Raw genomic sequence first — 57,671 nt, 5'->3', positions numbered from 1 at the left:
GCTGCCCGGGTGCTGATCCTGGGCGCCGGCGTTGCCGGTCTGCAGGCCATTGCCACCGCCAAAAGGCTGGGCGCCGTGGTGGAAGCGTCGGATGTGCGTCCGGCAGTCAAGGAGCAGATCGAGTCGCTGGGCGCGAAATTCATTGATGTGCCCTACGAGACCGACGAAGAGCGTGAATGCGCCGAAGGCGTTGGCGGCTACGCACGCCCCATGCCGGCCAGCTGGATGCAACGCCAGGCCGCCGCCGTGCATGAGCGCGCGAAACTGTCGGACATCGTCATCACGACCGCGCTCATTCCCGGCCGCAAGGCCCCGGTGCTCCTCGGCGCAGAAACCGTGGCGCAGATGAAGCCCGGCTCGGTGGTGATCGACCTGGCCGCTGCACAGGGCGGCAACTGCCCGCTGACCGTTGCCGATCAGGTGGTTGTCGAGCACGGCGTGACAATCGTCGGCCACACCAACCTGCCCGCCCTGGTCGCAGCCGATGCATCGGCGCTCTACGCCCGCAACCTGCTGGACTTCATGAAGCTGCTGTTCGACAAGGACGGCACATTCTCGATCAACCTCGAAGACGACATCGTCGCCGCATGCCTGATGTGCCGCGACGGGCAAGTTGTCCGCAAGAACGGCTGAGGACACACCAATGGAAGAGCTGATTTCCCCCGGCGTCTACAACCTGATCATTTTCGTACTGGCGATTTATGTCGGTTACCACGTGGTCTGGAATGTCACGCCTGCGCTGCACACGCCGCTCATGGCGGTCACCAATGCGATCTCCGCCATCGTCATCGTCGGCGCCATGCTCGCCGCTGCGCTCACGGTCACCCCGCTGGGCAAGACCATGGGCACGCTGGCGGTCGCACTGGCGGCCGTGAACGTGTTTGGCGGGTTTCTGGTCACTCGGCGGATGCTGGAAATGTTCAGGAAAAAGGCCCCCAAGGCAAAGGATGAGGCGCCCAAGTCATGAGCATGAATCTGGTTACCCTGCTGTACCTGATCGCATCGATCTGCTTCATCCAGGCACTCAAAGGCTTGTCGCACCCGACCACCTCGCGCCGTGGCAACCTGTTCGGCATGCTCGGCATGGGCCTGGCGGTCATCACCACGATCGGCCTGGTGTTCAAGCTCGCGGCGCTGTCTACCGCTGAAGGGACCAGCGCAGGCATCGGCTACATCGTAGTCGGCCTGCTGGTGGGCGGAACCGCTGGCTCGATCATGGCCAAGCGCGTCGAAATGACCAAAATGCCGGAGCTGGTGGCGTTCATGCACAGCATGATCGGCCTGGCAGCGGTATTCATCGCTATAGCAGCCGTGGTCGAGCCTCAATCACTGGGCATCGTTCGCAATCTGGGCGATGCGATCCCGGCCGGCAACCGTCTGGAGTTGTTCCTCGGGGCAGCCATCGGGGCGATTACCTTCTCGGGCTCGGTCATCGCTTTCGGCAAACTCTCGGGCAAGTACAAATTTCGCCTCTTTCAAGGCGCACCGGTACAGTTTGCCGGCCAGCACACGCTCAATCTGGGCCTTGGCCTGGCCACGCTGTTCTTCGGCCTGACCTTTATGTTCACCGGCAGCCTCACTGCCTTTGCGATCATGCTGGCGCTGGCCTTCGTCATCGGTGTGCTGCTGATCATCCCGATTGGCGGGGCCGACATGCCGGTGGTGGTGTCGATGCTCAACAGCTATTCAGGCTGGGCAGCGGCCGGCATCGGCTTTTCGCTGAACAACTCGATGCTGATCATCGCGGGCTCACTGGTGGGTTCCTCGGGCGCGATCCTCTCCTACATCATGTGCAAGGCGATGAACCGCTCGTTCTTCAACGTGATCGGCGGTGGCTTTGGCGGCGCAACGGACTCGGCAGGCCCGGCGGGTGCGAAGGAAGCACGCCCGGTGAAATCCGGCTCGGCAGACGACGCCACCTTTTTGCTGACCAACGCCGACACCGTGATCATCGTGCCCGGCTACGGCCTGGCAGTGGCTCGTGCCCAGCACGCACTCAAGGAACTGACCGAGAAGCTCGTCCACCGCGGCGTCACCGTGAAGTACGCCATTCACCCGGTGGCCGGACGCATGCCCGGGCACATGAACGTGCTGCTGGCCGAAGCCGAAGTGCCTTACGACCAGGTGTTCGAGATGGACGACATCAACTCCGAATTCGGTCAGGCCGATGTGGTGCTGGTGCTCGGTGCCAACGACGTGGTCAACCCGGCCGCCAAGAACGATCCGAAATCCCCTATCGCCGGGATGCCCATTCTGGAGGCGTTCAAGGCCAAGACCATCATCGTCAACAAACGCTCGATGGCCAGTGGTTACGCAGGTCTGGATAACGAATTGTTCTACCTGGATAAAACCATGATGGTCTTCGGAGACGCCAAAAAGGTGATCGAGGACATGGTGAAGGCCGTCGAAAACGCCTAGCCTGACCACGCTCCATTGAAGCCCCGGCTCGCTTGGCGACCGGGGCTTTTTACATTCCGCGTAACAGTGTTTTGCGCTGGAACCCGCTAATTAGAGCGGTCAAATGCGACCTTGGTAGCAGGACGAAGCTCGACCAAGGCTCTAGACTTGTCGTTCGCTTCTATCTACGAGACAGACCCATGTACCGTGACCGTATCCGCCGGCCCTCCCTGATGAGCAAGGTTATGAGCGCAGCCGACGCAGCCGCCTTGATTGAAGACGGCATGACCGTCGGCATGAGTGGCTTCACCCGTGCAGGCGAAGCCAAGGCCGTACCCCACGCGCTGGCCGAGCGCGCCAAAGTGACGCCGCTGAAAATCAGCCTGATGACCGGCGCCAGTCTGGGCAATGACCTGGACAAGCAGCTGACCGAGTCCGGCGTACTGTCCCGGCGCATGCCCTTTCAGGTCGACAGCACGCTGCGCAAGGCGATCAACAACGGCACGGTGATGTTCATCGATCAGCATTTGTCCGATACGGTCGAGCTGCTGCGCAATCGGCAGATCAAGGCGGTGGACCTGGCTGTGATCGAATGCGTGGCGATCACCGAAGAGGGCCATCTGGTGCTGAGCACCTCCGTGGGTAACTCGGCCAGCTTCGCCATCCTGGCCAAACAGGTCATCGTGGAAATCAACCTGTCCCAGCCACTGGAGCTGGAAGGCCTGCACGACATCTATATACCCAGCTACAGACCGACACGCCTGCCGATTCCGGTCCTGGAGGCCGATTCGCGTATCGGCAGCCACGCAGTAAAGATCGACCCGGCAAAAATAGTCGGCATTGTCATCAGCAACCAGCCTGACTCGCCCTCCACGGTCACACCACCTGATGCGGACACGCAGGCCATCGCCAATCATCTGGTGGAGTTCTTCAAGAAAGAAGTGCGCGAAGACCGGCTGACCGACAAGCTGATGCCACTGCAGGCCGGGATAGGCAACATTGCCAACGCGGTGATGCACGGTCTGCTGGCGTCGCCCTTCACGGACCTGACGATGTACTCCGAGGTGCTGCAGGACTCGACATTCGACCTGTTCGATGCAGGCAAACTGACCTTTGCCTCGGGCAGTTCCATGACCTTGTCGGCGGCCAAGCACGCCGAGGTCTTTGCCGACTTCAATCGCTACAAGTCCAGGCTGGTATTGCGCCCGCAGGAAATCTCCAACCACCCCGAGGTGATCCGTCGCCTGGGTATCATCGGGATCAATACCGCGCTGGAGTTCGACCTGTACGGCAATGTGAACTCCACCCACATCTGCGGCACACGCATGATGAACGGCATTGGCGGCTCCGGAGACTTCTCGCGCAACGCGCACCTGGCAATCTTCGTCACCAAATCGATCGCCAAAGGCGGCGCGATCTCCAGCGTTGTGCCCATGGTCAGCCATGTCGACCACACCGAACACGACGTCGACATCCTGGTCACCGAGCAGGGCCTGGCGGACCTGCGCGGTCTGGCGCCTCGCGAACGCGCCAGGGTGATCATCGATAACTGCGTGCACCCGGATTATCGCGATGCGCTGAACGCCTATTTCAATGCCGCCTGCGCCGTGGGCGGGCATACCCCGCACATCCTGCGCGAAGCACTGAGTTGGCACATCAACCTGGAAGAAACCGGGCGCATGCTGCCAGCCTGAACAGGACAGTTGGAAGTGAGCAAGCGCTTTTCCGATTCACTTTCAGCTGGCACCCAAGGGCTTATGAAAAAACTGTACTGCTGTACCGGTCATAAAACTGCCTTGAAAGGTCAAAATCACCACAATCGACCACAAAATGCACCCTTAAAGTGCAGACCGGTACAGTTGCCCCATTTATGAACAAAACAGTGCCAAATCACAGTTAACTGAACCCTCACAATACAGGTGAACTGTGTCTATGGAAGCTGGACGCGCACGAGGAAAATGGGCACCAGTCAAGCAACTCACTTATCCCGCCACAAGCGGAAGGAAGTCACACCATGGAACGTACAATCAGTTCCGATCTGTTCAGCGAAAGCACCGTTACCACCGCAAAAGCTTCTCTGCCTCTGCGCGTATTCGCCAACCTGATGCTCTGGCAGCGTCGCCTGTCCAGCCGCCACCAGCTGGCCCGTCTGGATGCACGCCTGCTGGCTGACGCCGGTATCAGCGAATCCCAGCGTTACGAAGAGCTGAGCAAGCCGTTCTGGCGCTAAACAAGCGCCCGCTGGTCCTTGACCGTCAGGTCTCCTGCCAGCAACCCGAATTGCTTCATACAAGACCCGTCTCAGGCAACTGAGACGGGTTTTGTCGTTTCAGGGGGCAGATTCAGAGAGCCTTGGCTAAACCAGTACAGATTTAACAAAATCAAAATACGGCAGGTACAGTCATCAAATATTGCAAACTGTGTAAGTCGAAGCCGTCGACCTTCATGACAACTGCAGTATGGGTGGGATAGTCTAGCGCTCTACCTCAGCCCTTCGGCTTCGCAGGCAGTCTGTGCCCACTTGTCCACAACGGAACTCGATCATGTCTCTGCTACGTAACCTTGGCGCTGTCTTTCTGTTGACCGCCGCAGCCGGTGCAAACGCCTCCAGCTTCATCGTCACCACCGACGCAGTGGTCGATGCCGTCAATGCATCGACCCGCGCGACCTCCAACGTGTCCTCTTCCCTGAAAGACGACAAGATCGTTCTTGCCGCCCGTGACGACGCCGCCAGCTTCGTGGCCAGCTCCGGCGACATCCGCAGCGCTCGCCTTGAAGGCGCGTTGCAGCACATCCGCCAGGTCCTGCCTGAACTGCAAGCCAGCGACAGCCAGCTGGCTCAGGCCATTCTGGCCATCTGACCGCTGCGCCCCGGCTACGTGCCGGGGTAGCTCTGGCCCGCGCATTGCGCTAGCCTTGGAGCCTGTTTTGCCGGTTCGTGAAAGTCATGCGTTTAGTGCACCTTCTGTATATCGCTCCCTTTGCCAGCCTGATGTACGTCAGTCAGGTTCAAGCGTTCGATACGACCACGCAAGGCCTGGTCAAGACCGCCTATGCCACCAGCCAGGTCTCGACAGGACCGTTCGATAACAAACTGATCATGGCTGCCCGTGACGATGCTGCTGCATTCATCGCCAGCGACGGAGAAATGCGTGGCGCCCGGCTTGAGTCAGCGCTGCACGCCCTGCGTCAGGCAGATGCAAAACTTCATGCCAGCGACCTTGAACTGGCGCAGGCAATCCTCGTCCAATAGCCACTTTCCCCTCTTCGCGTAACTGGAGACGTCACTACATGCGTACCCCGCTGATTGCTGCTTCCCTTGGCCTGCTCTTGCTGGCCGATTTTGCCCAGGCCCAGACTGTTGTGGCCACGAGCAACATCATCGTTCGTGCGTTCGGCCGTACCATCGATTTCACTTCCGACACCACCACATCGATCCGCGACTCCAAGGTCGTTCTCCAGGCCAAAGACGATGCTGCCAGCTACGTTGCCACTGGTGGTGACATCCACGGCGCCCAACTGGATGCTGCGTTCGATACGCTGCGTACCCGCGTGCCGGAAGCGCGCAATGCAAGCGATCAGACCCTGGCTGAAGCAATCCTCGCATTGTGAGGCGGTTTCGCGCCTGGCTGCTTGCTGGCGCGCTGTCGCTGGTCGGTACGCATGCCTTTGCCAGCCTGAAGCTGGAACTGCACACCGACGGCCTCGATGCGCCCCAACAGCAAGCCAGCCAGGCGCTGCTCGACGAAGCCCTGCACGCACTACCGCCCAGCTTCGTCGAAGCACTGGACCGCACCGTCGAGGTAAGCTGGTCCGCTGACATGCCGCAGAACGCCTACGGTCAGGCCGCCGGGCCCTATCAGCTGTACCTCAACAGCCACCTGCTGGCCTCGTTGACGGACGGCTCGGCAGCCACGGCCCAGACCGGCCGGCCACACGGTACGGTGCGTCGTGAGTTGCTCGCCACTGTCCTGCATGAGCTGACCCACGTCTACGACCGCGCCCGCCTGTGGTCGCCCAGCGAGCGAGCGGCGATTTTTCGCTGTACCTCACGCAGCAGTTCGCTGGGCAAGGTCGGCCTGCCTGACAACTGCCGCGGCCAGACCGAGCGACGCTTCACCCTGAGTGACGATCCACGCCTGCTGGACCTGGCGGGATGGCAGCAATATGTCGGACGTCGCGGCGACCGCGAGGAACATAACGGCCAGGTCGCCCGCAGTCCGGACATCTACGAAACCACCAGCCCGCTGGAATTCGTGGCGGTGAACATGGAGTACTTTCTCCTTGATCCGGCCTACGCCTGCCGTCGCCCTGCCCTGTATGCGTATTACAAGGAGCGTTTCGGCTGGGCACCTGCAGCCCATAACGAATGCCCGAAGTTCTACCCCTACCTGAACGCCGGCAGCGACTTCGGCCGAGAGCCATTGGGCAAGCTGGACCCGGAGCGGGTCTATGCGGTGGATTATCTGCTGGCCGAGGCGAACCAGAACTGGGCAAGCCGCTGGGGCCACAGCATGTTGCGCCTGGTGATCTGCAAACCCGGCCGCCCGCGTGGTCCGGATTGCCGACTGGACCTCGATCAGCACCTGGTGCTGTCGTACCGGGCGTTTGTCGGCGACGTGCAGCTGTCCAGCTGGGACGGCCTGATGGGTGCCTACCCGTCGCGCCTGTTCGTCCTGCCACTGGCGCAGGTCATCGATGAATACACCAAGACCGAACTGCGCAGCCTGGCGTCGGTACCGATCAAGCTGTCGCGTCCGGAAATAGAAGGGCTGGTGCAGCACGCCGCCGAGATGCACTGGAGCTACGACGGCAACTACTACTTCCTCTCGAACAACTGCGCCGTTGAAAACCTCAAACTGCTGCGCGCCGGTACGCACAACCCCAAGCTCGTCGGCCTGGACAGTATTTTGCCCAACGGTTTGCTTGAAGTCCTCGAAGGCCGAGGGCTGGCTGATACCAGCGTACTGGACGATCCCAAGGAGGCGCTGCGTCTGGGCTATCGGTTCGACTCCTACCGCGACCGCTATCAGGCGATGTTCGAAGTGCTGAAGAAGCACTTGCCGATCAAACAGAACACCGTGGAAGACTGGATGGCGCTACCCGCCAGTGAGCGCAGCCAGTGGTTCGGCAAAGCCGATCTGCGTACCAGCGCTGCGATTCTGCTGCTGGAGCAGGCCAGCCTGCGCAGGCAACTGCTGTTGGCCCAGGATGAAGTGAAACAGAGCTATCTGGGTGCACGGGAATTGAAAGACGGCAAAGTCTCCAACGCCACCAAAACGCTGCAGGAAATCCTCGCCAGCAGCGGGTTCCTCAGCCGGCCTGCCGAGCTGCTGGGCAGCGACGGGTACGGTTTGCCACAGGCGGGTGAATGGCAGCGTCTTGAAGCAGAAAGCAGTCAGCGCCAGAAACAGCTCAAGCGCCTGACCGGCGATCTCGACAAGGAAGTGCGAGCCCTGCTGGAGCCTGAGCGCGCCAAAGAGATTGCCGCCAACGAAGCCAACCTCAAACAGGTGTCCGAGCACCTCAGGGCGTTGCACAAGGCTGCAGGCGGGCTGCAGTTGCCGTGATCAGGCCGCTTTCTTTCTCGGTTTAAGGTATTTGACCAGGCCCTGGAACCAGATCACCAGGGCCGGGTTGCCCTTGATCTGAATATCCTTGTCCTGAATGCCTTTCATGAACGCCAGCTGCTTGTTTTTCGCCTGAAGGGTATCAAAGCCGAAGGCTGCATCACGAAACACGATGGCAAACGCCGGCTCTGCAACCGTGCCGCTTGCACTGCGGATCCGCTGATCGTGGACCACGAAGTGACGTGCAACCTTGCCATCTGCCGTCTGCAGCTGAAAGGTCAGGTCTTTGCCAGCCAATTGCTGCTGGAACGCCGGATTGTTACGACTGGCGCGGGCCATCAGCAGGCCCAGCATCCACAACAGGAAACGAAATTTCATACATGGCCTCTGAACACGCAGGTTCCGACTCGGAATCGGCGTGGCAGTGTAGCGGGTTATCGGCGCAAAACCTTTAGGAAAAGAAAGGATTTCGAGGGAGATCGGCACAAAACAGTTACCGAACATGAGGATGCTGCTCCGCGTGGGAAGCAGCATCCCACTGGCATCAACGAATGCTGTTGATGCTGCCTTTGTTACCCGTGACCTTTACATCGACCTTCTTGAAGATGAAGTAGTCTTTGACGCTGACTTCGTAGCGCGGCGCGACGATCAGATCGGCGCCGGAGGATTTAACCGCCTTGAAAGCGGCTGCCGCTTTGGTCGTCGAGACCGGATCAGGCAACGCCAGACCCAGGCCGCCACCGCCACTTGCGCCACCGTAGGTCACGCCGCCGGCGAACTGATTATCGCCGCCGAAGCTCAGGAAATTGAACAGCACGTTGGTGGACGACTCGCCGCTGATGGTGCCGCCAACCTTGACGTCAGCCTTCAGGTCGGTTTTGACCGTGCCTTCCAGCGGTGCGCTTGGCTGGCTGACGTTGTAGCTCACACAACCGCTGGTCGTGGCGATCAGAGCCGCAACAGCAGCAAACTTCCATGGCTTTTTCATTCTGGATTTCCCAAGAGTAATTGAAGGGGTGCAGCAGGAACGGCACTCTAAGGGAATCAGCAACAAGAAAAAGTCAGGCAAAGCTGTGGCTTTGGAAGGCAATTACATGGAATGGAGTAGGACAATTCTCACAGGGAGCGAGAGGCATCATCGGCGTCATACGACAGAAACAAGAAACGGGCACCCAATCCGATTGGTGTGCCCGCCTGTGGGTTGTGCGTCTCCCGCCGAGGCGCACAACAGGGTGTCAAGGATTGACGCTGTCTTTCAGGGCTTTCCCCGGTTTGAAGGCAACCGTGTTGCTTGCCTTGATTTTGACCGGCTCCCCGGTCTGTGGGTTCTTGCCAGTGCGGGCGCCACGGTGGCGTTGCAGAAAAGTACCAAAACCTACCAGCGTGACACTGTCCTTGCGGTTCAGTGCGCCAGTAATCTCTTCAAGGATGGCATTGAGAACGCGATTGGATTGTTCTTTGGTGAGATCCGCCTTTTCAGCGATGGCGGCTGCAACTTCTGGTTTACGCATATGAAGCCTCTTTTACGGTTTTTTGTTTTTATGTCCCGCGCCGCTTTTGTAAAAAAACGGCAACAAGGCGCCGCGACAGCTCTACGTAGCGGCAGACAAGACCGAGGATGGCATGCCGAACTGACCCGCGCCAGTGCATGAATGCGGTTTATTGGCAGAAATACAGGGTCAATCCGACAAAATGACGTGAAATCACGCCAATAACGCAGGTAACACCTTGTTGAGTGCGAGTTTTTCCATAACCGCAGCGCCTGTCAGGGCATAGCCCAGCAGATGGCCGTCGGCGTCGTGACACAGCGCCTTGATATCAGCGCCCTGCCCTTCGACGCTCCAGTGGCCATCGCTGCCACGCGGCGGCGGCGAAACCACCAGCGGGCAGGCGGGCGTCTTCACGGTGATCGGCATGGGCCCGTATTTGACGGAAGTCGGGTTTCCGGCCAGCGTCTGGGCCAACGCACGAGCGCAGCTCATCAACGGCATCACGTAGAGCAGGTTCAGGCCATCGACTTCAGCGCAATCACCCAGCGCGTGGATGTTGGCGTGGGAGGTTTGCAACAGGCGGTCGACCAGAATGCCGCGCCCGGTCTGCAAGCCGGCAGCAGCGGCCAGCTCGATGCGAGGACGCAGGCCGATGGCTGACACCACCAGGTCGCAGTCCATCACCTGCCCGTCCGACAAGTGCGCTTGCAGGCCCTCACCATTGCGGTTCAGGCGGGTCAGTACCGGCCCCAGATGGAAACGTGCGCCCAGGCTTTCAAGACCGGACTTCACCGCAGCCGCCGCCTCAGGGGGCAACAGGGTCGGCATGACCTGTTCGCACGGCGCCACCAGGTCCACTTCATAGCCGCCCAGGATCAAGTCGTTGGCGAACTCACAGCCAATGAGTCCTGCGCCGAGAATCAACACCCGACGCTTGCCCGCCGCAGCCGCGCGGAAACGGGCGTAATCCTGAAGATCGTTGATCGGGAAAACGGCGTCGCCGGCGTCGCCTTCCACCGGTACACGAATGGTTTCGGCGCCCCAGGCCAGCACCAGGTCGCGGTAATACACCGCCTCTTCGCCGATCCACAGGCGTTTGTGACCGGCATCGATCCCGCTGATGCGCGTGTGCGTGCGGATCTCGGCCTTGAGCTGATCAGCCATGGCGCCGGCTTCAGCCATGCTCAGGCCGTCGGCTTCCTTGTTTTTGCCAAAGCCGGTAGAGAGCATCGGCTTGGAGTAGGAACGGCCATCGTCGGCCGTGATCAATAACAGCGGCGTGTCTGCGTCCAGCTTGCGAAACTCTCGAGCGAGGTTATACCCCGCAAGGCCGGTGCCGATGATGACGACAGGTGCGCTCATTGTTCTTCCCTATTTCACTGTGCCTGGTGCTCGTTGTTGCCAGCCCTGGTTTGCGGGCAGCAATCAACCGATTTCGATCATTTCAAAGTCCATCTTGCCCACGCCGCAATCCGGGCAGAGCCAGTCTTCCGGCACATCCTGCCAGAGGGTGCCGGGCGCAATTCCGTCATCCGGCCAGCCATCGGCTTCGTTATAGATCAGGCCGCAGACGATGCATTGCCACTTCTTCATGTCAGGTTCTCTCGTTTATCAGGCTCAATAGCGTACGACGGTCAGTTGCCGTCTTCTGAAGGGCGTTGTACTGATCGGCAGGCGCGGATGCAAGCCTGATTCTATAACCCGACGTTCTGCCGACCGTCGGTCGAGACCGGCAATCATGCTAAGCTCGCGGCCTCGTTGGCTGCCGGAACTGGCTTACCGTGACCCAGCAATCCCCCGCATTCATTGGCCCTGTCTGGCTCGAGCGCGAGCAATTGATCGACGCGCCGGACCCGGTAATGCTCGACTGGTTGTTCAATCAGAACTCCCTTACTCGTCGCCTGGACCGTTTGTCTGACGGTCGTTTCAGCGTATTTCCGCAGTTTGAAGGCTGGCAGTCCTTGCGCCCTGACGAGTGCCTGGCGCTGGGCCTGCCAGAGGCTGGCGAAGGCTGGGTGCGCGAGGTGTACCTGCGCGGTAACGGCAACAACTGGGTGTTCGCGCGCAGTGTCGCCGCGCGCAGCGCCCTGCTGGATGGCGGCCTGAATATGGATGAGCTGGGCACTCGTTCGCTGGGTGAGTTGCTGTTCAGCGATCCGGCGTTCGTGCGCGGCACGCTTGAAGTGTGCCATTACCCCGAGGCCTGGCTGCCCGCTGCGGATGCAGCGCGCGGGCTATGGGCACGCCGCTCACGCTTCGATCGAGGCGCGTTGAGCGTGCTGGTCGCCGAAGTTTTCCTGCCCGCCCTGTGCACTGCGATTCACGACAAGGACCACGTCTGATGTACCTGTCCCTCCTCAAATCCCTCAATCGTCTGAGCCCACGCGCCTGGGACTTCATCCAGCTGACACGCATCGACAAGCCCATCGGCGTCTACCTGCTGCTGTGGCCGACCCTGTGGGCGGTCTGGATTGCAGGCAAGGGCGCGCCGTCGCTGCAGACCGTGTTCATTTTTGTGCTCGGCGTCTTTCTGATGCGGGCGGCAGGCTGTGTGATCAATGACTTCGCCGATCGCAAGGTGGACGGCCACGTCAAACGCACCGAGCAGCGTCCGCTGGTCAGCGGCAAAGTCAGCTCCAAAGAAGCGCTGGTGCTGTTTGCGGTGCTGGTCGGCCTGAGCTTTGTGCTGGTGCTGTTTACCAACGCGGCGACCATCTGGCTGTCGTTCGGCGGTCTCGCCCTGGCGGCCAGCTATCCGTTCATGAAGCGCTACACCTATTACCCGCAAGTGGTGCTGGGTGCTGCGTTCTCGTGGGGCATGCCGATGGCCTTCACTGCCGAAACCGGCGAGCTGCCCGCTGCAGCCTGGTTGCTGTATATCGCCAACCTGCTGTGGACCGTGGGCTATGACACCTACTACGCCATGGTCGATCGCGACGACGACCTGAAAATCGGCGTGAAATCCACGGCCGTCCTGTTCGGCGATGCCGACCGGGTCATCATCCTGACCCTGCAGGGGCTGGCACTGGGCTGTCTGATGCTGGCCGGTGCGCGCTTCGAACTGGGCGCGTGCTTCTATATCGGCCTGCTGGCAGCGGCGGGCTGCTTCGCCTGGGAATTCTGGAGCACCCGAGCGCGCGAGCGAGACGCCTGCTTCAAGGCCTTTCTGCACAATCACTGGGCCGGGCTGGCGATATTCCTGGGCATCGTCGCCGACTACGCGGTGCGCTGAGTACAGCCACCGCCAGCCTGCGCACGACTGAAATAAATTCCGGATCGCGAGGCCTTCGGGCCCCCGCGGCACGTCAGCGTGCTAGCCTCATTCAGACCTGTCACACGACTGCAATAATTCCGTTATCTAATGCGCCCCAAGACAGTTAAATGACAAGAGGTTCGAGCATGGCTGGCAGGAGCATCCTGATCGTTGACGACGAAGCGCCAATTCGCGAAATGATCGCCGTTGCGTTGGAAATGGCTGGATACGACTGTATTGAAGCCGAAAACTCTCAGCAGGCCCACGCGATCATCGTGGACCGCAAGCCTGACCTGATTCTGCTCGACTGGATGCTGCCAGGCACGTCCGGCATCGAACTGGCCCGGCGCCTCAAGCGTGACGAACTGACCGGGGACATCCCGATCATCATGCTCACCGCCAAGGGTGAAGAGGACAACAAGATCCAGGGCCTGGAAGTGGGCGCCGACGATTACATCACCAAGCCTTTCTCGCCCCGCGAGCTGGTGGCGCGCCTCAAGGCCGTGCTGCGTCGTGCTGGCCCGACTGACGGCGAAGCGCCCATCGAAGTCGGCGGCCTGCTGCTCGACCCGATCAGCCACCGGGTCACCATCGACGGCAAACCCGCCGAAATGGGCCCGACCGAATACCGTCTGCTGCAGTTCTTCATGACCCATCAGGAGCGCGCCTACACACGCGGTCAGTTGCTGGATCAGGTGTGGGGCGGCAACGTCTACGTCGAAGAACGCACCGTCGATGTTCACATCCGCCGCCTGCGCAAGGCCTTGGGGGATGCGTATGAAAATCTGGTACAAACCGTGCGCGGCACTGGCTATCGTTTCTCGACCAAGAGCTGACAACCGCTGCGTCGACGCAGGGCAATGGCCGGTGCAGACCAGACAAGGATTTACCCCTAATTGAATCAAAATTGGCACGGCACTCTGATACGCCACATGTTGTTGCTGGTCACCGCCTGCCTGTTGGTCGGCCTGATCAGTGGCCAGTATGCCTGGAGCCTGGCCGCCGGGCTGGGACTGTATCTGGCCTGGACCCTCAAGCAACTGTTACGCCTGCACGACTGGCTGAGCAGCCACAAGGCCGACGAGCCGCCTCCGGACGGTTACGGTCTGTGGGGCGAAGTCTTCGACAGCATCTACCACCTGCAACGTCGGGATCAGCGCGTCCGCGGCCGCCTTCAGGCCGTCATCGACCGCGTTCAGGAATCCACCGCCGCGCTGCGTGATGCCGTGATCATGCTCGACAGCGACGGCAACCTGGAGTGGTGGAACCGTGCCGCTGAAACCCTGCTGGGTCTGAAGACGCCGCAGGACAGCGGGCAGCCGGTGACCAATCTGGTGCGGCATCCACGCTTCAAGGAATACTTTGCGCTGGGCGACTACAGCGAGCCGCTGGAAATCCCGTCGCCGACCAATGATCGCCTGCGCATTCAGTTGCTGATCACCCGTTATGGCAACAATGAGCATCTGATGCTGGTGCGCGACGTGACGCGCATTCATCAGCTGGAGCAGATGCGCAAAGACTTCGTCGCCAACGTGTCTCACGAGTTGCGGACACCGCTCACGGTGATCTTCGGCTACCTGGAAACGCTGCTCGATAACGTGGACGAGGTCAATCCACGCTGGGTCCGTGCGCTGCAACAGATGCACCAGCAAGGCGGGCGCATGCAGACGCTGCTCAACGACCTGCTGTTGCTGGCCAAGCTCGAGGCCACCGATTACCCCTCGGACAACCACCCGGTGATCGTCAATTCCCTGCTCAAGACCATCACCGCCGATGCCAACGCGCTGTCGGGCAGCAAGAACCAGCAGATCCACCTCAGCCTGGAAAGCAACATGCGCCTCAAGGGCAGCGAAAGCGAACTGCGCAGCGCGTTTTCCAACCTGATCTTCAATGCCGTCAAATACACCCCGGCCGAGGGCGTAATCCGTGTTCGCTGGTGGGCCGACGAACGGGGCGCGCACCTGAGCGTGCAGGATTCGGGGATCGGCATCGAGACCAAACACCTGCCGCGCCTGACCGAGCGCTTCTACCGGGTCGATACCAGCCGCGCGTCCAATACCGGCGGTACAGGGCTCGGTCTGGCCATCGTCAAACACGTGCTGCTGCGCCATCGCGGCAACCTCGAGATCAACAGTGTTCTCGGCAAGGGCAGTGTTTTTACCTGTCACTTTGCCAGCGGTCAGTTGTCCAAACCCGCGAGCGACGATTCAGACTACTAGGCAATCCCGCTTCGAGCCGCTACATTGCCGGGTTCATGGCGTCTTCTCTGGCGTGACACGACCCTCTTCCTGATTAATACGGACCCTGCAAAACCCCATCATGGACCCTTCCCCTAGCTTTAACCTGTCTTCACTCTTCGCCGATTTCGGCATGATTCTTTTTGCTTTGTTCCTGGTCCTGCTCAACGGCTTTTTCGTTGCGGCAGAGTTCGCCATGGTCAAACTGCGCTCGACCAAGGTTGAAGCCATTGCCGACAAGAACGGCTGGCGCGGGCACATTCTGCGCAAGGTCCATGGCCAGCTGGACGCCTACCTTTCGGCCTGTCAGCTGGGTATCACCCTCGCCTCTCTGGGCCTGGGCTGGGTCGGTGAACCGGCCTTCGCGCACCTGCTGGAGCCATTGCTCGCAGCGGTGGGCGTGGACACTCCGGAATTGATCAAGGGCGTGTCGTTCTTTACCGCCTTCTTCATCATTTCCTATCTGCACATCGTGATCGGCGAGCTGGCCCCCAAATCCTGGGCGATCCGCAAGCCGGAGCTGCTGTCGCTGTGGACAGCGGCGCCGTTGTACTTCTTCTACTGGTTGATGTACCCGGCCATCTACCTGCTCAACGCCAGCGCCAACGCCATTCTGCGCATCGCCGGCCAGGGTGAGCCCGGCCCGCACCATGAACACAGCTACAGCCGCGACGAATTGAAACTGATCCTGCACTCCAGCCGTGGCCAGGACCCTAGCGATCAGGGCATGCGCGTGCTGGCGTCGGCGGTGGAAATGGGCGAGCTGGAAGTGGTCGACTGGGCCAACTCCCGTGAAGACATGGTGTCACTGGACTTCAATGCGCCGCTCAAGGAAATTCTTGCCTTGTTCCGCCGCCACAAATTCAGCCGTTATCCGCTGTATGACGCTGAACGTGGCGAGTTCGTCGGCCTGCTGCACATCAAGGACCTGCTGCTGGAGCTGGCAGCGCTGGACCATATTCCGGAATCGTTCAACCTCGCCGAGCTGACCCGCCCGCTGGAACGTGTTTCCCGGCACATGCCGCTGTCGCAGTTGCTCGAGCAGTTCCGCAAGGGTGGCGCGCACTTCGCCGTTGTGGAAGAAGCCGACGGCAAGATCGTGGGCTACCTGACCATGGAAGACGTGCTCGAAGTGCTGGTGGGCGACATCCAGGACGAACACCGCAAGGTGGAACGCGGCATTCTCGCCTATCAGCCGGGCAAGCTGCTGGTACGCGGAGATACGCCATTGTTCAAGATCGAGCGCCTGCTGGGCATCGACCTGGATCACATCGAAGCCGAGACTCTGGCCGGCCTGATCTACGACACGCTCAAGCGCGTGCCGGAAGAAGAGGAACAGCTGGAAGTCGAAGGCCTGCGCATCATCATCAAAAAGATGAAAGGCCCGAAAATCGTCCTGGCCAAGGTGCTGAAGCTGGACTGACCGATCAGCGCCGCCTGTTCAGGATCGAACGCAAGGTGTCCTCCCGGACGACTATCGTTCCTCACGCTCCAGCGTGGGAATGCCTTGCGTGACACTCCGCGTCACAGGTCTGAGTTGCGCCCCATGCTCAGGATAGGACGCAGGGCGTGGGAGCAATGAATGGCCCCCTGCTCAATTCCCGCCGACGGCGAAGTTGGGCAGGCTCTGCACCGGTGTGGCGAATTCATAGGGGATCGAGATCAGTTCATTGCCCGAGTTGCGCTGCACGACGAAGTGCAGATGCGGGCCGGTGCTGTTGCCGGTGTTGCCCGACCGCGCCAGCGCTGTTCCGACGCTGACCCGTTGACCTTCCCTGACACTCACCGAGCCGCGCATCAGATGCAGGTAGACGCCCATGGTGCCGTCGTCATGCAGGATGCGCACAAAGTTGCCTGACGCATTCGAGCCCCGTCCTGACTGGCTGTTTTCGATCTTCACCACCGTGCCGCCGCGCGCGGCAATGATCGGCGTTCCCTCGGGCATGGCGATGTCCATTGCATAGCGCCCCTTGACGCCGTAATGGCTGTATCTGCCATTCGGGCCCTGAGTCAGGCGAAACGGTCCACCAATCCACGGCAGCGGGTATTTGTAGGCCTGCACCGAGCCTCTGGGATCACCCAGGGTTGAACTCAGCACCGAGGCGTAGTTCATCGGCTTGCTGCCCACCTTGGGGCTCAAGACCACCACGCGCTGGTTGCTGCGCGCAGGGATCGTACGGCGCAGCGTCGCTGACGAGCCAGATACCCCCAGCACGTTGGTCACACTGGAAAGCTTGAGTTCGACTTCAACCGGAGCGTACAGATCGTTGCGCACATACAGGCTGTGTACGCCCTTTTCCCGCCTGACACTCAAGTGCACCTGGCCGTCGATACGCTCGACCATGCGGTCGCGAAACACCATGACCGAAGCGCCGGGCGTCGGCCGGTCTGAAAAGGACACCACGCCATCGGCATCGGTGAACTTATAAATCGTGACAGCCCCGGCCGACTGCACAGTCAACGTCAGGGCAAACAGGATAAGCAGGCGTTCAAGCATCGGAGAGGGTCGGGTTCAAGGGCACTGGGTGCCAAGCCTAGCAGCCTTGCAGGCAGAAGAGGATGCAAGGGTATCAATCGGACATCAATGAAGCGTCAAGGAAGGCACGCCAGAGGCCCGGTACGCGGTGTCGTATGACACCGCGCAAGGCTGACTCGGTCAGGAGGCCTGATAAGGCTTGAGGTACGTCACGGAAAAGTGCGCCTCGGGAAAGTCGAGTTTCAAGCGGGGCAAAACGAATCCGCCACAAGAGCGGCAGGTTTCCATCACGGTGAACACCTTGATATGGGTCAGTCTGGTAGACGCCATATCTTCCTTGAAGATCGTCGCAATCAGCCTTTCAGAATCGAGGTGACGCCCGAATTTCCTGACCACCAGATGATCGACGTCCCTGATGACCGGCAAACTGGTAAAACCCGGATCAGGCTGACGCCCGGCCATGCGGGCCCTTGCATCACGGTAGATCACCCCGTCGATGACCCGCTCGGTTTGCTCGGCGACATCCGGCTGCAGCTTCAGGTCCCGGGCTTTTTTGCCTCCGGAAAGCGCGTAGTAGACGATCCGCTCGCCCGACTCGGTGTAAGCCTGCAGGAAAGACAGATTGGCGCCCCTGACCTGCTTCATTATTCGTTTGGGTGCATTGGGCATCACGATAGTTTCCAGGTTCAACCTCTCCCATTTGATCGGAGAACCCTGTGTCGGCAGCAGGTGATTGAGCACTTCGACAATATGCTGCTGTTCCGGCAGGCTTCGCTGGGTGATTTTTTTGAAATCCGGAATGCTGTTCCTGGCCAGCTCAACGAATTTCTTCTGAATATCCTCGCCAGACATGATATTCGCGGCAAATCGCAGGAGATCATTCGGCTTCTGATTAGCCATGCACCACTGCACATAGTCGTCGTAATTCTTGACGGGTTCTGCCCAGGACACAAGCCATTCGTCGCGCGTGGAATCGTCCAGCAGGTCAAACAGCAGACGTGCAATATTTTCCTGGTCCTGCTCGGCATCGGGAAGCTCACGAACCAGTCGATACTGTTCGGAAACTCTGATGTACTCGTTGATCTGCGCCACATCGGTCACACGGGAAAACTTCAACTCGAGCCCACTCCCGGTGATGGCAGCCTTGTAGAAAACGCCCGTATCCGGCTCGATATAAATCCAGGGCACGCTCTCCGTATCCAGCCGGATACCGCGCAGGGTTCGGGCATCTGCGATGCCCGATGCGATAGGCCCGAGCTCGATGACAGGTATATGCACATATATCCAGAAGGCGTCTTGCAACGGGAAATTTTCCGGCAGCCCCAAAAGCCCTTTCTCCGTCAGCGCACCAGAAAACTCTGACAAGTAAACTGGCGTCTCGGGCAACGCAAAGAGCGCTCGCTCGGCTTCGGAAAGCGCTACGACCCCTTTTCCCGCAGGTGCTTGCGTCGAGGTGGAGGCGGAGGGTTCAGCGGGATCAGCCCATTTGCAGAACTTGCCTTCGTTGACGAAGACATCGATGTCCGGAATCGTGGAGTCGGCACCCAGCGACAGTCGGGCCAGGCCGAATTCGCGGGCGTCCATCGCATTGCTCGGATATTTGCCAGTGCGTGTGGGGGACGTAGACCCTTCGCTTATCGGCTCTGGCGCAGGCGTTATCAGCTTCACACCGTGGCTGCAGGGAGCCTGTATCAGGTTACGTCGAACCCGACAGACCGCTTCGGTTTCCTGCAACGAAGCGGAACGTCGAGAAAGCCTCTCGACCGCCAACGTGCGCAGCGCCGCATCGTGGGCGTGGGTGTCGAGGTGGTAGATCCGCTCATCCACGAGGATATCGAATACCCCCTCCTCCCTCTCGATGGCCTGCACCTTACAGCCTTCGACGATTCGTATCTCACAGGCCCCCTCACCGACCGGGATAACCGGCGCGATGGCCGGGTAATGCTCGGGGCCTATACGCTCCTGCGCTGAAAAAACTGAAAACTCCGTGAGATTGTTCTGCGACAGGGGCGTCAGTCTTTTCCCGAATACTGCGTCGGATCGCGGATCGCAAAGCCTGAAGTCCGGCTGTTGCGCAGTACCGACATCGCGTACAGCCACATCGCGTCTGCCATCGACCATCACGACCCTGTCCACAGACTCCACGTTCACCGGCCGTGGCGTGGCCACGCTGTCGGCGAGTCGATACATGCCTTTGTCCAGACCGAAGACGGTATCGAGCAGTGACTGAGATGAAAACACGGTGCGCAGCGACGGCACCTCCTCCAGCAGTGCAGACCAGCCACGCACGCCCAGTTTCAATCCACACCGCCCCAGGTCTCGTACGGCGAACACGGCACTCTGCTCTGCCAGGCCGCCGATCAATGTGCTGACTGCCTTGCCGGTGAGTCTGGCGACTGACTCGACACTCATTTCGCCAGCCCGCAGGATGATTCGAGCTGTCGAGCCGGCGAACTGTCCAAGCGGAATCAGCGCGAAAGCCAGATCCGTCACGCAGTCGAGGATCACGCTGCCAGACCGATCACCGCTGGCCAGGTCCTTGATGCAGCCATAAAAAGGAATGATCAGCCGCGCAGCCATGTCAGCGAACTCGCGCTCCCTGGCCCAGATTTTTTCCCATTCCGTCTCATGTAGATGCAGCGCCTTGCTTTGCTCGAGAAACCGGTCAAGCAAATGTGCTGCGGCCTTGTTCGCCAGATGTTCCAAAGCGCTTTGCTGATCGGCATCGGCCTGGAAGATCAAGTCGCCGGAGGGCACCAGCGTTCCTGGCTGCGGTCGGTGATAAGCGATCGCGGAGCGTGAAACGGTGCCGTTGAGGTAAGCGTCGCTGTCCATTGGCCATAAGGGCGTAACGCTGGCTTTTTCGATACGCCGCTGGTGAGCCTGTTTGCGGCTGAGCGCTTCGGTAATCGGAATAGTGCCCGACCACGTGACACCCTCGACCTCATAGGTGAAGGCTTGATGCACCTCACCGGCTACACCGGCTGCCGGTATCAGCTCGAAAAAACGCTCGTTCACCGAGTGACCGTGAAAGTCGCTGCGGTGGTCGCCTTGCTGGCATCGAATGAAGAGCCCCTGCGTGCCCTCTTGTGCGCCGAATCGCACCCGACTGACCTCGCAGGTCGAGTTCAACAGGGTATTTCGATGCTGCGCCTGCATTTCGGACAACAGTCGCCTGATGATGCTGGCTTGTGCACTGACCAGCGATTGCTGAAACCGATCAAAAGCACTGGCGTAGGCATCGGGAATCGTAGGCTGCCCCTCGATATACACCTCGCCCATCATCAGCAGCTCGACCACCGTCGCTTGCGGCTTGCCAGCGGCTATCAAACGATCCAGGGAGTAGGATACTGCCACCGTAAACCCGTGCGCCTGCAATATTGGCCAGTGATCGATCTTGATGCTCTGATCCCACAGCCGCTGATCGACGCCTGCTTTCTCCAGCATCTGGTGCGCCAGCTTCTTTCGGTCCGCAGGCTTTATTCCCAGCAGGCTGTTCAACTCCTCCGCATGCAACGCCTGCTGAGTATTCAGAAAAGCCAGCGCCTGACTGATCTGCCCGGCGGTTGCCTGATGTACATCGTCAGTGCCCGCCCCTTGAATAACGCCCTGCGCAGTGGCGTAGCGCAAGGCCGGGACCACCAGCGTGCGCGCCCACAAGGCATGAATCCCGGCATCGCTCGACTGAGCCAGACCCGCACTGACCCTGACCAGCTCATCATAAGGTGCGATTTGCGACAGACCTGGCGTCAGCGCCTCGACCAGCGCAACGCTGTGAATCAGCGCCACACTTTGCAACGAGCGCCCGTATTGAAGATGATCGGGGACACTCGCCACCAGAAGCTCAGGCATCACCTCGCGTAAAAACAGGTAACACAGCATGTCGAGAGTGCTGGAACGCGCCTGCGGATAGTGCGCACGAATCAACTGACGAACCCTGTCGTAAAGCTGGACATGGCTGTATTCACACACCCAGCCGCGGCGCAGGGCAACGTCCAGCGGCTCGCCATCGAGCTGCACAGTCGCCGCAACCCGATCAGCGATCACTCGCCCGGCGAGCGCCTGCATGATGCGCGGCGACGCCTGTTCTCCAGGCCGCCCTCCGTACCAGTCCATGTAACCCAGCAGCGGTGCGAAGAGCGATTTGAACTGGGCGGTCTGGCTCAAGGCAGACCAGGTGTCGTGGGGGCTGAACCGCAGATAGCTTTCCGTGGCATCAAGCTCGCACAGCAGCTCGATACCTGATTGTTGAAACAGGTAATCGAGATGCCGCACCGTGCTCCAGACCTCAAGCGCCGGGACATCCACATCAAGGCTATGAGCGCTGGGCAGCGACTTGTCCGGCTCGCTGCTTGAATGCAACACCGGCATCATCAACAAGGCGGCAAGCGCTATCAGCGACTCGAATGATAATCCTGAATGCTCGGACCTGAGACTGATCGCCAGAGAAAGCGTGCGCATGCCCGGTACCAGGGTGGCGTCGCGGATAGCGGCGTCCAGCCAGCGCGCGTTACCGGGATTGACCACATGGGCCGCGAGCCGGCGCAGATACTCGCCACGGGTAGCCAACGACATCGCCGTCGAAGGATCGACCTGCAGGTCACTGTCGGGCCATTCATTGGCGGGTATCGCCGCGAGTCTGAGCGCTACCGAGGCCTGTATGTCGGGCTTGGCCAGCCGCTCATCGAGCGAACTGAGCAGTGCGTTATCGCGGTAGTCGGCATCCGGTGTCAGCCCGACAAGGGCCTCGCAGAACAGACGCAAGGCAGAGCGCCTGGTCACGACAGATGCGGGGTGGGCAGTTGCAGTGCCTGGGGTTGATTGCAGCGGGTTGAGCGTCATTGGGGGTTTTTCCAGTAGGTATTTGCATTTTCATGCGACTGGAAAAACTAAATAGAACCCTGCGCTACCGCGAAAGAAGCACATCTGTATCGAACAGGCAGGAAACAACGTCGCTGACTGTAAGCTGCACGCCAACGCAGCGTCGGCATGCCATTCAGATCAGCGGCAGGTGGAGGTCAGGCACCCGGGATGAAGTGCTTCTGCGCCGTACCACGAGCGATCAGACGCGACAGGTAATCGAGCTTCTGCGCGTCGTGATCGACAAAGCGGAAGGTCACTTGCAGCCATTCGCTGTCGGGCTTCTGCTCGAACGCGGCGACGGAGTGCAGATAGCCGTTCAGGCGTGCAACCTCGTTGTCCTCGCCCTGCTCAAGGTCCAGCACCGCGCTGTCGAGTACCTGGGGCAGGTTTTCGCTGACGCGAATCACCAGTGTGGCGTCTTTCAGGGTGAGGGCCTTGATCACACACGACTGAGTGCCGTTGGGCAGGCGCAACTGGCCCTGGCCGCGACCGGTCGGCTCTGCCGATCTGACGGGTGCAGGAGCAGGCCTGGGGGCTGCGGCAGCGGCTGCAACAGGCCCGGCACGAACCACTTCGGCCTTGCCACCGGTCAATGCACTCAGTGAGTCATTGAGCGGCGAGTTCATGCGCGCCGGAGCTGTGGACATGACGGCGTCGAGCTTGCCGACTTTTGCCAGCGCTTTCTTGACCTTGGTCAGCAGCTGTTCATTGGTGAACGGCTTGCCGACAAAATCGGTCACACCGGCCTGAATGGCCTGCACGACGTTCTCCTTGTCGCCACGGCTGGTCACCATGATGAACGGAACGGTTCTCAGGTAATTGTCCTGCTCACGGCACCATGTCAACAGCTCCAGGCCGGACATTTCTGGCATTTCCCAGTCGCACAGAATCAGGTCGAACGCCTCTTTGCCCAGCAACGTCTGAGCCTTGCGACCATTGACCGCGTCCTCGGTATGAATCCCGGGGAAATAATTGCGCAGCCCTTTCTTGACCAAGTCGCGAATGAAAGTCGCGTCATCCACCACCAATACACTGACCTTACTCATCGACGCTCCTGCGGGCGTGTTCACCTGGAGGCGAACTGCGGTATGCCAACACGCCCTTTGTTTCGGCAAGCATAGCGTTGACTGGTAGCCAACTGCCATATTGATTGACTGCGCCGCGACATTTAATCCGCAGGCGACGGGAAATACTGATCTGCGCAACGAAAAACGCCCAGCGCGTGCTGGGCGTTTTTCTCGCAGGCAATCTTACTTATCGTCAGCGTTGCCCGGAACATTAGCGGTTTCGCTCGATATACCCTGCACTTCTTCCTTCATGCGCTTGAGGCCCATGTGCCGCACGTCGGTCCCGCGCACCAGATAGATCACCAGCTCGGAAATGTTGCGTGCATGGTCGCCGATTCGCTCCAGAGAGCGCAGCACCCAGATGACGTCCAGTACCCGGGAGATCGAGCGTGGATCTTCCATCATGTAGGTCGCCAGCTCGCGCAGAGCCGTCTTGTACTCGCGGTCGATGGTCTTGTCGTACTGCGCAACCGACAGGGCCAGCTCGGCGTCGAAACGGGCGAACGAGTCCAGCGCATCGCGCACCATGTTGCGCACCTGATCGCCGATATGACGCACTTCGACGTAGCCGCGCGGTGCCTCGCCCTCTTCGCAGAGCTTGATGGCACGGCGCGCGATCTTGGTCGCTTCGTCACCAATGCGCTCCAGGTCGATCACCGACTTGGAAATGCTGATGATCAGGCGCAGGTCGGACGCTGCAGGCTGGCGACGCGCCAGAATGCGCAGGCATTCTTCGTCGATGCTGCGCTCCATCTGATTGATCCGGTCGTCGACCTCGCGAACACGCTGGGCAAGACCGGAGTCGGCCTCGATCAGCGCCGTGACCGAATCGTTCACCTGCTTCTCGACCAGGCCACCCATTTCGAGCAAATGGCTGCGAACGTCTTCGAGTTCAGCGTTGAACTGTTGGGAAATGTGATGCGTATGGCTGTCTTTGTGGATCATGCTGGGTGTCCTTGGAACGTCCGGTTAATTGCGAAAACGCAGCGGTGGTTCAGGGCTGACGAAGCACGTACTACCCGTAACGACCGGTGATGTAGTCTTCTGTCTGTTTTTTTGCCGGGTTGGTGAACAGGGTATCCGTATCACCGAACTCGACAAGTTTGCCCATGTACATAAACGCGGTGTAGTCCGACACCCGAGCCGCCTGCTGCATGTTGTGGGTAACGATCACAATGGTGTATTTCGATTTCAGTTCGTAGATCAGTTCTTCGACTTTAAGGGTCGAAATCGGATCGAGTGCCGAACAGGGTTCGTCGAGCAGCAGGACTTCCGGCTCCACGGCGATCGTTCGGGCAATGACCAGACGCTGCTGCTGCCCCCCGGATAAACCCAATGCCGACTCATGCAGTCGATCCTTGACTTCATCCCAGAGCGCAGCGGCTTTCAGCGCCCACTCGACAGCTTCATCGAGCACGCGCTTCTTGTTGATCCCCTGAATGCGCAGCCCGTAGACCACGTTTTCATAAATTGTCTTGGGGAACGGATTGGGCTTCTGAAACACCATGCCGACGCGGCGACGCAACTCGGCGACTTCCTCGCCCTTGGTGTAGATGTTGTGCCCGTACAGGTTAATCGCGCCCTCGACCCGGCAACCATCGACCAGGTCGTTCATGCGGTTGAAGCAGCGCAACAACGTCGATTTGCCACACCCGGACGGACCGATGAACGAGGTCACCTTCTGCTTCGGGATATTCAGGGCAATGTCGAACAGCGCCTGCTTGTTGCCATAGAACAGATTCAGGCCCGGCACTTCGATGGCCACGCTCTCGTCGGCCAGATCCAGGCGTTGCTTGTGACGCCTCAGGGCCGACATGTTCATGCCACTCGTCGGGCTTTCATGCTGCATGGATTGCTCCTGTGCGAACGGTTCGCGCCAGCGAACGGCCGCGTTTGCCAAAGGGCGAATTCGGGATCAATTGTCGAGCGCCTTGTACTTTTCCCGCAAATGATTACGGATGCTCACCGCTGACAGATTGAGCAAGGCGATGACCAGTACCAGCAGCAGCGCGGTGGCATACACCAGCGGGCGTGCGGCCTCGACGTTGGGGCTCTGGAAGCCGACGTCATAAATGTGGAAACCCAAGTGCATGATCTTCTGATCGAGATGCAGATAAGGATAGTTGCCGTCCAGCGGCAGCGACGGCGCCAGCTTGACGACGCCCACCAGCATCAAAGGCGCAACCTCGCCGGCGGCACGCGCCACCGCGAGGATCAGCCCGGTCATCATCGCCGGGCTGGCCATCGGCAGTACGATTTTCCACAGCGTCTCGGCCTTGGTTGCACCCAGTGCCAGCGAACCTTCACGCAGGGTCAGCGGAATGCGCGCCAGGCCTTCTTCCGTCGCCACAATCACCACCGGCACGGCGAGCAGTGCCAGCGTCAGCGAAGCCCATAACAGGCCCGGCGTACCGAACGTCGGAGCCGGCAGCGCTTCAGGAAAGAACAGCCGATCCACCGAGCCGCCCAGCACATAGACGAAGAACCCCAGACCGAACACGCCGTAGACAATCGCAGGCACACCGGCGAGGTTGTTCACCGCGATGCGAATCAACCGGGTAACCGGACCCTGGCGCGCGTACTCACGCAGGTAGACTGCCGCCAGCACGCCAAACGGCGTGACGATCACGGCCATGATCAGGGTCATCATCACCGTGCCGAAGATCGCCGGAAAGATACCGCCTTCGGTATTGGCTTCGCGTGGGTCGGCGCTGAGAAATTCCCACAGCTTCTCGAAGTAGAAGCCAAGCTTGGTCACCGTGCCCATCGCATTGGGCTGATAGGCACGCACCACTTTGCCCAGGCTGAGTTCGATCTCTTTGCCGTTGCCATCACGCGCGGTCAGGCTGTCGCGATCAAAGGCCTGGTGCAGCCCGTCAAGACGCGCCTCGATGACCTTGTAACGCGCATCCAGCTCGGCCCGCTCGGCAGCCATGTCCGCTTGCGCGGCGGCATCCAGTCGGCCATCGAGTTCCAGCTTGCGGGCCTGAAGGCGCAGGCGCTCGATTCCGTGATTGATGGCACCAATGTCTTTCTTTTCCAGGGTATAGAGTTCGTCAGCCAGCTTTTCGACGCGCTTGATGCGCTCTTGCAGGGCCGGCCAGGCCGCGTCGCCTTCGGCCACGACCCGCCCGCCTTCCTTGACATTGACCAGGTAGCCGTAGAAATTGCCCCACTCGCGACGCTCCAGCGTCATCAGGTCTGCAGGCCGGCTCTGCCCGGTCAGCCATTCGCCTACCACCCAGTTGAAGTCACTGGGGTTGATATCGCGATTGCCGACCTTGAACAGCTCGCGGGTCATGAACTCCGGCCCTTGATCAGGCACCGGCAGGCCCGCACTTTTGAGGCGCGCACGAGGCACTTGCTCCTGCTCGACCCGCTCACCGACCAGAACGCTCGATTCCTGATTGGGGACTGCGTACTGCGCGCTCACCAGATCGGCGGGCCAGAAATGCCCAAGGCCACGCACGGCGATCACCGCCAACAGGCCGATGGTCATGATCACAGCGATGGATACGGCACCCGCACTCATCCAGACGCCGGGGGCGCCACTTTTGAACCAGTTCCTGAGGGAGTTCCGCTTCACCAACGCCTACCTTCCTTACAGCGACGAGTATTGCTTGCGCAGACGCTGACGAATCAGCTCTGCGAGGGTGTTCATCACGAAGGTGAACATCAACAGCACCAACGCCGCCAGAAACAGCACCCGATAATGGCTGCCGCCCACTTCCGACTCCGGCATCTCCACCGCGACGTTGGCCGCCAGCGTGCGCATGCCTTCAAACAGGTTCATGTCCATGATCGGCGTATTGCCGGTCGCCATCAGCACAATCATGGTTTCCCCCACGGCCCGGCCCATGCCGATCATCAAGGCAGAAAAGATGCCCGGGCTGGCGGTCAGGATCACCACCCGCGTCAGGGTCTGCCACGGCGTCGCGCCCAGTGCCAGCGAACCCAGCGTCAGGCTGCGCGGCACGCTGAACACGGCGTCTTCGGCAATCGAATAAATGTTGGGAATCACCGCGAACCCCATGGCGATGCCGACCACCAATGCGTTGCGCTGATCGTAGGTGATACCCAGGTGGTCGCGAATCCAGGTGCTCATGTCCCCTGCGAAGAACCAGCTCTCCAGGTGCGGGCTCATACTCAGCGAGAACCAGCCCACCAACAGCACGACCGGAATCAGAATCGCGCCTTCCCAACCATCGGGAATACGCAAGCGAAGTGAATCAGGCAGGCGGGTCCAGAAAAAGCCCGCCAGCAAAATGCCGATCGGCGTGAGCAGCAACAGGCTGAAGATGCCGGGCAGATGCCCTTCCAGATACGGGGCCAGAAACAATCCGGCAAAAAAGCCGAGAATCACCGTCGGCATCGCTTCCATCAATTCGATTACCGGCTTGACCTTGCGGCGCATGCCCGGGGCCATGAAATAGGCGGTATAGATCGCGGCAGCCACGGCCAGCGGCGCGGCCAGCAGCATGGCGTAGAACGCCGCTTTCAGCGTGCCGTAGGTCAACGGCGCCAGGCTCAGCTTGGGCTCGAAGTCGGAGTTGGACGCCGTGGACTGCCAGATGTACTTGGGCTCATCGTAATTCTCGTACCAGACCTTGCCCCACAGCGAACTCCAGGAGACTTCCGGGTGCGGATTGTCCAGCGTCAGCGGCAGCAGCTTGCCAGCACTTTCAATCAGAATCCGGTTGGCGCGTGGCGATAACGCCAGAATGCCGGGCCCCTCGGCGACCTTGTCGATCAGCAGGGTGCGGTGCGCGGTGCTGTGGAATACGCCCAGCTTGCCGGAAGCATCCAGAGCGATGAAGCCCTTGCGGCGCTGCTCGGCCTTGATCTGCGCGATAGGTGCGCTGCCCAGACTGAAATCACGGATGCGCATCAGGCGCTGCTCGCCGTCAGTGTCCCGCGCCATGAACCACTGGGACAGGCTGCCCTTGGAGTTGCCGATGATCAGCGAAATGCCGCCGACCAGTTGAGCGCTCGCCGTGATCTCGGCGTTGCCGTCTTCCAGCAATTTATAGCGGCCATTGAGGCTGCGATCGCGCAGGCTGAACACATCCGCCTGCGCGCGCCCGTTGATGACATACAACCATTGCTGGCGCGGGTCGATGTAGATCGCCTTGACCGCCGCGGACATCTGCGGCAACTCGACACGCGTCTGCTCGCGGGTCATCTCGCCGGTCATCATGTTTTCTTTCTGTTCAAGCGAGATGACATGCAACTGAGTGCCGGTCGACCCTGCCAGCTTCAGGCTGTCGCCATCGGAGCTGACGGTGACATGCTCGACCGCACGCCCGTCCTCATCCAGTACCAGAGGCGCTTCACCGTAGGGCCAGGCCACGCTTGGGGTGATGGTTTTCTGATCGTTCGGGTAGGTCGTCAGGTACGAGTGCCTGAACACCAGCACCTGGCCGTTGGACAAACCCAGGGCTATCAATGGCGCGCCGGGCTGATCCTTGCCGATGGACGCGACGGACACGCCAGCGGGGAGCGGCAAGGCAATGCGCTGCAGCTCTGCGCCGTCCTCGATATTGAAGAAGACCACTTCGCCCTTGTCGGAAATGCGCATGCCGATCTGGTTCTGCTCTTCGATGGTGATCATCAGCGGCGCACCAGCGTCCTGCAGCCAGGCAGCATTCAGTGCTGGCTCGGCGGTCAGGCTGGCGCCTTTGAAAAGCGGCGCAACCACATAGGCAAGGTAGAAGAAGATCAGCGTGATGGCCGCCAGCACGGCAAGGCCGCCGATGGCGACGTACCAGTGAGTGAGCCGGTCCTTCAGCGCACGGACACGACGCTTTCGCACCATCGCGGCCGTATTGAAATCAATACGCGCTGGAGGCGAGCTCAGGTCCATCGTCGATTTGAACAGCTCATTCATGCGCACACACCGTAGACGCCTTGTATGACAGAAACATTACAGCAAGGTGACGCAAGAAAGCCCGCCGCCTGCGAAACCGGCGGCGGACTGTTCAATTTGTGTGCAGGCCAGTCCATTGAGCCTCGCTCGCAACGCGTACGTGACTACTTTACCGCCACGCCGCTTGCGCCCTGCAGGCCAAGATCGGCCAGCGTCTTCTCCACGACACGGGCGGGCAGCGGGATGTAACCGTCCTTCATCACCACTTCCTGGCCCTGTCTCGACAGCACCAGCTTCACAAATTCGGCCTCCAGCGGCGCCAAGGGCTGGTTCGGCGCCTTGTTCACGTACACATAAAGGAAGCGCGACAGTGGATAACTGCCGTTCAGGGTATTGGCTTCGCTGTCTTCGACAAACTCGCCCCCTTCCTTCTTCGCCAGCGGGACCGTCCTGACGTTGGATGTCTTGTAACCGATGCCCGAATAACCGATGCCGTTAAGCGAATTGCTGATCGCGCTGACCACCGAAGCGGAGCCGGGCTGCTCGTTGACGTTGGCCTTGAAGTCGCCTTTGCACAGGGCTTCTTCCTTGAAGTAACCGTAAGTGCCCGACACCGAGTTACGACCGAACAACTGGATCGGTTTGCCTGCCAGATCGCCGGTCACGCCGACATCACCCCAGGTTTTCGCATCTGCCCTGGCGCCGCACAGGCGGGTCGCGGAAAAGATCGCGTCCACTTGCTGCAGGGTCAGGCCCTTGATCGGGTTGTCCTTGTGCACGAAAACCGCCAGGGCATCCACCGCGACCGGGATGGCGGTCGGCTTGTAGCCATGCTTCTGCTCGAAAGCCGACAGCTCGCCGTCTTTCATCTTGCGGCTCATCGGGCCCAGATTGGCCGTGCCCTCGGTCAACGCGGGTGGCGCCGTGGAGGAGCCGGCCGCTTGAATCTGGATGTTCACGCTCGGGTATTCTTTCTTGTAGGCCTCGGCCCACAGGGTCATCAGATTTGCCAGGGTATCGGAGCCGACACTGGAGAGATTGCCCGACACACCGGAGGTCTTGGTATAGGCCTTGATGGCAGGGTCGACCGCAGCCAGCGTATTGGCTGCCGTCACTCCGGCGGCAACCAAGGTCAGTGCAGTCATCAAACGCTTGAGTGTCATCCTTGCGCTCCTGGCAGGGTATGTAGGTGTCCACGAGCCTTTTTCGGCCAGTCTTATGACTACTCTATGAATTGATTATGACAATAAGATGAAAAGGCTATCGACCTGCGCAGGTAGATAGCCTTTGGCTGTAGCGGTGCCCGAGCGATTCAACAGCGGACGATAATCAGCGCTTTCGGCTCAGCAGAAACACACCGATGGCCATGCCAAGGCCGCAGAGGATCGCGACGTACCACGCAGGCCCCATCGGACTGCTCTTGAGCATGAAGGTCACGACCATCGGCGTCAGACCACCGAAGATCGCGTACGCCAGGTTGTAGGAGAACGACAGCCCCGAGAAGCGCACCACAGGCGGGAATGCCTTGACCATGACGTAAGGAACCGCGCCGATCGTACCGACGAACAGGCCCGTCACCGCATACAGCGGGAACAGCACATCCGGATGGCTGCCGAGGATGTGATAGAACGTCCAGGAACTGATCAGCAAACCTGCGCTGCCCAGCAGGAACACCCAGCCTGCGCCGAAACGATCCGCCAGTGCGCCCGCAGCGATACAGCCCACGCTCAGGAAGACAATGGCCAGGCTGTTGGCTTTCAGCGCCGTAGCAGCCGGAAAGCCATAAATGGTTTGCAGAATGGTCGGCGTCATCAGGATCACGACGATGATGCCGGCAGACAGCAACCAGGTCATCAGCATCGACAGCGCGACGGCGCCACGATGATCGCGCAGTACCGCCTTGAGCGGCACCTCCTCGGCCAGTGCCTTGCGCAGTTGCAGCTCGGCAAACACCGGCGTTTCATGCAGCAGGCGGCGCAGATACACCGACATCAGGCCGAACACGCCACCCAGCAGGAAAGGGATACGCCATGCGTAATCCGATACCTCGACCGGGGTATAGATGCTATTGATCGCCGTAGCTACCAGCGAGCCCAGCAGGATGCCCGCTGTCAGGCCGGCGGTCAGGGTGCCGCAGGCATACCCGACACGACGTGCAGGCACATGCTCGGACACGAACACCCAGGCGCCCGGCACTTCACCGCCAATGGCGGCCCCTTGAATAACGCGCATCAACAGCAGCAGAATCGGCGCCCACATGCCGATCTGCGCGTAGGTCGGCAGCAGACCCATGATCAGCGTCGGCACCGCCATCATGAAAATGCTCAGCGTGAACATTTTCTTGCGCCCCAGCAGATCGCCAAAGTGCGCCATGATAATGCCGCCCAGAGGCCTCGCCAGATAACCGGCGGCGAAAATGCCGAACGTCTGCATCATGCGCAGCCAGTCGGGCATGTCCACCGGGAAAAACAGTTTGCCGACCACCGCCGCGAAAAACACGAAAATGATGAAGTCGTAGAACTCCAGCGCACCACCCAGGGCCGACAGCGAAAGGGTTTTGTAATCGCTGCGAGTCAGAGGCCGCGCAGGCTGCGTGGAACTTGGAGGAACAGATGACATGACAAGGCTTCTCTTTGCTTGTTCTTTGAAAAGGGGCGAGCGACAGCAACGCTGGCTGCTGCGGGGTGCCGTGCAGAAGCGATTGTCGGGAGCAAAGGCGCAGATAGGCACCAAAATTGCGTGTACAGGCAGTCTTGTTACCTGTAGAGGTCCAGCAAGATAGCAAATTGCTACAAAAAACACATGGCAGAACTGCCACTGACACAAAATGAAGACCCACGGTCGTTCTATGACGCAACGCCCGATATACTCGCAAGTCGTCAACAGCCTTGGGAAGTTGTGCGAAAACGTCTGAATCAGCGGGTTTCGCAGAGTTTCCCTTTGGGCCACACCGGCGCTGAACACATAATGTTCATGCTCATGGTTTTGAATGGCACCTGTTAACCGCGACATACAATAATGAGAGTCATGGGTCAGAGGCACCCTAGGCATGATCGAGCTCGAACAAGAAGATCCAACCCCGCAAGGCGACCTTGCACTGCAAATCACCGCCCTTCCCCGCGAAACCAATGGCTTTGGCGACATCTTTGGCGGCTGGCTGGTGTCCCAGATGGACCTGGCAGGCACAGCGATGGCCAGCAAGGTCGCGGGTGGCCGTGTGGCGACCGTCGCCATCGATCGCATGGCGTTTCTGGTCCCGGTCGCGGTCGGCGAACAGCTTTCCTTCTATACCCGCACCCTGGAAGTCGGACGCACCTCGATCAAGATGATGGTCGAAGTGTGGAGCGACGACCCGCTCACCAGCGAATGGCGCAAGGTCACGGAGGCTGCGTTCGTGTTCGTCGCCATAGATGCCAGCGGCCGGACGCGCTCGGTTCCCGCGCGACGGTAATTTGTCGCTCGGTCACGGATTGGCTGCCGGTTAAACTCGTCTTGCGTGAAGCGGTCTATTTTCGTCACGGTCATTGAGTGAGAACTTTGCATGCCAACATCCCCGGTTGAACCCACCGTTGAATCCATCCTTTACGATGAGCTGAACTGCTGGCGTATTTGCCACGGCGAAGCTGAGCTGCTGGTTGCGCAACAAGGCGCACACATCCTCAGCTATCAAGTAGCCGGGCAGCCGCCGCTGGTGTGGCTGAACGAAGAGGCCGTTTTCAAACGCGGCAAACCCATTCGTGCAGGCATGCCGATCTGCTGGCCGTGGTTCGGCAATCTGGAGCGCAACCCGCAAAGCGTGCAGGCGATGCGCGACAGCAGCGAGCCTGCCAAGGCGCATGGCGAAGTGCGAGCGCTGGACTGGCAGTTGCTGGGTATTGGCGCAGATGGCGATGCACTGCTGGTGGAGTTCGTGCTTCCCGAGGCAGAAGGCCACTTGCCGGGCTGGCCGCACAACGTCGCCCTGAAACTGAGCATTCGTCTGGACCACGCACTGAATGTCAGTCTGGTCAGCTACAACTGCGGCACTGAACCTGTGGTGATCAGCCAGGCGCTGCACACCTATTTCGCCGTCAGCGATGTGCGTCAGGTCAGCGTCGAAGGGCTCGACGGCCTGCGTTACATCGAAACCCTGGCAAACTGGGAAGAGCGCGAGCAGAGCGGCGACCTGACCTTCACAGGCGAAACCGACCGCATCTACAAGGACACGCCAGGCGTGCTCAGCATTGTCGACCCGGAGTGGCAGCGACGCATCCACATCCGCAGCACGGGCTCTAACTCAGCCATTCTGTGGAGCCCGTGGATCGAGAAGACCAGCAAGTTCACCGACATGGCAGCAGACGGCTGGCAGCGCATGGTCTGCGTCGAAACCGCCAACGTGCTGGACGACGTGATCACGCTGGCACCGGACCAGATGCATGTTCTGGGTGTGAGCATCTGGAGCGAGGCGCTCTGATCAGTTATTGATCAAACCTATCAAAGGTCCGACTCAACCACCACACGGACCTTTGAGGCATCCATCGCGTACGCTGCATCGGCAAGGTCGTTACTGACCTTCTCGATTTTCAGGGTGCCTTCTACCCACAGCGGTGTGTAGAGGTCATCCAGTTTCAGCCCCTTGGGGTAGCGCACCAGCACCAGCTGGTTGGGCGGCGGTGGCGGCACATGGATGCAGGCGCCTGGGTAAGGCACGATGAAGAACAGCGTGCTGCGGCCCTTGGCGTCGGTTTCGAGAGGCACAGGGTAGCCGCCGAGACGAATCGTCTTGCCGTTCATTGCCGGGACGGTTTTGGTCGAATACATGACTGCAGGCAGACCCTTGCTCTGCTTCAGCCCACCCTTGCTGTCGAACGTGCCCATGGCTTCCGGAGAATTGTGGTCAATCTCGGGCATGGCTTCGAGGGCTTTTTGATCGGACTTGGGCATCAGCTCAAGCCAGTCGGTTTCCGGCAACTGGGCGTATGCGGGACCGCAAAGCGCGGATAACAGCAGAAGAGTCATCAACAGGAAGCGACGCATGATAAAGCTCGGCAAAGGGGTGGAAAGTTGCCGAGCATTCTAGCCCTCTGCGCACTGTAAAACAGAGGGCTGACGCATAAGCGTTATTTCTTTTTGATCATGCCGTAGATAACCAGCAGGATGATTGCACCTACCAGCGCGCCGAGGAAACCTGCACCCTCGCCTGCCTGATAGATACCCAGCGCCTGACCACCGTAAGTGGCTGCGAGCGAACCGGCGATACCCAGCACGATGGTCATGATCCAGCCCATGCTGTCGTCGCCCGGCTTCAGAAAGCGAGCCAACAGACCAACGATCAGGCCGATAAAGATGGTTCCAATGATACCCATGCCATTTCCCTCTGTATTAAGTGAATATGCCCGGGCTAATAGCAGCCCCGACCTACTGCTATCTGAGAACAGCGGCAGGGAATGGTTCCGGCGAAGTGGCCAGTTTGCTTCGGGGTGGAGAATTCTTCATGAATGACGGGGCTGAACCTACCTGAACCGAGGCCAGGCGTCTCGAACAGTGCTTCAACGCGAAACATAGGCACGACAGTTAGAAACGCTCGTTCCGCACGCTCTGCGTGGGAATGCAGTTCTCGACGCTCCGCGTCGCAAAAGGACGCGGAGTGTCCTGAAACTGCGTGCCAACACAGAGCATCGGCACCCTACCCGCTGGCCTGATCAGCCCTTGATCAGCGCCTCTACCAGCTTCACCTGACGATCCAGCGTTGCGCGGTCTACGCTGCGGATCGTGGCGTGTCCGACCTTGCGGCCAGCCTTGAACGCCTTGCCGTAGTGATGCAGGTGGCAGTCTTCGACAGCGACGACCTTGTCCACTGCCGGGACTTCACCGATGAAGTTGAGCATGGCGCTTTCGCCGACCTTGGCTGTGGAGCCCAGCGGCAGACCGGCAACCGCCCGCAGGTGGTTTTCGAACTGGCTGCACTCTGCGCCTTCGGTGGTCCAGTGACCGGAGTTGTGCACGCGCGGCGCGATCTCGTTGGCTTTCAGGCCACCGTCGACCTCAAAGAATTCGAATGCCAGCACGCCCACGTAATCCAGCTGCTTCAGGACGCGGCCGGCGTAGTCTTCGGCCAGTGCCTGCAAAGGATGATCCGTGCTGGCGAGGGACAGGCGCAGGATGCCGCTGTCATGCGTGTTGTGCACCAGCGGGTAGAACCGGGTCTCGCCATCACGCGCACGCACGGCAATCAACGACACTTCACCGGTGAACGGCACGAAGCCCTCCAGCAGGCACGGCACGCTGCCCAGTTCGGCGAATGTGTCGACCACATCGGCCGCCGAACGCAGGACTTTCTGGCCCTTGCCGTCATAACCCAGGGTGCGGGTCTTGAGCACGGCAGGCAGACCGATGCTGGCTACTGCGGCATCCAGGTCGGCCTGCGACTGGATATCGGCGAATGCCGGCGTCGGGATACCGAGGTCCTTGAACATGCTTTTTTCGAACCAGCGATCACGCGCAATGCGCAACGCTTCGGCGCTCGGATAGACCGGTACGAACTGTGACAGAAACGCCACGGTCTCGGCCGGAACGCTTTCAAACTCGAAGGTCACCAGATCGACTTCATCCGCCAACTGACGCAGATGATCCAGATCGCCGTAATCGGCACGCAGATGCTCGCCAAGTGCCGCAGCACAGGCATCCGGCGCGGGATCGAGAAAGGCGAAGTTCATGCCCAGCGGCGTACCTGCCAATGCCAACATGCGGCCCAGCTGGCCGCCACCGATTACACCGATCTTCATGGAAAAACCTCAGGCGTGGCGTGGGTCTGGATTGTCCAGGACGCTGTCTGTCTGTTCAGTGCGAAATTTCTTCAGCGCTGCGTGGAATTGCGGGTGCTTTGCGCCGAGGATGCTTGCTGAAAGCAGCGCTGCGTTGATTGCACCCGCCTTGCCGATGGCCAGGGTCGCGACCGGAATACCGGCCGGCATCTGCACGATCGACAACAGCGAATCGACACCCGAGAGCATTGAAGACTGCACCGGAACGCCCAGCACAGGCAGGTGGGTCTTGGCAGCGCACATGCCCGGCAAGTGAGCGGCACCGCCGGCACCGGCGATGATCACTTCAATGCCACGGCCTTCCGCTTCGTCGGCGTACTGGAACAGCAGATCCGGTGTGCGGTGAGCTGACACCACCTTGACTTCAAAAGGGATGCCGAGCTTTTCCAGCATATCGGCGGTGTGGCTAAGGGTGGACCAATCGGACTTGGAGCCCATGATCACGCCAACCAGTGCGCTCATCGTCGTGCCTCTCATCGGGCGCCCGCAGGCGCGTCTGAAAACAACAAGCCACGCGGGGGAACCGGCGTGGCTTGTTGTACGAATAATGACCGGTTTAACCGGCCAAAGGCCGCGCAGTATACCGCAAAGTTGCCTTTTTAAAGCACCCGCAATCACCTTCTGTCAGCGCGACACGCAGGACGCGGGTGTCAACAGCGCGGGCGGGTTTGAAGAGCGCCGGATAGCGGGCTCCGTTCATCGATGCCTCTTACATCAAACCAGCGCCTGCCCTACTGCCTTTATCGCAATCGTCGGCTATTACGGCTTATCAGTATTTGCTTAACTGGCGCTGCGACATTGAAGTCGCCCTATCCATCCATATCTCAAGGACGAGAACGTATCAATGAAAAACACACTTAAAATCTGGCTGTTACTGGCGGCCTTTTCTTATCTGCCGTTCGCCAGCGCAGGTGGCCCGAACCTGGGGTTATTCCTGATCATGCACGACCAACTCACAAGCTATGAGCGCGCCGAACTGGCGGAAAAGTACCTGAATCCCCTGCTTGCCCAACTGGAAGAAATCACTGGGCGCAGGACAACCGTCACCTTTATCAAGGACGAACCCGGCCTGACCGACTTCGCCTATCGCGGGGACGACCTGGACAAGCTGCTATACCGGTTGTCAAAAGAGAGCATCCAGTATGCAAACGCAAAAAACCTGCCGGCACCATCGGAGCGGCACAAATATGTGCTGGTGACGTCCAATAAACTCAACGGTTCGGTACACGGCGTTACAGCAACCAACTATCACGTCGCAATGGCGTCCCTTAAAGCTTACAACACGCTGCCACACGAAGTCGGCCACCTGTTTGGTGCTGAGCATGAGGCAGCAACCGGTTTTCCATGCCAGACGACGATGTGGGAAAAATCCCATTCGACGATTATCCCCTGCTATTACTTCAGCGACGCCAACAAGCAACTGATTCGCGACTACGTCGACAACATACCCGGCGTTGAGTGAATGATCGGCCGGGCATGAATCATCATGCCCGGCCATCTTATGCTCAGCCCGCTGCCGCAGGGCTTTCAAGCTTGCGCCACAACAGGCGCACGTTGGCCTTGCGTACCAGTGCGCAGCGGTAAAGGCGGATCTCCAGTGGCACATGCCACTGCGGTCCGCCACACACCACCAGTTCACCGCGCGCCAGTTCGGCGCGCACACTCAGTTGTGGCACCCAGGCAATCCCCAACCCTTCAAGCGCCATGCTTTTCAGGCTGTCGGCCATGGCCGTCTCGTAGACTGTGGTGAAGCGCAGATTACGTTGGCGCAGCAACAGGTTCACCGAACGCCCCAGAAAGGCCCCGGCGCTATAGGCAAGCAGCGGCACACTGCCCTCGCCTTCCATATCGAATAACGGCCGCCCCTCGGCATCGGCGGCACAGACCGGCAACATCTCGGTATGCCCCAAATGCAGCGAGGGAAAGATTTCGGCGTCCATCTGCAGCGCGGCATCGGGATCGTAGAACGCCAGCATCAGATCACAGCCACCTTCACGCAACGCATGCACCGCATCACCGACGTTGGTGGCCACCAGCCGGGTCGCAATGTTCAGCCCTTCGTTGCGCAACTGGGCGATCCAGCGCGGAAAGAAGCCCAGCGCCAGGGAGTGCGCCGCAGCCACCTGCATGACCTCGCCCTGCCCGCCTTCCAGATGATGCAGATGGCGCACGACTTCGCCCAATTGCTCGACCACCGTCCGGGCCGTGACCAGAAACAATTGTCCGGCAGCGGTCAGCTCGATGGGTGTCCGCGAGCGATTGACCAGCGTCAGCCCCAGCGCCGACTCCAGACTGCGAATACGCCGGCTGAATGCCGGCTGGGTCACGAAGCGACGCTCGGCGGCCTGAGAAAAGCTGCGAGTGGCCGCCAGGGCGCTGAAATCCTCCAGCCATTTGCTTTCCAGATTCATCAGGTCCTCCCGGACAATGGATGACGGCTTCGACAGGCCATTGCGCATGCCCAATGGCAACGATTTGCAGCGTCCCGATAGGACGCCCGTCGAAGCAGTGCGGATACATGCCCGGGCGGCGCAGCAGCAGCGATCGAAGAAAGGCACCGGTGCGACATTTTGCCCCCTTTACGCACTGAACGGAATCCAGGTCACGCCCTGATTATGCCGTTCTTGCATAGGCCAGCGTTTAACAGCATTGGTCAACCGAGGGCGGCAAGCCCACTATTCGTGGCGTTCCGGCATTGTCCGTGCCTTTTGAGACTTTTTTTATCATGTCCTCGTCTGCATCATCGCGCATCGAAAAAGACCTGCTTGGTGTTCTCGAAGTACCTGCCAACGCGTATTACGGCATCCAGACCCTGCGAGCGGTGAACAACTTTCACCTCTCCGGCGTGCCGCTTTCGCACTACCCGAAACTGGTAGTCGCGCTGGCCATGGTCAAGCAGGCGGCAGCGGATGCAAACCATCAGCTCGGACACCTCAATGACGCCAAGCATGCGGCGATCAGCGAGGCCTGCGCCCGCCTGATTCGCGGCGACTTCCATGATCAGTTCGTGGTCGACATGATCCAGGGCGGCGCTGGCACGTCGACCAACATGAATGCCAACGAAGTCATCGCCAACATCGCTCTGGAAACCATGGGTTTCGAGAAAGGCGAATACAAACACCTGCACCCCAACAACGATGTCAACATGGCGCAGTCGACCAACGACGCCTACCCCACCGCGATCCGCTTGGGTCTGCTGCTGGGTCACGACGCTCTGCTCGCCAGCCTTTCCAGCCTGATTCAGGCCTTCGCCGCCAAGGGCGAAGAATTCAACCATGTGCTGAAGATGGGCCGCACCCAGTTGCAGGACGCCGTTCCAATGACCCTGGGTCAGGAATTCCGCGCCTTCGCCACCACCCTGACGGAAGACCTCAACCGCCTGCGCAGCCTGGCGCCGGAGCTGTTGACCGAAGTGAACCTGGGCGGCACCGCCATCGGCACTGGCATCAACGCCGACCCTGGCTATCAGAAGCTGGCGGTCGATCGTCTGGCGCTCATCAGCGGCCAGCCTCTGGTGCCTGCAGCCGACTTGATCGAAGCGACCTCCGACATGGGCGCCTTCGTGCTGTTCTCGGGCATGCTCAAGCGTACTGCGGTCAAGCTGTCGAAAATCTGCAACGACCTGCGCCTGCTGTCCAGCGGCCCACGCACCGGCATCAACGAGATCAACCTGCCGGCACGCCAGCCAGGCAGCTCGATCATGCCCGGCAAGGTCAACCCGGTGATCCCGGAAGCGGTCAATCAGGTGGCTTTCGAAATCATCGGCAACGACCTGTCGCTGACCATGGCTGCCGAAGGCGGACAATTGCAGCTCAACGTAATGGAGCCGCTGATCGCCTACAAGATCTTCGACTCGATCCGTCTGCTGCAGCGCGCCATGGACATGCTGCGCGAGCACTGCATCGTCGGCATCACGGCCAACGAACAGCGCTGCCGCGAGCTGGTCGAGCATTCGATCGGTCTGGTCACCGCACTGAACCCTTACATCGGTTACGAGAACTCCACCCGTATCGCCCGCATCGCGCTGGAAACCGGCCGCGGCGTGCTGGAACTGGTGCGTGAGGAAGGTCTGCTCGACGACGCCATGCTCGACGACATCCTGCGCCCGGAAAACATGATCGCTCCGCGTCTGGCCCCCTTGAAGGCCTGACAGGAATGACCTGCGCAACCTGCTCACCAGATTGAGGGCCTAGACACCCCTCAATTTTTTGAGGGTCTGGGAGTGATTCTCCAGACCCTTTTTTTTGCCTGCAGCAAAGGGCTCCGACACTGGACCCAGAGCCTTCGGCACCCCACTTTTACGGAGCAACCCGTGGAAGTATTCATTCATCGTCGCGAATGAAGAATCAGCCGTACAAGAAAGCGACTACAGACGTAAAAACTTTGCACCGGTATAGTGCGCCCCCTCAAAAGTAGCGAGGAATAACAAAAATGCTGGAAATGATTAACGACTTTCTCTCCGGTAAGGTACTGATCGTACTTATCGTAGGCCTGGGTAGTTACTTCACGATCCGCTCGCGTTTCGTTCAGTTTCGACACTTTTTCCACATGTTCTCGGTTTTTCGCGACAGTCTGCGCAGCAGCGCCGGCCAGTTGAGTTCGTTTCAGGCCCTGATGCTCAGCCTTGCGGGCCGCGTCGGTGCCGGTAACATTGCAGGCGTCGGCATTGCCGTCACGCTCGGCGGTCCGGGTGCCGTGTTCTGGATGTGGGTCACCGCACTGGTCGGCATGGCCAGCAGCTTCATCGAGTGTTCACTCGCTCAGCTGTACAAACGCAAGGATTCCGAAGGCCAGTTCCGTGGCGGTCCGGCGTTCTATATTCAGTACGGCCTGGGCAAGCGCTGGCTGGGCATGGTCATGGCGGTATTGCTGCTGGTGACCTTCGGTTTTGCCTTCAACGGCCTGCAATCGCACGCGGTGACCGACTCGCTGAAAAGCGCGTTCAACGTCGACACCCGCACCACCGGCATCTGCCTGGTCGTGCTGCTGGGCCTGGCCTTCGTCGGCGGCATCAAGCGTATCGCGGCTATTTCCGACCTGCTGGTTCCGGTCAAGACCCTGATCTATATCGCGGTCACCATCTACGTCATCGCCCTGCAGATCGACCACGTTCCCGGCATGCTGATGACCATCGTCAAAAGCGCCTTCGGCCTTGATCCGGTATTCGGCGGCCTGATCGGCAGCGCGATCGTGATGGGCGTCAAGCGTGGCGTCTTCGCCAACGAAGCCGGTCTGGGTAGTGCGCCCAACGTGGCTGCCGTGGCACAGGTCGAGCACCCGGTGGCACAGGGCGTGGTTCAGGCATTCAGCGTGTTCCTCGATACCTTCGTAATCTGCACCTGCACCGCCTTGCTGATTCTTCTGTCCGGTATCTACGATATCGGCTACGACGGCAACGGTATCGTTCTGGCACAGAACTCGCTGGCAGCCGTGGTCGGTGACTGGGGCAGAGTCTTCATCAGCGTAGCGCTGGCACTGTTCGTCTTCACCTCGATTCTCTACAACTACTACCTGGGCGAAAACAGCCTGCGGTTCCTGTTTGGCGAGAAGATCCAGACCATCATCATCTACCGCATCGCGGTGCTGGTACTGATCATGTGGGGTGCAGTCGTCGACCTGAAGGATGTCCTGGCGTTCGCCGACATCACCATGACCATGCTGGCGTTCGTCAACCTGATCGCCCTCGCAATGCTGTTCAAAGTCGTCAAGCGCATTTTGAATGACTACGATGCGCAACGTCGGGCCGGGGTCAAGACGCCGGTGTTCGATTCCAGCCAGTTCCCTGATCTGGACCTGGACCGCAATGCATGGCCGGCCAATCCGACCCGTCAGTCGACACAGGATGCCGAAGCGGCAGCCAAGTCTGTACCCGAAGCACGATAATCACCGCGACACTACGCCGGAGAAGAGCCATGCCGCATGACGCACAACAACCCGCACAACGCGTGATGGTTCTTTACACCGGCGGCACCATCGGCATGCAGGCCAGCGCCAACGGCCTGGCACCGGCCTCCGGTTTCGAGGCGCGAATGGCCGGGCAACTGGCCGAGCATCCGGAACTGGTAGTGCCGCAGTGGCGCTTTCGCGAGATGTCGCCGCTGATCGACAGCGCCAACATGACCCCTTCCTACTGGTTGCGCCTGCGTGAGGCCGTGATCGAGGCGGTGGAAGTCGAAGGCTGCGATGCGGTGCTGGTCCTGCATGGCACCGACACCCTGGCGTACAGCGCAGCGGCGATGTGCTTCCAGTTGTTGGGGTTCAGCGCGCCGGTGCTGTTCACCGGGTCGATGCTGCCTGCCGGCGTGCAGGACAGCGATGCCTGGGAAAACGTCAACGGCGCACTGCTGGCGCTGGGTTCGGGTCTGGTGTCAGGCGTGCAGCTGTATTTTCACGGGCAACTGATGACACCCGTGCGCTGCGCGAAAATTCGCAGCTTCGGTCGTCAGCCGTTCGCACCGCTGCAACGCTCGCGTGGCGGCCATGCGGTGGTTTCGCTCCCTGACGCATTGAACTATCGCCAGACCAAGACACTTACAGAGGTGGCGGTATTGCCGCTGTTTCCCGGTGTCGGTGCTGCCCAGCTGGACGGTCTGATCAACAGTGGTATCCGCGGTCTGGTGCTCGAATGCTTCGGCAGCGGCACAGGCCCCAGTGACGATCCGCAATTTCTGGCCAGTCTGGAGAACGCGCGAGCGCTGGGTATCTGTGTGGTCGCGATTACCCAGTGCCATGAGGGCGGTGTCGAGCTGGATGTCTACGAAGCGGGCAGCCGTCTGCGCGGTGCAGGCGTGCTCTCCGGTGGTGGCATGACCCGTGAAGCAGCGCTGGGCAAACTGCATGCGCTGCTGGGCGCAGACCTGACGACCGAGGAGGTACGGCGCCTGGTCGAACTGGACCTGTGCGGCGAGCTGCGTTAAGCGGCTGCCTCTGCTTTACCCGAGGCGTCACGCAATCGCGCGACGCCTCACCCCTTCATGAAGCCTTGCATTCCTCCTGCGCGCCCCTGAGCATCGAATCCAGATTGCGCTCAATGTTTTCGCACAACGCCGTCATCTGAATCTCATGTTCACTGGCACGGAACGGGCTCTGCAGGTCGGTACCGATCTTCTCGATCGCCAACAGCATAAAACCCACCACCGTCGACGCCAGAGGCGTGAACCAGCCCAGGGTCTCCACCAGGCCAATCGGTACGATCAGGCAGAACAGCGTGATGAACAGGCGCGGAAAGGCCACGTACGGATAAGGCAACGGTGTATTGGCAATACGCTCCATGCCGCCCTGGCAATTGGAGATATCCACCATGGTCGACTCCAGCCGCGCCAGACGAATGCTGTCCAGCCGCCCAGCCTGATACTCCTTGGCCAATAGCGCAGCCGACGTATTGAGCAGGTCGTTGGGAAAGTTGTTGGTGTCGTGACGACGTTCGAATTCCTCGCGAGGAATCAGCATCTGAACTTCATCACCACACTTGGCGCCCTTCAGGTGCGCAGACAGGCACTTCACATACGCGACATGGCGACGCAACAGTGTGGCCTTGACCGGGTTGATCCCGTCGTCATCCTCGACCAGCGTCAGCACTTGCCGAGCGAAACTGCGTGAACTGTTGACCAGCGCGCCCCATAGCGTCCTGGCTTCCCACCAGCGGTTATAGGCACTTGAATTGCGGAAGCTGGTCAGCACCACCAGCGCCGAGCCCAGCAGGGTCAACGGCATGGACGGCAAGGTGATCTTGCGCTCCAGGTAGAGCATGAAGTCGACCGTGACAATCACGTCCCAGATCAACAGCCAGAAAAGCGACCATCCTACATAGCCGATGGTCTTGCCGAGAAAACGGATTTTCGAAATGATCGTTTGCTGCAAAAGAACCACCCCATCGAAAAATAAGCGAACCGCATACGCACAGTTACCGCATGGCTTTGAATACGAAACCGGCAGTTGGTTCGCAAGCGGCCCGCTTATCTCGGGGGATTAGACGTTTTCAGCAGCCATTAAGGACCCAGGGTGTGTAAAAACTACTGCGCTTGGCAATACTGCGTTAAAAACAGGCGAAAAATGCTCATTTAGAACACCTAGAGTCGATCGCGACCCCGGCCGTTTTTCGCCTGTTTTTGCCTTGTCTTGCCTTCGCTCGTGACGTTTTTACACACCCTGGGCCACCTGCGGACGCTCGCCGGTGAAGAAAATCGGCCGCAGGCGGACTCCGACGACGTTACCGGCGTAGGCCGCCACCAGCCACAGCCAGCCGTGCAGGCTGCCGGAAGCAATGCCGCTGAAGTACGCACCGATGTTGCAGCCGTAGGCCAGGCGCGAGCCGTAGCCCAGCAGCAAGCCGCCGATGACCGCCGCCACCAGCGAGCGCGTGGGGATATCGAGGCTGGGTGCAAAACGACCTGCCAGACCTGCCGCCAGCAAGGCACCGAGCATGATGCCGATGTCCATCACACTGGTGATGTCTTCCCACACCGGAGCCGCCAGCGCCTTGGCGTTCGCAGCGCTTTGCCAGAACACCCAACTGCCGACGTCCACGCCCAGCCCACTGGCCGCTTTCGCACCCCACAGCGCGAACGCCGAGGTGATGCCCCACGGACGACCGGCCAACGCCAGCGTTGCGTAATTGAGCAGTGCCAGCGCGACAGCGCCCCAGACCAGAACCCACGGCCCGCGCAGCACGCGACTCAGGCCGCGATTATCCGTGACTGGCGGCGCTTCAAGCTGGCCATGACGGCGCTTTTCGAGCTTGACGGTCACCAGCGCGATCAAGCCGAACAGCGCCAGATTGACCAGCAGCGCAGGCAGCACGCCGAAGGTCTTGACCACCGACACCGCCGGGAACGAAGGCAGGGCAAACCACCAGTCGACGTGATGGGTGGCAATCAGTGAGCCGAGGATGAAAAACAGCAGCGTCACCAGCATTCGCGCGTTGCCACCACCGGCAGTGAACAATGTACCGGACGCACAGCCGCCACCCAGCTGCATGCCAATGCCGAAAATGAACGCGCCGACGACGACCGAAATCCCGACCGGCGCAACCAGGCCAGTGACTGGCTGGCCGAACAGCGTGCCCGCACCGAGTGCCGGGAAAAACAGCACCACGGCGACCGCCAGCATGACCATTTGCGCGCGCAGGCCAGCACCGCGCCGCTCGCGGATGAACACCCGCCACGCCGAGGTGAAACCAAATGCCGCGTGATACAGCGTTACGCCCAACGCCGCGCCGACGATCCACAGCATTACCTGGCGGGTGCCGACACTGAGCAGAAGGAACTGGGCGCCCATCAGCAGCAGGAACAGCGCAGCCAGCGGCGCGCCGAACTTGCGTCCGGGTGTTGCAGTAAGAGAGTTGTTCATGGGTATCTCAAGGACAGGTAACAGAAAGCGCAGATTATACGCCTGCCAACGGGACTACTCGGACCAGACCTCGCGCAGCCTGTTCAATGCCTCGACCATCTCGTCCTCGGGCACTGCGGCAAACCCCAGCACCAGCCCGGCGCGGTTATCCACAGGCTCGGTGGAATCAGGCAGCCAGTAGTCACTCAGGGCATTCATTTCGACCCCGACGCCATTGGCCTTGGCAATCAGCGCCTGCTCACGCGCCACGCTGTCGACCTTGACCATGACATGCAGCCCGGCAACCACTCTGGGCATTGCCGCGCATCCCGGAATATCGGCCGGCCAGTTATCCAGCAGCACATTGCGACGACTGAGCGCCGCGCGGCGCATGCGACGTATGTGTCGCTGGAAATGACCCGACGCAATGAATTGCGCCATGACCGCCTGAACCCCTACTTCGGTATGACGCATGTCCACAGCCTTGCGCTGGCTGAACACCGGCACCAGTGGCTCTGGCAAAACCAGATACCCGAGGCGCAGCGCCGGAAAGGCGATTTTGCCGAACGTGCCGACGTAGAGCACACGCGCGTTGCGGTCGAGCGCAGCCAGGGGCGCCAAGGGTGAACCACTGTAGCGATACTCACCGTCGTAATCATCCTCGACAATCCAGCCCTGGTGTTTCTCAGCCCAGGCCAGCAATTCCAGGCGCCGCGCCAGGCTCATCACCACGCCGGTCGGGTATTGGTGTGAAGGCGTCACGTAGGCCAGCCTGCAGTCTGCCTGCTCAAGGTCGGCGCAACGCATGCCGTCGTTATCCACAGCCACGCCGTGCAATCGAGCACCTGCCAGGGCAAACGCATGACCGGCCGCCCGATACCCCGGATTCTCCACGGCGACGCCCTCGCCCGGGGCAAGAAGCAACTGTGCACAAAGGCTGATCGCGTGCTGTGCACCACTGGTGATCACAATTTGCTCAGCGCTGCAATGCAGCCCACGCGATGAGCGCAGGTAGACCGCAATCAGTTCACGTAACCGCGAGTCTCCCGCCGCCGACCCATAACCGAGCTGAGCAAGGTCCGGCTTGCGCCAAAAAGCGGCATACAGCTTGCCCCACAAGGCAAAGGGGAAAAGATCGAACGCCGGTACGCCTACCCGAAAGGCCCGCGGACGACCCGTCGGTGGTTCATGCAGATGATGTTTTTCCAGCAGCGCGAGCACCGGGCTGTGGATAACTTCACAGGAGGAATCTGACGGCATTTCAGCCGCGATTGTGGACAAACCTGTGTATAACCCTGTGGATACACCTGTGGGTAAGTTGGTGGATAGTTTTTTGCGACCGGTCCGCCGAGGCGCAGCGCCTGGTTCAGAGAGCTGCGCCACATACGTACCGTCGCCGACACGTCCCTCGATGAAACCCTCGGCATACAGCTGGTCGTAGGCCCGGATCACGCTGTTACGGGAGATGCCGAGTGAATGCGCCAAATCGCGACTGGCTGGCAGGCGCGTGCCACTGCTCAGACGCCCATCGAGGACCTGCTGGCGCAACAGGCCATAAAGCTGCTTGCTCAGGCCCTGATTCGGGTCCAGCACGATACCGGTGAGTGTGGACGGAAACGCGACACTGAGATCAGGCATGCATTGGCCCTGTTAAAACGATAAAAAATGGATCTTACATCAGACCAATGCCTTGCCTACGATCCTGTTATCAGCCAAGGACATTCCCCATGTACATCCCTGCCGCTTTCAAGGACAACGACACACCGAGCCTGCACCAGCAGATGGAGCAGACGCGCCTGGCGATTCTGGTCACGCACGGCGCAGAAGGATTGCAAGCCACCCACCTGCCACTGCTGTTACGCCGCGATGAAGGTTCGTATGGCACGCTTTACGGGCACTTGGCCAAAGCCAATCCACAGTGGCAGCAACTTAGCTCCGGCGCCGAGGCACTGGTGATTTTTCCTGGCGGCGATGCCTACGTGAGCCCCTCGTTCTATCCGAGCAAGAGGGAGCACGGCAAGGTCGTACCGACGTGGAATTATGTGGCCGTGCATGCTTATGGGCAGGCCGAGGTTTTTACCGATGCTGCACAATTGCATCAGTTGCTGGCTGACCTGACCCATCGCCATGAATCCGACCGGGCGCAACCCTGGTCCATTGACGATGCGCCGGCGGACTACATCGCAAAAATGCTCGGAGCGATTGTCGGCTTCGCCATTCCGGTGCAGCGGCTGCAGGGCAAACGTAAACTCAGTCAGAATCGCAGCGCTGCGGACATGGCCGGTGTGCGCGACGGCCTCGCCGCAAGCCAGGATGCAAATGACCAACACGTCGCTCGCTTGATGAGCGAAGGGAGCAGCTCATGACCGATGTGCGTATTCGCCCCGTTAATGTCGACGACCATCACGCGTGGCTGCCTCTGTGGCAGGCCTATCTGCGCTTCTACAACACCGAGCTGGCCGAAGGCGTCAGCGCCATCACCTGGCAACGCCTTGTGGACGCGAACGAACCGACTCACTCGGCGCTCGCCTGGCGGGGTGACGAGGCGGTGGGCATGGTGAATTTCATCTACCATCGCTCCAACTGGAGCATCACCAACGCCTGTTACCTGCAGGATCTGATCGTCGCCCCCGAAAAACGCGGGACAGGCATCGGCAGGCAACTGATCGAGTTTGTCTACGCCACGGCCAAGGCAGACGGTTGCGACAAGGTGCACTGGCTGACCCACGAAACCAACGCCACGGCCATTCAGTTGTACGAGCGAATCGCCGAACGGCCCGGCCTCATACAATTTCGTAAAGCACTCTGAAACAGGAAGTGACTGATGTCCGACACCCTGCTGGACTGGCAAGCCGCTGCAATGCCCACGGCCCATACACTGACAGGCCGTTTCATACGCCTGGAAAAACTCGATGCCGCGCGTCACGCCGATGACTTGTGGGCGGCACTCGAAGGCCCGAATGCGGACCCTAAGCTGTGGGATTATCTGCCCTACGGGCCGCTCAGCGACCGTAGCGCCTTCGATAGATGGCTGGCCGGGCATCAGGCGGCCACCGATCCGTGGTTTTACACCGTGGTCGATCAGCAGACCGATAAGGCCGAAGGGGTCATCAGCCTGATGTCGATCGTCGCTGCCCACGGGCGTATCGAGATAGGTCATGTGACCTTCAGCGCGGCCATGCAACGCACGCCCAAAGGCACCGAAGCCATTTACCTGCTGGCCAGAGAGATTTTCGCACTGGGCTATCGTCGCCTGGAGTGGAAGTGCAACGCCAACAACGCCCGCTCCAAACGCGCTGCCGAGCGATTCGGCTTCAGCTACGAAGGCACCTTCCGCCAGCACATGGTGGTCAAAGGCCAGAGCCGGGATACCGAGTGGTATTCGATGCTCGACAGCGAATGGCCTGAGCGGCAGAACGCCTTTGAGCGCTGGCTGGCTGTGGATAACTTCACTGACGGGCAACAGATCAAGGGGCTTGAGGCGTTTCGGTGAACAAATGGGCCGGGCGACGCCGGATCAGTATGACGCCCGAATAACCACCATCGTGCGACGCAGAGCGTCGAGAACGGCATTCCCACGCTGGAGCGTGCGGAACGATAGTCGTGACCACTGGCCGCGCCTGCACAGGATAAAAAAAGGGAAGCCACGAGTGCTTCCCTGAGGTAAACCTTTGGAGGATGCGCAGGTGTCAGCTCAACCTTCGATCTCGATCAGCACTTCGCCCGGATTGACGCGGTCGCCCTTGGCGACGTGGATGGCGACGACCTTGCCTGCGACCGACGCCTGAACCTCGGTCTCCATCTTCATCGCTTCAGTGATCAGCACTGCCTGACCGGCCTTGACCACATCGCCCTCCTTGACCAGCACATCGACGATGTTGCCGGGCATGGTCGTGCTGACGTCGCCCGGTGCGTGGGCTTGCTTGCGTTTGCTGGCCCCGCCGCCGACGAATTCGTTGAGCGGCTCGAACACCACCTCTTCCGGCATGCCGTCTATGGTCAGGTAGAAGTGGCGCTTGCCCTCAGCCTTGACGCCCACGCCGGTGATGTCGACCCGATAGGTTTCGCCGTGCACATCGATGACGAACTCGGTCGGTACGCCCTCACCGCCTGCCTTCGCCACGCTTCCGGCTTCGGGAATCGGCAGCAGCACTTCCGGCGCCAGCGTCCCGGCTGCACGTTCCTCCAGGAACTTGCGGCCAATGTCCGGGAACATGGCGAACGTCAGCACGTCCTCTTCGGACTTGGCCAGTGCGCCGATATCAGCCCTTAGCTTGGTCATCTCCGGCTTGAGCAGGTCGGCCGGACGAACATCGATAAGCTCTTCATTGCCGATCGCCTGACGGCGCAGTTTTTCATCCACCTGACCCGGCGCCTTGCCGTAGCCGCCTTGCAGGTAAAGCTTCACTTCATTGGTGATGGTTTTGTAACGCTCCCCGGCCAACACGTTGAAGAACGCCTGAGTACCGACGATCTGCGAGGTCGGGGTTACCAGCGGCGGATAGCCGAGGTCTTTGCGCACACGCGGAATTTCAGCCAGCACTTCGCTCATGCGGTTGAGTGCGCCCTGCTCTTTCAACTGATTGGCCAGGTTGGAAATCATCCCGCCCGGCACCTGGTTAACCTGTACCCGGGTGTCGACTGCAGTAAATTCGCTCTCGAACTGATGGTATTTCTTACGCACCGCGTAGAAGTACAGACCGATTTCCTGCAGCAGCTCCAGGTCCAGACCGGTGTCGAACTCGCTGCCCTTGAGCGCGGCCACCATCGATTCGGTGCCCGGATGGCTGGTGCCCCAGGCAAAGCTGGAGATCGCCGTGTCGATATGGTCAGCGCCGCTTTCGATCGCCTTGAGCTGACACATGGCGGCCAGGCCGGCCGTGTCATGCGAGTGGATGAACACCGGCAGCGACTGCTCGGCCTTCAGCGCCTTGACCAGCTCACCCGTGGCATAAGGCGTCAACAGGCCGGCCATGTCCTTGATCGCCACCGAGTCACAGCCCATGGCTTCCATCTGCCGGGCCTGCGCCACGAAGGCCTCGATGGTGTGCACCGGGCTGGTGGTGTAAGCGATGGTGCCCTGTGCGTGTTTGCCCGCCGCTTTCACCGCCTCGATGGCGACCCGCAGGTTACGCACGTCGTTCATGGCATCGAAAATACGGAACACATCAATACCGTTGACCGCCGCCTTGGCGACGAACGCCTTGACCACGTCATCGCTGTAATGCCGATAGCCCAGCAGGTTCTGGCCACGCAGAAGCATCTGCAACCGGGTATTGGGCAAGGCCGCACGCAGCTGGCGCAGACGTTCCCACGGGTCCTCCTTGAGAAAACGCACGCAGGCATCGAAGGTAGCGCCGCCCCAGACTTCCAGCGACCAGTAGCCGACCTGGTCGAGCTTGTCGCAGATCGGCAGCATGTCTTCGGTACGCATGCGCGTCGCCAGCAACGATTGGTGAGCGTCACGCAGGATGGTGTCGGTTACGAAAATCTTCTTGGACATTTCACTGTTCCTTACAGACCGGCGTGTGCGGCAATGGCGGCGGCGATGGCCAGGGCCAGCTCTTCGGGTTTGCGTTTGATCGAATAATTGGTCAGCTCGGGGTGGCTCTCGACAAAGCTGGTGTTGAACTCACCGCTGCGAAACTCCGGGTTGCGCAGGATTTCCTGGTAATAGGCAGCCGTGGTCTTGACCCCTTGCAGGCGCATGTCATCTAGCGCACGCAGGCCGCGGTCCATGGCCTCTTCCCAGGTCAACGCCCAGACAATCAGCTTCAGGCACATCGAGTCATAGAACGGCGGAATGGTGTAGCCGGTATAGATCGCCGTGTCGGTACGCACGCCAGGCCCGCCGGGCGCGTAATAACGGGTGATCTTGCCGAAGCTGGGCAGGAAGTTGTTCTTCGGGTCCTCGGCGTTGATCCGGAACTGCAGGGCAAAACCGCGATGGATGATGTCTTCCTGCTTGACCGACAACGGCAGACCGGAGGCGATACGGATCTGCTCACGAACGATATCGATGCCGGTGATTTCTTCGGTGATGGTGTGCTCGACCTGCACCCGGGTGTTCATTTCCATGAAGTACACCTCGCCCTCGGCGAGCAGAAACTCCACGGTGCCAGCGTTCTCGTAACCGACTGCCTTGGCCGCACGTACCGACAGATCGCCAATATAGGCGCGCTGCTCGGGCGTCAACTGCGGGCTGGGAGCGATTTCGATGAGCTTCTGGTTGCGTCGCTGAATCGAACAGTCGCGCTCGAACAGGTGCACCACGTTGCCGAAGCTGTCGCCCAGAATCTGCGCTTCAATGTGCTTGGGATTGACGATGCACTTCTCAAGAAAGACTTCTGCCGAGCCGAAGGCCTTGGTCGCTTCGGAGATCACGCGCGGGAAAGCCTGCTCGAGTTCTTCGCGGCTGTTGCAGCGACGGATACCCCGTCCCCCGCCCCCGGAGGTGGCCTTGAGCATCACCGGGTAACCGATACGCTCGCCCTCGGCCAGCGCCTCGTCGATATCTGCCACGTTGCCTTCGGTGCCGGGCGTGACCGGTACGCCGGCCTTGATCATGCTGCGCCGGGCCTCGGTCTTGTCCCCCATGCGGCGAATCACTTCTGCGGAGGGACCGATGAATTTGATCCCTCGTTCGGCACAGATATCGGCCAGTTCGGCATTCTCGGAAAGAAAGCCATAACCGGGATGCAGCGCATCGCAGCCGGTTTCCACTGCCAGATTCACCAATTTACGCGGGTTCAGGTAACCCGCCAGAGGTTCGGCACCAATGCTGTAGGCTTCGTCGGCACGTTTGACATGCAAGGCATGCCGGTCCGCTTCGGAAAAGATCGCCACCGAGCGAATGCCCATCTCTGCGCATGCACGCACGATGCGAACGGCAATCTCCCCGCGGTTGGCGATCAGAATTTTTGTTATCACTGGCGTTTCCCTCGACCCACACTTGTAACCGTGTATGTGACTGAATGTCGCAGGGCCACCCTATGCCCAATCGAGGATTAACAAAAATGAGTAAAAGTTGGGAGGTGCATAAGTAAAAGCTTATAGTTGGCGCTTCAGTCGGATCGCGGAGCCTTTATAAATGCGTAAGTCATTGATGCGTATGACATTGCGTCAACTGCGCATTTTCAATGAAGTGTGCGACCTGCGCTCATACAGCCGCGCGGCCGAAGAGATGTCGCTGACACAACCTGCTGTCAGCCTGCAGATTCGCCAGCTCGAAGAGCTGATCGGCCAGCCGCTGTTCGAATACGTCAGCAAAAAGCTCTACCTGACCGAAGCAGCGCAAGCACTGCAACAGGCCAGCCGGGATATTTTCGGGCGCCTGGAAAGCCTCGACATGCAGCTCTCCGACATGCAGGGCTCGCTGCAAGGCCAGCTGAAGCTGGCCGTCGAGTCGAGCTGCAAATACTTCATCCCTCACCTGTTCGCCGCCTTCAAGCGCCAGCACCCGGAAGTCAGCCTGAGCCTGATGGTGGTCAATCGCGCGCAAGTCATCAGACGCCTGGCGGATAACCGCGATGATCTAGTGGTGATGTCGGCAGTGCCACTGGACATGGGCCTGGAGTTCTTGCCGTTCCTGAATAACCCGATTGTCGCCGTAGCGCCGCCTGACCATCCGCTGAGCAGCCGCGCGACGCTGAACCTGCAAGATCTGGAGCCATGGCCATTGCTGACCCGGGAACCAGGATCGGGCACGCGTCGGGCCTGCGAGGAGTTTTTCAAGGAGAAGCGCGTGCATTTCACGCAGACGCTGGAAGTGTCCTCCAGCGAAGCACAACGTGAATGCGTGGTAGCCGGGCTGGGCCTGGCGATGCTGACCCGACACGCGGTCTGCCAGGAACTCGCCACAGGCGCCCTGGTTGAGCTGCCCGTGGCGGAGTTGCCACTGTATCGAAGCTGGTGCGTGGCTCAGGCCGGAGACAAACGCCTTTCACCTGTGGCACATGCGTTTCTTGCGTTCATCCGCACCGAACGTGCGCAGATCAGCCAGCTTGTCGAGCGTTTCGACGGTCGACCGCGGGCAACTTGATCGTCTGCCAGACGGCGTTATCCATGCCATCCATGTAGTCACACAACTCCTGATTGAGCTGACGTGCCTCGCTGTAGCTTTCAATTGCCCGACGAAACTCCATGCGACGCTGATCTTCCTGCTGACGGCGGGTTTTCACGGTGCTGGTAGGTAAATCATCGTAATGCCGAGCCATGTCCTGTCTCCCAATACGTTTTGTGGGAGCACCAGAATGGATCGGGGCAATGACAATCAGGCGGCGGACACATGACAGCTTGGTTAAATTTTGAAACGTGAAGGCCTGCCTGGACATGCGGGAAATATATATTTACCGCATCAACGTCGCCCCCTTCATGGAAACTGGCCCCGCAGGACGCAATTCATTCAATCAATGAAGTTATGGCAAGGAGCCAAACAATGACTATCGAAAGCAAAAACTGGCAGGCCCGCGACAGCCGCGTCAGCACTCTTCAAGTCTTCGGGACCGTAACCGTTCCTCAGACGAATTCGGTTCCAGTGCTCGTCAAAAGCGCCAGGCCAGCAGCCTTCAACCATCTGAGTCTGGATCTGATGGTCGAAACCCAGGGCATTGGCTTGCAGGTACTGACCGAGAAAGCAGTTGCTTATACCCAGCCAAGTGGCGCTGACATCACGGGTATCAGCATCTACTACAAGGACGAGTTGCTGGCGTCCATCGATACCGTAGAAGTTCCGATGTTCGCTGCTGAATGACGTAGCCTCTATGGACGCCTGCCAAGTGCCACAGGGTGTTTGGCGGGCGTTTTGACGTCGCCGTTCAAATACAAACGGTGTCAGTCTTCGTGGGTCTTGATCGACTTCGGCGACAGGCGCAAGCCGCGCAGGCTGCGTTTGACGCTCTTGAGGTGGTTGACCAGACCGGGGCCGCGCGCCATGGCGACGCCCATTGCCAGCACATCAATGACCACCAGGTGTGCGATACGGGAAGTCAGCGGCGTGTAGATTTCGGTGTCTTCGTGCACATCGATGGCCAGATTGACCGACGACAGCTCGGCCAGCGGTGTCTGGCTAGGGCACAGAGTGATCAGCGTCGCGCCGCTCTCGCGGACTAGATTGGCGGTGATCAGCAAATCCTTCGAACGCCCTGACTGCGAAATGCACACCGCGACATCCGTCGGCTTGAGCGTGACGGCCGACATTGCCTGCATGTGCGGATCGGAATACGCCGCAGCGGTCAGCAGCAAACGAAAGAACTTGTGCTGCGCATCGGCGGCTACTGCGCCGGACGCGCCAAACCCGTAGAACTCGACCCGATTGGCACCCGCCATGGCCGTAACTGCCAGTTGCAAAGAATGGGGGTCGAGGTTTTCGCGCACTTCCATGAGCGTGTGCAGCGTAGTGTCGAAAATCTTCAGGCTGTAGTCGGCGACCGAATCGTCTTCGTGGATCGCGAACTGCCCAAAACTTGCGCCCGCTGCAAGGCTCTGCGCCAGCTTGAGCTTGAGGTCCTGAAACCCGGTGCAGCCGATGGCGCGACAGAAACGCACGATGGTCGGCTCGCTGATACCGACGCTGTGCGCCAGGTCTGCCATGGAACTGTGCATCACGGCCGCAGGGTCGAGCAGCACATGGTCGGCTACCTTGAGCTCCGATTTGCGCAGCAAATTACGTGACTGGGCGATGTGTTGCAGCAGATTCAAGGGGCAGACTCGGCAAAAGAAGAGATGGGCTGGTTGTAGCTTTCTTGTAGTTATACTACATGACCCGCCAGCCGCCCAGTTAAACGAAGCTGGAACGTGCCGTGCGGGCGTTATCCGCGGCAATTGTGGGAATAATCCTACATTAGGCCCATTCGCCAGTCAGACCCTGCCTGTTCACCCATAAAGGTAGACGCAACGCATTCGCGCCCGACAACAGGCGACGACCGGTCGTCAGCGCCCCCGCTATTTTTATTGGCTGACGCAAAGCATGGTTTGCCCGTCATCGCGCGGCACCCTAGAATGCGCTGATGCGCGATGATCTCTCTCTTCTTCTGAATTCCCTCAACGATGCCCAACGTCAGGCCGTAGCCGCCTCTCTGGGTCGTCAGTTGGTCCTGGCTGGTGCTGGCTCCGGCAAAACCCGTGTGCTGGTGCATCGCATCGCATGGCTGATGCAGGTCGAGCAAGCCTCCCCGCACTCGGTCCTGTCGGTGACGTTCACCAACAAGGCTGCCGCCGAAATGCGCCACCGTATCGAGCAGCTGATGGGCATCAGCCCGGCTGGCATGTGGGTGGGCACCTTCCACGGCCTGGCCCATCGCCTGCTGCGTGCGCACTGGCAGGAAGCCGGGCTGGTACAGACCTTCCAGATTCTCGACAGCGATGACCAGCAGCGTCTGGTAAAGCGCGTGATGCGCGAGCTGGGTCTGGACGAACAACGCTGGCCTGCACGTCAGGCCCAGTGGTTCATCAATGGTCAGAAAGACGAAGGCCTGCGCCCGAAACATATTCAGGCCAGCGGCGACCTGTTCCTGACCACCATGAAAAGCGTCTACGAAGCCTACGAGATCGCCTGCCAGCGGGCCGGCGTCATCGACTTTTCCGAACTGCTGCTGCGCGCACTCGACCTGTGGCGCGATAACCCGGGCTTGCTGGCGCATTATCAGCGCCGCTTCCGTCACGTCCTGGTGGACGAGTTCCAGGACACCAACGCCGTGCAGTACGCCTGGCTGCGCCTGCTCGCCCAGGGGGGCGACAGCCTGATGGTGGTCGGCGACGACGATCAGTCCATTTACGGCTGGCGCGGCGCGAAGATCGAGAACATCCACCAGTATTCCTCGGACTTCCCGGACACCGAAGTCATCCGCCTGGAGCAGAACTACCGCTCCACGGCGAGCATCCTCAAGGCCGCCAACGGCTTGATCATCAATAACAGTGGTCGCCTGGGCAAGGAATTGTGGACCGACGTCGGCGATGGCGAGCTGATCAATCTGTACGCGGCGTTCAACGAGCACGATGAAGCGCGTTACGTGGTCGAGACCATCGAAAGCGCGCTGAAAACCGGTATTTCGCGCAACGACATCGCCATTCTGTACCGCTCCAACGCCCAGTCGCGGGTGCTTGAAGAAGCCCTGCTGCGTGAGCGTATTCCGTACCGCATTTACGGCGGACAGCGCTTCTTCGAACGTGCCGAAATCAAGAACGCCATGGCCTACATGCGCTTGCTGGAAGGCCGTGGCAACGATGCGGCACTGGAGCGGGTGATCAACGTTCCGGCGCGCGGCATCGGCGAAAAGACCGTCGAAGCGATTCGCGAACATGCGCGCCATGCCGATGTGTCCATGTGGGAAGCCATGCGCCTGCTGGTTGCCAACAAGGGCCTGACCGGACGCGCCGCCACGGCCCTGGGCGGTTTCATCGAACTGATCGAGAACCTCGCGGCCAAGGTCATGGAAATGCCGCTGCACCTGATGACCCAGACGGTGATCGAACAGTCCGGGCTGATTACCTATCACGAGCAGGAAAAAGGCGAGAAAGGTCAGGCGCGGGTAGAAAACCTTGAGGAACTGGTCAGCGCTGCCCGTGCTTTCGAGAATCACGAAAGCGAAGAAGACCTGACGCCACTGGCAGCGTTTTTGGGCCATGCCTCGCTGGAAGCGGGCGACACCCAGGCGCAGGAGCATGAAGACAGCATTCAGCTGATGACCCTGCACAGCGCCAAGGGGCTGGAATTCCCGCACGTGTTCCTGGTGGGCATGGAGGAAGGGCTGTTCCCGCACAAGATGAGCCTGGAAGAACCGGGCCGTCTTGAAGAGGAACGACGCCTGGCCTATGTCGGCATCACCCGGGCCATGAAACAGTTGGTGATGACCTACGCCGAAACGCGGCGTCTGTACGGCAGCGAAACCTACAATAAGGTCTCGCGTTTCGTACGCGAAATCCCGCCGGCGCTGATTCAGGAAGTCCGGCTGTCCAACAGCGTCAACCGTCCGTTCGGCGGCACGCCGAAATTCAACAGCAGCAGCCTGTTCAACGGCACCGGCATTCCGGAAACCGAGTTCACCATGGGCCAGCGCGTCCAGCATGCGGTATTCGGCGAAGGCGTGATCCTCAACTTCGAAGGCGCTGGCGCCCAGGCCCGGGTGCAGGTCAACTTCCCCGAGGGCAGCAAGTGGCTGATGATGGGCTACGCGAAGCTGGTGCCGTTGTAGGATTCCGGGTTTGGGAAACGGTGCTCATACCACCATAGTTCTTGCTCCCCCGCTCAGCGTCATACACAAGTACGACTGAGGCATGCCTCTAAAGCGCTTTTCAACCGCGCTGGCACAGACGACGCAGAGTG

General features: G+C 60.0%; 52 protein-coding genes (1 of these 52 running past the window's edge). 26 read left to right on the top strand and 26 right to left on the bottom strand.

The window, feature by feature from the left end:
• The 9 genes from P406_RS24540 to P406_RS24500 form a co-directional block, all read left to right on the top strand.
• Window positions 1-633 carry the 3' portion of a Re/Si-specific NAD(P)(+) transhydrogenase subunit alpha gene (locus P406_RS24540; protein WP_046237632.1) on the top strand. The gene continues 489 nt to the left of window position 1, outside the view, so the window shows 633 of its 1,122 coding nt (coding positions 490-1,122); its start codon lies beyond the left edge, outside the window; its stop codon occupies window positions 631-633.
• Between the two features lie 10 nt (window positions 634-643).
• The gene (locus P406_RS24535; RefSeq protein WP_002555867.1) at window positions 644-967 is read left to right on the top strand and encodes an NAD(P) transhydrogenase subunit alpha part 2; all 324 of its coding nucleotides are present in this window, start codon (window positions 644-646) and stop codon (window positions 965-967) included.
• Window positions 964-2,418 carry an NAD(P)(+) transhydrogenase (Re/Si-specific) subunit beta gene (locus P406_RS24530; protein WP_046237631.1) on the top strand — a complete coding sequence of 485 codons (1,455 nt, stop codon included), beginning with the start codon at window positions 964-966 and terminating at the stop codon, window positions 2,416-2,418. The genes P406_RS24535 and P406_RS24530 overlap by 4 nt, the downstream gene beginning before the upstream one ends.
• 179 nt (window positions 2,419-2,597) lie before the next feature.
• Window positions 2,598-4,091 (top strand): succinyl-CoA:acetate CoA-transferase ScpC, encoded by a 1,494-nt coding sequence (scpC, locus tag P406_RS24525; RefSeq protein ID WP_032659405.1) that lies wholly within the window; start codon window positions 2,598-2,600, stop codon window positions 4,089-4,091.
• A gap of 320 nt (window positions 4,092-4,411) precedes the next feature.
• Window positions 4,412-4,627 carry a DUF1127 domain-containing protein gene (locus P406_RS24520; RefSeq protein ID WP_002555870.1) on the top strand — a complete coding sequence of 72 codons (216 nt, stop codon included), beginning with the start codon at window positions 4,412-4,414 and terminating at the stop codon, window positions 4,625-4,627.
• A 313-nt stretch (window positions 4,628-4,940) separates the two neighbouring features.
• Window positions 4,941-5,258: a DUF2388 domain-containing protein gene (locus P406_RS24515; RefSeq protein WP_003368015.1), complete on the top strand. Its 318-nt coding sequence runs from the start codon at window positions 4,941-4,943 to the stop codon at window positions 5,256-5,258.
• 86 nt (window positions 5,259-5,344) lie between these two features.
• On the top strand, window positions 5,345-5,650 hold the full coding sequence (locus tag P406_RS24510; protein ID WP_003368014.1) for a DUF2388 domain-containing protein: 306 nt from the start codon (window positions 5,345-5,347) through the stop codon (window positions 5,648-5,650).
• Window positions 5,651-5,688: 38 nt separating this feature from the next.
• Window positions 5,689-6,009: a DUF2388 domain-containing protein gene (locus P406_RS24505; protein WP_003340359.1), complete on the top strand. Its 321-nt coding sequence runs from the start codon at window positions 5,689-5,691 to the stop codon at window positions 6,007-6,009.
• Window positions 6,006-7,967 carry a DUF7844 domain-containing protein gene (locus tag P406_RS24500; protein WP_024649912.1) on the top strand — a complete coding sequence of 654 codons (1,962 nt, stop codon included), beginning with the start codon at window positions 6,006-6,008 and terminating at the stop codon, window positions 7,965-7,967. The genes P406_RS24505 and P406_RS24500 overlap by 4 nt, the downstream gene beginning before the upstream one ends.
• On the opposite strand, the gene P406_RS24495 is transcribed toward P406_RS24500, so the two are convergent.
• From P406_RS24495 to P406_RS24475, 5 genes are all read right to left on the bottom strand, one after another.
• Window positions 7,968-8,345: a helicase gene (locus P406_RS24495; protein WP_024639003.1), complete on the bottom strand. Its 378-nt coding sequence runs from the start codon at window positions 8,343-8,345 to the stop codon at window positions 7,968-7,970.
• A gap of 166 nt (window positions 8,346-8,511) precedes the next feature.
• Window positions 8,512-8,955, bottom strand: a complete 444-nt coding sequence (locus tag P406_RS24490; protein ID WP_046237630.1) for a hypothetical protein — start codon at window positions 8,953-8,955, stop codon at window positions 8,512-8,514.
• Between the two features lie 247 nt (window positions 8,956-9,202).
• Window positions 9,203-9,478 carry an HU family DNA-binding protein gene (locus P406_RS24485; protein ID WP_003316110.1) on the bottom strand — a complete coding sequence of 92 codons (276 nt, stop codon included), beginning with the start codon at window positions 9,476-9,478 and terminating at the stop codon, window positions 9,203-9,205.
• A gap of 192 nt (window positions 9,479-9,670) precedes the next feature.
• Entirely contained in the window at window positions 9,671-10,819 is a 1,149-nt protein-coding gene (locus P406_RS24480; protein ID WP_046237629.1) for an NAD(P)/FAD-dependent oxidoreductase, read from the bottom strand.
• A gap of 63 nt (window positions 10,820-10,882) precedes the next feature.
• A complete protein-coding gene (locus P406_RS24475) occupies window positions 10,883-11,050 on the bottom strand; it encodes a rubredoxin (protein WP_002555879.1) in 168 nt (55 codons plus the stop codon).
• 188 nt (window positions 11,051-11,238) lie between these two features.
• Between P406_RS24475 and P406_RS24470 the strand changes: the two genes are divergently transcribed.
• From P406_RS24470 to P406_RS24450, 5 genes are all read left to right on the top strand, one after another.
• Window positions 11,239-11,799 (top strand): chorismate--pyruvate lyase family protein, encoded by a 561-nt coding sequence (locus P406_RS24470; protein ID WP_046237628.1) that lies wholly within the window; start codon window positions 11,239-11,241, stop codon window positions 11,797-11,799.
• Window positions 11,799-12,689, top strand: a complete 891-nt coding sequence (gene ubiA, locus P406_RS24465; RefSeq protein WP_046237627.1) for a 4-hydroxybenzoate octaprenyltransferase — start codon at window positions 11,799-11,801, stop codon at window positions 12,687-12,689. The genes P406_RS24470 and ubiA overlap by 1 nt, the downstream gene beginning before the upstream one ends.
• Before the next feature lie 167 nt (window positions 12,690-12,856).
• Window positions 12,857-13,546, top strand: coding sequence for a phosphate regulon transcriptional regulator PhoB (gene phoB / locus P406_RS24460; protein ID WP_002555882.1), 690 nt, complete (start codon window positions 12,857-12,859; stop codon window positions 13,544-13,546).
• A gap of 96 nt (window positions 13,547-13,642) precedes the next feature.
• Window positions 13,643-14,929, top strand: coding sequence for a phosphate regulon sensor histidine kinase PhoR (phoR, locus tag P406_RS24455; protein ID WP_003316098.1), 1,287 nt, complete (start codon window positions 13,643-13,645; stop codon window positions 14,927-14,929).
• A 100-nt stretch (window positions 14,930-15,029) separates the two neighbouring features.
• Window positions 15,030-16,370, top strand: coding sequence for a hemolysin family protein (locus P406_RS24450; RefSeq protein ID WP_003316097.1), 1,341 nt, complete (start codon window positions 15,030-15,032; stop codon window positions 16,368-16,370).
• A gap of 171 nt (window positions 16,371-16,541) precedes the next feature.
• Here P406_RS24450 and P406_RS24445 read toward each other — a convergent pair whose 3' ends face one another.
• From P406_RS24445 to P406_RS24405, 9 genes are all read right to left on the bottom strand, one after another.
• The gene (locus tag P406_RS24445; RefSeq protein ID WP_046237626.1) at window positions 16,542-17,444 is read right to left on the bottom strand and encodes a peptidoglycan DD-metalloendopeptidase family protein; all 903 of its coding nucleotides are present in this window, start codon (window positions 17,442-17,444) and stop codon (window positions 16,542-16,544) included.
• Between the two features lie 159 nt (window positions 17,445-17,603).
• Window positions 17,604-22,265 carry a deaminase domain-containing protein gene (locus tag P406_RS24440; protein WP_046237625.1) on the bottom strand — a complete coding sequence of 1,554 codons (4,662 nt, stop codon included), beginning with the start codon at window positions 22,263-22,265 and terminating at the stop codon, window positions 17,604-17,606.
• Window positions 22,266-22,441: 176 nt separating this feature from the next.
• Window positions 22,442-23,332 (bottom strand): response regulator, encoded by an 891-nt coding sequence (locus P406_RS24435; protein WP_046237624.1) that lies wholly within the window; start codon window positions 23,330-23,332, stop codon window positions 22,442-22,444.
• A 204-nt stretch (window positions 23,333-23,536) separates the two neighbouring features.
• Window positions 23,537-24,298 carry a phosphate signaling complex protein PhoU gene (gene phoU, locus P406_RS24430; RefSeq protein ID WP_003340338.1) on the bottom strand — a complete coding sequence of 254 codons (762 nt, stop codon included), beginning with the start codon at window positions 24,296-24,298 and terminating at the stop codon, window positions 23,537-23,539.
• A 70-nt stretch (window positions 24,299-24,368) separates the two neighbouring features.
• Entirely contained in the window at window positions 24,369-25,202 is an 834-nt protein-coding gene (gene pstB / locus P406_RS24425; protein ID WP_046237623.1) for a phosphate ABC transporter ATP-binding protein PstB, read from the bottom strand.
• A 66-nt stretch (window positions 25,203-25,268) separates the two neighbouring features.
• The gene (gene pstA / locus P406_RS24420) at window positions 25,269-26,885 is read right to left on the bottom strand and encodes a phosphate ABC transporter permease PstA (RefSeq protein WP_174518729.1); all 1,617 of its coding nucleotides are present in this window, start codon (window positions 26,883-26,885) and stop codon (window positions 25,269-25,271) included.
• A 69-nt stretch (window positions 26,886-26,954) separates the two neighbouring features.
• Window positions 26,955-29,240 (bottom strand): ABC transporter permease subunit, encoded by a 2,286-nt coding sequence (locus P406_RS24415; protein WP_046237622.1) that lies wholly within the window; start codon window positions 29,238-29,240, stop codon window positions 26,955-26,957.
• 143 nt (window positions 29,241-29,383) lie between these two features.
• Window positions 29,384-30,382 carry a phosphate ABC transporter substrate-binding protein PstS gene (locus P406_RS24410; protein WP_046237621.1) on the bottom strand — a complete coding sequence of 333 codons (999 nt, stop codon included), beginning with the start codon at window positions 30,380-30,382 and terminating at the stop codon, window positions 29,384-29,386.
• Window positions 30,383-30,548: 166 nt separating this feature from the next.
• Entirely contained in the window at window positions 30,549-31,838 is a 1,290-nt protein-coding gene (locus P406_RS24405) for an MFS transporter (protein ID WP_024663069.1), read from the bottom strand.
• 430 nt (window positions 31,839-32,268) lie between these two features.
• Here P406_RS24405 and P406_RS24400 point away from each other — a divergent pair, with 430 nt between their 5' ends.
• Entirely contained in the window at window positions 32,269-32,670 is a 402-nt protein-coding gene (locus P406_RS24400; RefSeq protein ID WP_003316086.1) for an acyl-CoA thioesterase, read from the top strand.
• 90 nt (window positions 32,671-32,760) lie between these two features.
• Complete coding sequence (locus P406_RS24395) at window positions 32,761-33,672, top strand: D-hexose-6-phosphate mutarotase (protein WP_046237620.1); 912 nt, start codon at window positions 32,761-32,763, stop codon at window positions 33,670-33,672.
• Between the two features lie 20 nt (window positions 33,673-33,692).
• On the opposite strand, the gene P406_RS24390 is transcribed toward P406_RS24395, so the two are convergent.
• The 4 genes from P406_RS24390 to purE all read right to left on the bottom strand — a co-directional run bounded on the left by P406_RS24390 (window position 33,693) and on the right by purE (window position 36,484).
• Complete coding sequence (locus P406_RS24390) at window positions 33,693-34,235, bottom strand: DUF3299 domain-containing protein (protein ID WP_046237619.1); 543 nt, start codon at window positions 34,233-34,235, stop codon at window positions 33,693-33,695.
• 83 nt (window positions 34,236-34,318) lie between these two features.
• A complete protein-coding gene (locus P406_RS24385; protein ID WP_002555896.1) occupies window positions 34,319-34,564 on the bottom strand; it encodes a GlsB/YeaQ/YmgE family stress response membrane protein in 246 nt (81 codons plus the stop codon).
• 336 nt (window positions 34,565-34,900) lie between these two features.
• Window positions 34,901-35,983: a 5-(carboxyamino)imidazole ribonucleotide synthase gene (locus tag P406_RS24380; protein WP_046237618.1), complete on the bottom strand. Its 1,083-nt coding sequence runs from the start codon at window positions 35,981-35,983 to the stop codon at window positions 34,901-34,903.
• Window positions 35,984-35,992: 9 nt separating this feature from the next.
• Window positions 35,993-36,484 (bottom strand): 5-(carboxyamino)imidazole ribonucleotide mutase, encoded by a 492-nt coding sequence (purE, locus tag P406_RS24375; protein WP_003340324.1) that lies wholly within the window; start codon window positions 36,482-36,484, stop codon window positions 35,993-35,995.
• Window positions 36,485-36,866: 382 nt separating this feature from the next.
• On the opposite strand from purE, the gene P406_RS24370 reads away from it, so the two are divergent.
• Complete coding sequence (locus P406_RS24370) at window positions 36,867-37,484, top strand: reprolysin-like metallopeptidase (RefSeq protein WP_046237617.1); 618 nt, start codon at window positions 36,867-36,869, stop codon at window positions 37,482-37,484.
• Window positions 37,485-37,527: 43 nt separating this feature from the next.
• Here P406_RS24370 and P406_RS24365 read toward each other — a convergent pair whose 3' ends face one another.
• On the bottom strand, window positions 37,528-38,433 hold the full coding sequence (locus P406_RS24365; protein WP_046237616.1) for a LysR substrate-binding domain-containing protein: 906 nt from the start codon (window positions 38,431-38,433) through the stop codon (window positions 37,528-37,530).
• 314 nt (window positions 38,434-38,747) lie between these two features.
• On the opposite strand from P406_RS24365, the gene aspA reads away from it, so the two are divergent.
• The 3 genes from aspA (at window position 38,748) to P406_RS24350 (ending at window position 42,939) form a co-directional block, all read left to right on the top strand.
• A complete protein-coding gene (gene aspA / locus P406_RS24360) occupies window positions 38,748-40,172 on the top strand; it encodes an aspartate ammonia-lyase (protein ID WP_046237615.1) in 1,425 nt (474 codons plus the stop codon).
• 281 nt (window positions 40,173-40,453) lie between these two features.
• Entirely contained in the window at window positions 40,454-41,905 is a 1,452-nt protein-coding gene (locus P406_RS24355; protein WP_046237614.1) for an alanine/glycine:cation symporter family protein, read from the top strand.
• Between the two features lie 29 nt (window positions 41,906-41,934).
• Window positions 41,935-42,939 (top strand): asparaginase, encoded by a 1,005-nt coding sequence (locus P406_RS24350; RefSeq protein ID WP_046237613.1) that lies wholly within the window; start codon window positions 41,935-41,937, stop codon window positions 42,937-42,939.
• Window positions 42,940-42,994: 55 nt separating this feature from the next.
• On the opposite strand, the gene P406_RS24345 is transcribed toward P406_RS24350, so the two are convergent.
• The 3 genes from P406_RS24345 to pdxR all read right to left on the bottom strand — a co-directional run bounded on the left by P406_RS24345 (window position 42,995) and on the right by pdxR (window position 46,987).
• Window positions 42,995-43,882 carry a bestrophin family protein gene (locus P406_RS24345; protein ID WP_003316074.1) on the bottom strand — a complete coding sequence of 296 codons (888 nt, stop codon included), beginning with the start codon at window positions 43,880-43,882 and terminating at the stop codon, window positions 42,995-42,997.
• A gap of 279 nt (window positions 43,883-44,161) precedes the next feature.
• Window positions 44,162-45,370: a YeeE/YedE family protein gene (locus tag P406_RS24340; RefSeq protein WP_046237612.1), complete on the bottom strand. Its 1,209-nt coding sequence runs from the start codon at window positions 45,368-45,370 to the stop codon at window positions 44,162-44,164.
• A gap of 54 nt (window positions 45,371-45,424) precedes the next feature.
• Complete coding sequence (gene pdxR / locus P406_RS24335) at window positions 45,425-46,987, bottom strand: MocR-like pyridoxine biosynthesis transcription factor PdxR (RefSeq protein WP_046237611.1); 1,563 nt, start codon at window positions 46,985-46,987, stop codon at window positions 45,425-45,427.
• Window positions 46,988-47,076: 89 nt separating this feature from the next.
• Here pdxR and P406_RS24330 point away from each other — a divergent pair, with 89 nt between their 5' ends.
• The 3 genes from P406_RS24330 to P406_RS24320 are packed head-to-tail and all read left to right on the top strand — an operon-like array spanning window position 47,077 to window position 48,842.
• Window positions 47,077-47,715 (top strand): FMN-binding negative transcriptional regulator, encoded by a 639-nt coding sequence (locus P406_RS24330; RefSeq protein ID WP_046237610.1) that lies wholly within the window; start codon window positions 47,077-47,079, stop codon window positions 47,713-47,715.
• On the top strand, window positions 47,712-48,158 hold the full coding sequence (locus P406_RS24325) for a GNAT family N-acetyltransferase (protein ID WP_046237609.1): 447 nt from the start codon (window positions 47,712-47,714) through the stop codon (window positions 48,156-48,158). Before P406_RS24330 ends, P406_RS24325 begins: the two co-directional genes overlap by 4 nt.
• Before the next feature lie 15 nt (window positions 48,159-48,173).
• On the top strand, window positions 48,174-48,842 hold the full coding sequence (locus P406_RS24320; RefSeq protein ID WP_046237608.1) for a GNAT family N-acetyltransferase: 669 nt from the start codon (window positions 48,174-48,176) through the stop codon (window positions 48,840-48,842).
• Window positions 48,843-49,043: 201 nt separating this feature from the next.
• Here P406_RS24320 and oadA read toward each other — a convergent pair whose 3' ends face one another.
• Both oadA and P406_RS24310 read right to left on the bottom strand, forming a co-directional pair.
• Window positions 49,044-50,852, bottom strand: a complete 1,809-nt coding sequence (oadA, locus tag P406_RS24315; RefSeq protein ID WP_003432826.1) for a sodium-extruding oxaloacetate decarboxylase subunit alpha — start codon at window positions 50,850-50,852, stop codon at window positions 49,044-49,046.
• 11 nt (window positions 50,853-50,863) lie between these two features.
• Window positions 50,864-52,279 (bottom strand): acetyl-CoA carboxylase biotin carboxylase subunit, encoded by a 1,416-nt coding sequence (locus P406_RS24310; RefSeq protein ID WP_003401293.1) that lies wholly within the window; start codon window positions 52,277-52,279, stop codon window positions 50,864-50,866.
• 160 nt (window positions 52,280-52,439) lie between these two features.
• Between P406_RS24310 and P406_RS24305 the strand changes: the two genes are divergently transcribed.
• On the top strand, window positions 52,440-53,390 hold the full coding sequence (locus tag P406_RS24305; RefSeq protein WP_046237607.1) for a LysR family transcriptional regulator: 951 nt from the start codon (window positions 52,440-52,442) through the stop codon (window positions 53,388-53,390).
• Here P406_RS24305 and P406_RS24300 read toward each other — a convergent pair.
• Complete coding sequence (locus P406_RS24300; protein ID WP_003316061.1) at window positions 53,344-53,529, bottom strand: PA3496 family putative envelope integrity protein; 186 nt, start codon at window positions 53,527-53,529, stop codon at window positions 53,344-53,346. The genes P406_RS24305 and P406_RS24300 overlap by 47 nt on opposite strands.
• Before the next feature lie 257 nt (window positions 53,530-53,786).
• Between P406_RS24300 and P406_RS24295 the strand changes: the two genes are divergently transcribed.
• Window positions 53,787-54,101: a hypothetical protein gene (locus tag P406_RS24295; protein ID WP_046237606.1), complete on the top strand. Its 315-nt coding sequence runs from the start codon at window positions 53,787-53,789 to the stop codon at window positions 54,099-54,101.
• Window positions 54,102-54,181: 80 nt separating this feature from the next.
• On the opposite strand, the gene hexR is transcribed toward P406_RS24295, so the two are convergent.
• Entirely contained in the window at window positions 54,182-55,048 is an 867-nt protein-coding gene (gene hexR, locus P406_RS24290) for a transcriptional regulator HexR (RefSeq protein WP_046237605.1), read from the bottom strand.
• 308 nt (window positions 55,049-55,356) lie between these two features.
• On the opposite strand from hexR, the gene uvrD reads away from it, so the two are divergent.
• Window positions 55,357-57,540, top strand: a complete 2,184-nt coding sequence (uvrD, locus tag P406_RS24285) for a DNA helicase II (RefSeq protein ID WP_003367943.1) — start codon at window positions 55,357-55,359, stop codon at window positions 57,538-57,540.
• Window positions 57,541-57,671: the final 131 nt, after the last annotated feature.

The sequence above is a fragment of the Pseudomonas syringae pv. coryli str. NCPPB 4273 genome, assembly GCF_000972175.1.
GTDB lineage: Bacteria > Pseudomonadota > Gammaproteobacteria > Pseudomonadales > Pseudomonadaceae > Aquipseudomonas > Aquipseudomonas syringae.
The sequence above is the reverse complement of the archived record's forward strand: the minus strand, read 5'-3'. Positions and strand labels throughout refer to the sequence as shown.

Excerpts from the sequence above, each read along its gene's own strand:
- oadA (WP_003432826.1), bottom strand. The coding sequence starts at position 50,852 with ATGTCCAAGAAGATTTTCGTAACCGACACCATCCTGCGTGACGCTCAC.
- P406_RS24320 (WP_046237608.1), top strand. The coding sequence starts at position 48,174 with ATGTCCGACACCCTGCTGGACTGGCAAGCCGCTGCAATGCCCACGGCC.
- phoB (WP_002555882.1), top strand. The coding sequence starts at position 12,857 with ATGGCTGGCAGGAGCATCCTGATCGTTGACGACGAAGCGCCAATTCGC.
- uvrD (WP_003367943.1), top strand. The coding sequence starts at position 55,357 with ATGCGCGATGATCTCTCTCTTCTTCTGAATTCCCTCAACGATGCCCAA.
- P406_RS24340 (WP_046237612.1), bottom strand. The coding sequence starts at position 45,370 with ATGAACAACTCTCTTACTGCAACACCCGGACGCAAGTTCGGCGCGCCG.
- phoU (WP_003340338.1), bottom strand. The coding sequence starts at position 24,298 with ATGATCCACAAAGACAGCCATACGCATCACATTTCCCAACAGTTCAAC.
- ubiA (WP_046237627.1), top strand. The coding sequence starts at position 11,799 with ATGTACCTGTCCCTCCTCAAATCCCTCAATCGTCTGAGCCCACGCGCC.
- P406_RS24365 (WP_046237616.1), bottom strand. The coding sequence starts at position 38,433 with ATGAATCTGGAAAGCAAATGGCTGGAGGATTTCAGCGCCCTGGCGGCC.
- P406_RS24535 (WP_002555867.1), top strand. The coding sequence starts at position 644 with ATGGAAGAGCTGATTTCCCCCGGCGTCTACAACCTGATCATTTTCGTA.
- P406_RS24490 (WP_046237630.1), bottom strand. The coding sequence starts at position 8,955 with ATGAAAAAGCCATGGAAGTTTGCTGCTGTTGCGGCTCTGATCGCCACG.
- P406_RS24480 (WP_046237629.1), bottom strand. The coding sequence starts at position 10,819 with ATGAGCGCACCTGTCGTCATCATCGGCACCGGCCTTGCGGGGTATAAC.
- pstA (WP_174518729.1), bottom strand. The coding sequence starts at position 26,885 with ATGAGTGCGGGTGCCGTATCCATCGCTGTGATCATGACCATCGGCCTG.
- P406_RS24515 (WP_003368015.1), top strand. The coding sequence starts at position 4,941 with ATGTCTCTGCTACGTAACCTTGGCGCTGTCTTTCTGTTGACCGCCGCA.
- P406_RS24435 (WP_046237624.1), bottom strand. The coding sequence starts at position 23,332 with ATGAGTAAGGTCAGTGTATTGGTGGTGGATGACGCGACTTTCATTCGC.
- purE (WP_003340324.1), bottom strand. The coding sequence starts at position 36,484 with ATGAGCGCACTGGTTGGCGTGATCATGGGCTCCAAGTCCGATTGGTCC.
- P406_RS24440 (WP_046237625.1), bottom strand. The coding sequence starts at position 22,265 with ATGACGCTCAACCCGCTGCAATCAACCCCAGGCACTGCAACTGCCCAC.
- P406_RS24510 (WP_003368014.1), top strand. The coding sequence starts at position 5,345 with ATGCGTTTAGTGCACCTTCTGTATATCGCTCCCTTTGCCAGCCTGATG.
- P406_RS24330 (WP_046237610.1), top strand. The coding sequence starts at position 47,077 with ATGTACATCCCTGCCGCTTTCAAGGACAACGACACACCGAGCCTGCAC.
- scpC (WP_032659405.1), top strand. The coding sequence starts at position 2,598 with ATGTACCGTGACCGTATCCGCCGGCCCTCCCTGATGAGCAAGGTTATG.
- P406_RS24385 (WP_002555896.1), bottom strand. The coding sequence starts at position 34,564 with ATGGGTATCATTGGAACCATCTTTATCGGCCTGATCGTTGGTCTGTTG.
- P406_RS24485 (WP_003316110.1), bottom strand. The coding sequence starts at position 9,478 with ATGCGTAAACCAGAAGTTGCAGCCGCCATCGCTGAAAAGGCGGATCTC.
- P406_RS24400 (WP_003316086.1), top strand. The coding sequence starts at position 32,269 with ATGATCGAGCTCGAACAAGAAGATCCAACCCCGCAAGGCGACCTTGCA.
- P406_RS24530 (WP_046237631.1), top strand. The coding sequence starts at position 964 with ATGAGCATGAATCTGGTTACCCTGCTGTACCTGATCGCATCGATCTGC.
- P406_RS24520 (WP_002555870.1), top strand. The coding sequence starts at position 4,412 with ATGGAACGTACAATCAGTTCCGATCTGTTCAGCGAAAGCACCGTTACC.
- P406_RS24350 (WP_046237613.1), top strand. The coding sequence starts at position 41,935 with ATGCCGCATGACGCACAACAACCCGCACAACGCGTGATGGTTCTTTAC.
- P406_RS24390 (WP_046237619.1), bottom strand. The coding sequence starts at position 34,235 with ATGCGTCGCTTCCTGTTGATGACTCTTCTGCTGTTATCCGCGCTTTGC.
- P406_RS24380 (WP_046237618.1), bottom strand. The coding sequence starts at position 35,983 with ATGAAGATCGGTGTAATCGGTGGCGGCCAGCTGGGCCGCATGTTGGCA.
- P406_RS24405 (WP_024663069.1), bottom strand. The coding sequence starts at position 31,838 with ATGTCATCTGTTCCTCCAAGTTCCACGCAGCCTGCGCGGCCTCTGACT.
- pdxR (WP_046237611.1), bottom strand. The coding sequence starts at position 46,987 with ATGCCTGATCTCAGTGTCGCGTTTCCGTCCACACTCACCGGTATCGTG.
- P406_RS24370 (WP_046237617.1), top strand. The coding sequence starts at position 36,867 with ATGAAAAACACACTTAAAATCTGGCTGTTACTGGCGGCCTTTTCTTAT.
- phoR (WP_003316098.1), top strand. The coding sequence starts at position 13,643 with ATGTTGTTGCTGGTCACCGCCTGCCTGTTGGTCGGCCTGATCAGTGGC.
- P406_RS24395 (WP_046237620.1), top strand. The coding sequence starts at position 32,761 with ATGCCAACATCCCCGGTTGAACCCACCGTTGAATCCATCCTTTACGAT.
- P406_RS24505 (WP_003340359.1), top strand. The coding sequence starts at position 5,689 with ATGCGTACCCCGCTGATTGCTGCTTCCCTTGGCCTGCTCTTGCTGGCC.
- P406_RS24295 (WP_046237606.1), top strand. The coding sequence starts at position 53,787 with ATGACTATCGAAAGCAAAAACTGGCAGGCCCGCGACAGCCGCGTCAGC.
- P406_RS24305 (WP_046237607.1), top strand. The coding sequence starts at position 52,440 with ATGCGTAAGTCATTGATGCGTATGACATTGCGTCAACTGCGCATTTTC.
- pstB (WP_046237623.1), bottom strand. The coding sequence starts at position 25,202 with ATGCAGCATGAAAGCCCGACGAGTGGCATGAACATGTCGGCCCTGAGG.
- P406_RS24450 (WP_003316097.1), top strand. The coding sequence starts at position 15,030 with ATGGACCCTTCCCCTAGCTTTAACCTGTCTTCACTCTTCGCCGATTTC.
- P406_RS24495 (WP_024639003.1), bottom strand. The coding sequence starts at position 8,345 with ATGAAATTTCGTTTCCTGTTGTGGATGCTGGGCCTGCTGATGGCCCGC.
- P406_RS24475 (WP_002555879.1), bottom strand. The coding sequence starts at position 11,050 with ATGAAGAAGTGGCAATGCATCGTCTGCGGCCTGATCTATAACGAAGCC.
- P406_RS24410 (WP_046237621.1), bottom strand. The coding sequence starts at position 30,382 with ATGACACTCAAGCGTTTGATGACTGCACTGACCTTGGTTGCCGCCGGA.
- P406_RS24355 (WP_046237614.1), top strand. The coding sequence starts at position 40,454 with ATGCTGGAAATGATTAACGACTTTCTCTCCGGTAAGGTACTGATCGTA.
- P406_RS24445 (WP_046237626.1), bottom strand. The coding sequence starts at position 17,444 with ATGCTTGAACGCCTGCTTATCCTGTTTGCCCTGACGTTGACTGTGCAG.
- P406_RS24415 (WP_046237622.1), bottom strand. The coding sequence starts at position 29,240 with ATGAATGAGCTGTTCAAATCGACGATGGACCTGAGCTCGCCTCCAGCG.
- P406_RS24325 (WP_046237609.1), top strand. The coding sequence starts at position 47,712 with ATGACCGATGTGCGTATTCGCCCCGTTAATGTCGACGACCATCACGCG.
- aspA (WP_046237615.1), top strand. The coding sequence starts at position 38,748 with ATGTCCTCGTCTGCATCATCGCGCATCGAAAAAGACCTGCTTGGTGTT.